35 protein-coding genes, 9 tRNA genes and 2 pseudogenes are annotated in these 41,617 nt (G+C 40.1%); 30 read left to right on the forward strand and 16 right to left on the reverse strand.

Features of this window, described 5'->3' with window-relative positions; all coding sequences use genetic code 11:
• Positions 1 to 3 precede the first annotated feature (3 nt).
• From CWB62_RS17450 to CWB62_RS17460, 3 genes are all read left to right on the forward strand, one after another.
• Positions 4 to 80 (forward strand) — tRNA-Asp (locus CWB62_RS17450).
• A 596-nt stretch (positions 81 to 676) separates the two neighbouring features.
• Positions 677 to 1,267: an ATP-binding cassette domain-containing protein gene (locus CWB62_RS17455; protein WP_138530774.1), complete on the forward strand. Its 591-nt coding sequence runs from the start codon at positions 677 to 679 to the stop codon at positions 1,265 to 1,267.
• Positions 1,264 to 2,379 (forward strand): DUF6136 family protein, encoded by a 1,116-nt coding sequence (locus tag CWB62_RS17460; RefSeq protein WP_138530776.1) that lies wholly within the window; start codon positions 1,264 to 1,266, stop codon positions 2,377 to 2,379. Before CWB62_RS17455 ends, CWB62_RS17460 begins: the two co-directional genes overlap by 4 nt.
• Here CWB62_RS17460 and fadE read toward each other — a convergent pair whose 3' ends face one another.
• Positions 2,380 to 4,836, reverse strand: a complete 2,457-nt coding sequence (gene fadE, locus CWB62_RS17465; RefSeq protein ID WP_138530778.1) for an acyl-CoA dehydrogenase FadE — start codon at positions 4,834 to 4,836, stop codon at positions 2,380 to 2,382.
• A 304-nt stretch (positions 4,837 to 5,140) separates the two neighbouring features.
• Here fadE and CWB62_RS17470 point away from each other — a divergent pair, with 304 nt between their 5' ends.
• On the forward strand, positions 5,141 to 5,905 hold the full coding sequence (locus CWB62_RS17470; RefSeq protein ID WP_058405638.1) for a class II glutamine amidotransferase: 765 nt from the start codon (positions 5,141 to 5,143) through the stop codon (positions 5,903 to 5,905).
• Between the two features lie 28 nt (positions 5,906 to 5,933).
• Here the strand turns inward: CWB62_RS17470 and CWB62_RS17475 are convergent, their stop codons facing one another.
• The 5 genes from CWB62_RS17475 to cmoA form a co-directional block, all read right to left on the reverse strand.
• On the reverse strand, positions 5,934 to 6,662 hold the full coding sequence (locus CWB62_RS17475; protein ID WP_138530780.1) for a DUF3108 domain-containing protein: 729 nt from the start codon (positions 6,660 to 6,662) through the stop codon (positions 5,934 to 5,936).
• Positions 6,663 to 6,678: 16 nt separating this feature from the next.
• Positions 6,679 to 7,326: a phosphoribosylglycinamide formyltransferase gene (purN, locus tag CWB62_RS17480; protein ID WP_138530782.1), complete on the reverse strand. Its 648-nt coding sequence runs from the start codon at positions 7,324 to 7,326 to the stop codon at positions 6,679 to 6,681.
• On the reverse strand, positions 7,326 to 8,378 hold the full coding sequence (gene purM / locus CWB62_RS17485; RefSeq protein ID WP_006794042.1) for a phosphoribosylformylglycinamidine cyclo-ligase: 1,053 nt from the start codon (positions 8,376 to 8,378) through the stop codon (positions 7,326 to 7,328). Before purM ends, purN begins: the two co-directional genes overlap by 1 nt.
• 192 nt (positions 8,379 to 8,570) lie before the next feature.
• A complete protein-coding gene (gene cmoB, locus CWB62_RS17490) occupies positions 8,571 to 9,539 on the reverse strand; it encodes a tRNA 5-methoxyuridine(34)/uridine 5-oxyacetic acid(34) synthase CmoB (RefSeq protein WP_138530784.1) in 969 nt (322 codons plus the stop codon).
• 13 nt (positions 9,540 to 9,552) lie between these two features.
• Positions 9,553 to 10,278, reverse strand: a complete 726-nt coding sequence (gene cmoA / locus CWB62_RS17495; protein ID WP_058552814.1) for a carboxy-S-adenosyl-L-methionine synthase CmoA — start codon at positions 10,276 to 10,278, stop codon at positions 9,553 to 9,555.
• Between the two features lie 116 nt (positions 10,279 to 10,394).
• Between cmoA and CWB62_RS17500 the strand changes: the two genes are divergently transcribed.
• Positions 10,395 to 11,081: a DUF3334 family protein gene (locus CWB62_RS17500; protein ID WP_006794039.1), complete on the forward strand. Its 687-nt coding sequence runs from the start codon at positions 10,395 to 10,397 to the stop codon at positions 11,079 to 11,081.
• Positions 11,082 to 11,286: 205 nt separating this feature from the next.
• Here the strand turns inward: CWB62_RS17500 and CWB62_RS17505 are convergent, their stop codons facing one another.
• Positions 11,287 to 11,784: a M48 metallopeptidase family protein gene (locus tag CWB62_RS17505; RefSeq protein ID WP_058405632.1), complete on the reverse strand. Its 498-nt coding sequence runs from the start codon at positions 11,782 to 11,784 to the stop codon at positions 11,287 to 11,289.
• 29 nt (positions 11,785 to 11,813) lie between these two features.
• Positions 11,814 to 12,662: a DUF72 domain-containing protein gene (locus CWB62_RS17510; RefSeq protein ID WP_138530429.1), complete on the reverse strand. Its 849-nt coding sequence runs from the start codon at positions 12,660 to 12,662 to the stop codon at positions 11,814 to 11,816.
• A gap of 248 nt (positions 12,663 to 12,910) precedes the next feature.
• Between CWB62_RS17510 and aspS the strand changes: the two genes are divergently transcribed.
• Positions 12,911 to 14,689: an aspartate--tRNA ligase gene (gene aspS / locus CWB62_RS17515; protein ID WP_058405630.1), complete on the forward strand. Its 1,779-nt coding sequence runs from the start codon at positions 12,911 to 12,913 to the stop codon at positions 14,687 to 14,689.
• 115 nt (positions 14,690 to 14,804) lie between these two features.
• A pseudogene (locus CWB62_RS18980) lies at positions 14,805 to 15,034 on the forward strand (hypothetical protein).
• A gap of 96 nt (positions 15,035 to 15,130) precedes the next feature.
• Here CWB62_RS18980 and CWB62_RS17525 read toward each other — a convergent pair.
• On the reverse strand, positions 15,131 to 15,454 hold the full coding sequence (locus CWB62_RS17525) for a hypothetical protein (protein ID WP_058405628.1): 324 nt from the start codon (positions 15,452 to 15,454) through the stop codon (positions 15,131 to 15,133).
• A gap of 221 nt (positions 15,455 to 15,675) precedes the next feature.
• Between CWB62_RS17525 and CWB62_RS17530 the strand changes: the two genes are divergently transcribed.
• The gene (locus CWB62_RS17530) at positions 15,676 to 16,395 is read left to right on the forward strand and encodes a serine aminopeptidase domain-containing protein (protein ID WP_138530427.1); all 720 of its coding nucleotides are present in this window, start codon (positions 15,676 to 15,678) and stop codon (positions 16,393 to 16,395) included.
• 50 nt (positions 16,396 to 16,445) lie between these two features.
• On the opposite strand, the pseudogene CWB62_RS17535 reads toward CWB62_RS17530, so the two are convergent.
• A pseudogene (locus CWB62_RS17535) lies at positions 16,446 to 17,195 on the reverse strand (alpha/beta hydrolase family protein); the annotation flags it as partial.
• A gap of 260 nt (positions 17,196 to 17,455) precedes the next feature.
• Here CWB62_RS17535 and CWB62_RS17540 point away from each other — a divergent pair.
• Together CWB62_RS17540 and CWB62_RS17545 are read left to right on the forward strand one after the other, a co-directional pair.
• The gene (locus CWB62_RS17540; protein ID WP_058405627.1) at positions 17,456 to 18,295 is read left to right on the forward strand and encodes an isopenicillin N synthase family dioxygenase; all 840 of its coding nucleotides are present in this window, start codon (positions 17,456 to 17,458) and stop codon (positions 18,293 to 18,295) included.
• A gap of 194 nt (positions 18,296 to 18,489) precedes the next feature.
• Entirely contained in the window at positions 18,490 to 19,887 is a 1,398-nt protein-coding gene (locus tag CWB62_RS17545) for a DEAD/DEAH box helicase (protein ID WP_058405626.1), read from the forward strand.
• Between the two features lie 90 nt (positions 19,888 to 19,977).
• Here CWB62_RS17545 and CWB62_RS17550 read toward each other — a convergent pair whose 3' ends face one another.
• Positions 19,978 to 20,721, reverse strand: coding sequence for a DUF3307 domain-containing protein (locus tag CWB62_RS17550; protein ID WP_138530425.1), 744 nt, complete (start codon positions 20,719 to 20,721; stop codon positions 19,978 to 19,980).
• On the reverse strand, positions 20,721 to 21,344 hold the full coding sequence (locus CWB62_RS17555; protein WP_138530423.1) for a hypothetical protein: 624 nt from the start codon (positions 21,342 to 21,344) through the stop codon (positions 20,721 to 20,723). The genes CWB62_RS17550 and CWB62_RS17555 overlap by 1 nt, the downstream gene beginning before the upstream one ends.
• Before the next feature lie 147 nt (positions 21,345 to 21,491).
• Between CWB62_RS17555 and CWB62_RS17560 the strand changes: the two genes are divergently transcribed.
• The 8 genes from CWB62_RS17560 to CWB62_RS17595 all read left to right on the forward strand — a co-directional run bounded on the left by CWB62_RS17560 (position 21,492) and on the right by CWB62_RS17595 (position 30,008).
• Positions 21,492 to 21,995 carry a LabA-like NYN domain-containing protein gene (locus CWB62_RS17560; RefSeq protein ID WP_138530421.1) on the forward strand — a complete coding sequence of 168 codons (504 nt, stop codon included), beginning with the start codon at positions 21,492 to 21,494 and terminating at the stop codon, positions 21,993 to 21,995.
• Between the two features lie 163 nt (positions 21,996 to 22,158).
• Positions 22,159 to 23,079: an NAD(+) diphosphatase gene (gene nudC / locus CWB62_RS17565; RefSeq protein ID WP_138530419.1), complete on the forward strand. Its 921-nt coding sequence runs from the start codon at positions 22,159 to 22,161 to the stop codon at positions 23,077 to 23,079.
• Between the two features lie 9 nt (positions 23,080 to 23,088).
• Positions 23,089 to 24,270, forward strand: a complete 1,182-nt coding sequence (locus tag CWB62_RS17570; RefSeq protein ID WP_138530417.1) for a cystathionine beta-lyase — start codon at positions 23,089 to 23,091, stop codon at positions 24,268 to 24,270.
• A 144-nt stretch (positions 24,271 to 24,414) separates the two neighbouring features.
• Positions 24,415 to 25,242, forward strand: a complete 828-nt coding sequence (locus CWB62_RS17575) for a DUF2705 family protein (RefSeq protein WP_138530415.1) — start codon at positions 24,415 to 24,417, stop codon at positions 25,240 to 25,242.
• A complete protein-coding gene (locus CWB62_RS17580) occupies positions 25,239 to 26,147 on the forward strand; it encodes an ABC transporter ATP-binding protein (RefSeq protein WP_138530413.1) in 909 nt (302 codons plus the stop codon). Before CWB62_RS17575 ends, CWB62_RS17580 begins: the two co-directional genes overlap by 4 nt.
• Positions 26,147 to 26,521: a PH domain-containing protein gene (locus CWB62_RS17585; protein ID WP_006794021.1), complete on the forward strand. Its 375-nt coding sequence runs from the start codon at positions 26,147 to 26,149 to the stop codon at positions 26,519 to 26,521. The genes CWB62_RS17580 and CWB62_RS17585 overlap by 1 nt, the downstream gene beginning before the upstream one ends.
• Before the next feature lie 197 nt (positions 26,522 to 26,718).
• Positions 26,719 to 27,507: a putative porin gene (locus CWB62_RS17590; protein WP_058552798.1), complete on the forward strand. Its 789-nt coding sequence runs from the start codon at positions 26,719 to 26,721 to the stop codon at positions 27,505 to 27,507.
• Positions 27,508 to 27,731: 224 nt separating this feature from the next.
• On the forward strand, positions 27,732 to 30,008 hold the full coding sequence (locus tag CWB62_RS17595) for an acyl-CoA dehydrogenase (protein WP_138530411.1): 2,277 nt from the start codon (positions 27,732 to 27,734) through the stop codon (positions 30,006 to 30,008).
• A 134-nt stretch (positions 30,009 to 30,142) separates the two neighbouring features.
• Here the strand turns inward: CWB62_RS17595 and CWB62_RS17600 are convergent, their stop codons facing one another.
• Positions 30,143 to 30,577, reverse strand: coding sequence for a hypothetical protein (locus CWB62_RS17600; protein WP_058405616.1), 435 nt, complete (start codon positions 30,575 to 30,577; stop codon positions 30,143 to 30,145).
• Between the two features lie 143 nt (positions 30,578 to 30,720).
• Positions 30,721 to 31,689: a cysteine synthase A gene (gene cysK, locus CWB62_RS17605; protein ID WP_138530409.1), complete on the reverse strand. Its 969-nt coding sequence runs from the start codon at positions 31,687 to 31,689 to the stop codon at positions 30,721 to 30,723.
• 519 nt (positions 31,690 to 32,208) lie between these two features.
• Between cysK and CWB62_RS17610 the strand changes: the two genes are divergently transcribed.
• The 12 genes from CWB62_RS17610 (at position 32,209) to CWB62_RS17665 (ending at position 37,634) form a co-directional block, all read left to right on the forward strand.
• The gene (locus CWB62_RS17610; RefSeq protein WP_006794016.1) at positions 32,209 to 33,360 is read left to right on the forward strand and encodes a dicarboxylate/amino acid:cation symporter; all 1,152 of its coding nucleotides are present in this window, start codon (positions 32,209 to 32,211) and stop codon (positions 33,358 to 33,360) included.
• Between the two features lie 150 nt (positions 33,361 to 33,510).
• Positions 33,511 to 34,161 (forward strand): UvrY/SirA/GacA family response regulator transcription factor, encoded by a 651-nt coding sequence (uvrY, locus tag CWB62_RS17615; protein WP_058552795.1) that lies wholly within the window; start codon positions 33,511 to 33,513, stop codon positions 34,159 to 34,161.
• Between the two features lie 9 nt (positions 34,162 to 34,170).
• Positions 34,171 to 35,994, forward strand: a complete 1,824-nt coding sequence (uvrC, locus tag CWB62_RS17620) for an excinuclease ABC subunit UvrC (protein WP_058405612.1) — start codon at positions 34,171 to 34,173, stop codon at positions 35,992 to 35,994.
• A gap of 42 nt (positions 35,995 to 36,036) precedes the next feature.
• A complete protein-coding gene (pgsA, locus tag CWB62_RS17625; RefSeq protein WP_006794013.1) occupies positions 36,037 to 36,582 on the forward strand; it encodes a CDP-diacylglycerol--glycerol-3-phosphate 3-phosphatidyltransferase in 546 nt (181 codons plus the stop codon).
• 140 nt (positions 36,583 to 36,722) lie between these two features.
• Positions 36,723 to 36,798: transfer RNA gene (locus tag CWB62_RS17630), tRNA-Gly, on the forward strand.
• A gap of 29 nt (positions 36,799 to 36,827) precedes the next feature.
• Positions 36,828 to 36,901 (forward strand) — tRNA-Cys (locus tag CWB62_RS17635).
• A 36-nt stretch (positions 36,902 to 36,937) separates the two neighbouring features.
• Positions 36,938 to 37,023 (forward strand) — tRNA-Leu (locus CWB62_RS17640).
• A gap of 65 nt (positions 37,024 to 37,088) precedes the next feature.
• Positions 37,089 to 37,164, forward strand: a tRNA-Gly gene (locus CWB62_RS17645).
• 39 nt (positions 37,165 to 37,203) lie between these two features.
• A tRNA-Leu gene (locus CWB62_RS17650) sits at positions 37,204 to 37,290 on the forward strand.
• A gap of 51 nt (positions 37,291 to 37,341) precedes the next feature.
• Positions 37,342 to 37,417, forward strand: a tRNA-Gly gene (locus tag CWB62_RS17655).
• Positions 37,418 to 37,435: 18 nt separating this feature from the next.
• Positions 37,436 to 37,509, forward strand: a tRNA-Cys gene (locus CWB62_RS17660).
• Between the two features lie 38 nt (positions 37,510 to 37,547).
• Positions 37,548 to 37,634, forward strand: a tRNA-Leu gene (locus tag CWB62_RS17665).
• Positions 37,635 to 38,003: 369 nt separating this feature from the next.
• Here CWB62_RS17665 and CWB62_RS17670 read toward each other — a convergent pair.
• Together CWB62_RS17670 and CWB62_RS17675 are read right to left on the reverse strand one after the other, a co-directional pair.
• Positions 38,004 to 39,602 (reverse strand): BCCT family transporter, encoded by a 1,599-nt coding sequence (locus CWB62_RS17670; protein ID WP_138531053.1) that lies wholly within the window; start codon positions 39,600 to 39,602, stop codon positions 38,004 to 38,006.
• Between the two features lie 112 nt (positions 39,603 to 39,714).
• On the reverse strand, positions 39,715 to 41,130 hold the full coding sequence (locus tag CWB62_RS17675) for an alanine/glycine:cation symporter family protein (protein ID WP_058405610.1): 1,416 nt from the start codon (positions 41,128 to 41,130) through the stop codon (positions 39,715 to 39,717).
• Positions 41,131 to 41,617 lie beyond the last annotated feature (487 nt).

Raw genomic sequence — 41,617 nt, forward strand, 5'->3', positions numbered from 1 at the left:
TGCGGAGTGGTAGTTCAGTTGGTTAGAATACCGGCCTGTCACGCCGGGGGTCGCGGGTTCGAGTCCCGTCCACTCCGCCACTTGTTATTTACTCAATAACAAGGTTATAAGCATAATTTAGTTCTCACCAAAAGCATTTTTAGTATTTTAAAATTATCAATACTACCAAGCTATTAGATAAATAATTATTTTCATTCATTTTTTGTGTTTTAAATAATACTTTTAAATATACACATGTATTTGCCTTGAATAGGCTTATAACGTCACTGTAGATGCTATTTTTCGTTATCAGATAAAACCCACGACCTAAATTTTTTACCGCCACAGGTTGCCTCAGAGCTAATTAAGTTGTTTTATATAAATCCGCAATAATACTTAATCATTTTGTGGGGCTAAGCGTGTCGCTACCTTGTTAAAAAATTCTCTTTTACGACAGCATGGTTGCAGAAGGTAGAGCAATGCAGGAGCAATTACCAAGAGCAACTAAATAGCGAATTTTTTGTCTGACTATTAACACGTTTTCCAGCCTCAAAATAGATCATCTAATTAAGCGAGTTGGTATTAGTTTATTTATAAAAATGAGTAAGTACTTCTAGCTACAGCAGTAATCAAATCAATAAGTTTGCCTCTTTACTTTGTCGGCTTATAATAAAACCTTAGCTTAAAGGGATATTTTATGATTGAAGTCATTGGCTTAAATAAGCAGTTTTTCAACAATGTAGTTTTCAAAAATTATAATCAGGTTTTTTCAGATCAAAAACTCTGTATAGAAGCGCCTAATGGCCATGGTAAAACTACATTACTTATGATGCTAGCAGGGCTTGATAAACCACAAAGTGGCTCATTTTTATTTGCCGGCAGTACTTTAAGTGAGCCTACAAAAACAGTAGCGATTGCCAGTGACCGAATTACGTTACCTGATTTTTTAACAGCTAAGCAAATCATTGATTTGTCTGTTCGCACAGTCGATTGCCAGTGGCCACATGAATTAGTTAAAGGGTTTAGCTTTACTGAATTTTTAAATACTCGATTTAGTGCCTTGTCTTCGGGCAATCAAAAAAAGTGTCAGCTTATTTTAGCGCTAATGCGAGAGTCATCTTACTTATTTCTTGATGAGCCAAGTGCTGCACTTGATCAAATGAGTATTCAGTACCTTTTAAACTTACTCGATGTTTATTTGATTGATAAGCCGAATGGGCAAATTATTATTACTTGTCATGAGCCTGCAGTGTTTACCACACATGGTTTCAGATGTGTGCCGTTATGAGTTTTGTGAGCGTAAAAAGCAGGCTTGAGCAGTACCATGCGTTTATAAGCTATCGGTACTTAGCGTACACGCTTGAGCTTAAGCAGCTGCTAGTGCAGCTAAAGAGCTTTGGTTTGATATTTTTAGTGGTGTTGGGTTCATCCATTTTGGGCTTGGTGCTGTTGCTCTTTTTAGGTTTAGGGAAAATTATAGACAGTACAGATGCGCCTTTAAGTGGTGCTCAAATGGCGCTGTTTTATTTGTTATTGCAAAGCGTGATGTTAAGCGCAATGAAACCGGCAATTAAGAATAGCAATCAACGGTTATTTCAGCGCACAATCGCTCGTCCAAGCTGGTTAAATTTAGCAGATATAAAATTGCTACTTATTAGCAATGGCTGGCTTATAGCGAGTCTGCTGGTAGCACTTGATTTAACCTTAGAACAGTGGATAAAAGTACCGCACTTTATCGTTTTTATATGCCTTCAGTTAGGTTTAGGCATTGCCTGTTTATACAAACCTAGTGCACTCGTTTATGGATTTGTTTTTAGCACTTTATTTTTATTAACTTCTGTTGAGTTATCACCGCTTATTTATCATCTGGGTTTTGCAATTATCTTTTTCTTTAGCATTTTTATACCGGTAATTAATATAAATAGGATGGTGAGTGTGCGGTCTTTGTTTGGTTTTTGGTTTTGTTACTTCATAAACCATAGCTGGACGTTGGTATGGCGTATATCGTTACTTTTATGTGTATTTATGGCATCGGCTGCTTTATTAGAAAAGCGTCCAGATCTTGTAAATATACTAGACACTGTGGCAATTGCTTTTATTGTACTTTTTAGCAGCTCATTACAATTTGATTGCACGAAGGTTTATGAACAATACCGCTTGTTTTTCAAAATGACTCATAAGGCGCGAGCGTTTAATATCAGCCAGTTTATACCCAGTATACTGTTGCTTTTAGGAGCCTTTATAACCTATAGCATTACGTTTGAGAGGTTAAACAGTATGTTACTAAGCTTGGGTTTTATGTGGTGTTTATTGCAGGTTTATTTTGCGCAAAAAAAACCAGCGCATTATGCGCTGGTTTGGATTATTTCTACCGTTGGGCTGCTTGCTTTACTAAATTAGTTAAGCAGCATCCACTTTTGTAATAACACTATCTCGAGCTGCTTTGCCTGCAAGCAAATCAGCAGGGTCAAAGTCATCTACGTTAATTACGTCTAAACGAGCCTGTTCTACAGCGGCTAACTTATCCGCTTCGGCTTGGCTTAAAATACCCGCTTCAAGACCCATTTGCGCTACTTTATCAAGTTGGAAGAACGGTAGTTTCACACCTTTCTCTTTACATACTCTTTCAAATAAAGGCTCAACTTCTAGCACGTCTTTCAGCGTTTGCTCCTGACGGCCTACAAGGTTAAGTGGCTCATTTGTTAAGTAAACATAACTTGCTAAGCGGTTACGCGTTTCGCTAGGCACTTGTAAGATTTGAGCTAGTTTATGCTCTAACTTATCAGTAGGCTTGCGCACCGGGCGACCAAACGGGAACAATAACACTTTCAATACGCCACGAAGTGGTGCAGAAGGCATGTTGTTAATCAAGTCAGCAAGCGCACGTTGACAGTGGTAAAGGTGATCCTGACAGCTCCATTGAACTAGCGCAAAATCTTCTTTCTTACGGCCTTCGTCGTTGTAACGTTTAAGCGTTGCAGATACTAAGTATAGGTAGCTTAATAAATCACCTAAACGTGCAGAAATACGCTCTTTACGTTTAAGAGAGCCGCCAAATACAGCCATGCTAATATCTGACATAAGTGCTAAAGAAGCACTAAAGCGCGACGCTATACGGTAAAACTCAGCTGTTTCGTCATGGTAAGGCACACTTGTAAAGCGAGCACCTGTAAGGGCAAGCCACTTAGTACGCACTAGGTTCGACATAGTAAAGCCAATATGACCCATTAGCGCTTTATCAAATACGTTAAGCGCTTCTTCGCGGTCTTCAATTTCGCACGCACCTAGCTCGGTTAGTACAAATGGATGACAGCGAATGGCACCCTGGCCGTAAATAATCATATTACGGGTCAGGATGTTTGCACCTTCAACGGTGATGGCAATAGGTGCACCTTGATAGCCACGGCCTAAATAGTTATTTGGACCAAGCATGATCCCTTTACCGCCAAGAACGTCCATTGCATGGATTGTTGCATCGCGCATTTGTTCGGTTAAGTGGTATTTAATAATCGCTGATACAACAGATGGTTTTTCACCTAAATCAACCGCACCAGTCGACATACTTACTGCGGCGTCTGAACTGTATGCGTAACCGGCTAGTTTAGCCATTGATTCTTCAACACCTTCCATTTTACCAATTGGCAAACGGAACTGACGACGAATACGGCTGTATGCACCCGTAGCGGTTGCAATCATTTTAATGCCGCCGGCAGAGTTAGACGGTAATGTAATTGCACGGCCTACCGATAAACACTCAACTAGCATGCGCCAGCCTTGGCCAGCCATATCAGGGCCACCAATAATGTAATCAAGAGGTACAAAAATGTCTTTACCGCGAGTAGGACCATTTTGGAATGGTACGTTAAGCGGGAAGTGACGACGACCAATCTCTACTCCAGGAGTATCTGTTGGGATCAACGCACAGGTAATACCTGGCTCTTTCACATCACTTAATAAGCCATCTGGATCTTGTAATTTAAATGCAAGCCCAAGTACCGTAGCTACAGGCGCAAGCGTGATATAGCGCTTATTCCACGTTAGGCTTATACCTACAACTTCTTCACCGTTCCATTGTCCTTTACACACAACACCGTAATCAGGAATTGAACTTGCGTCAGAGCCTGCTTCTGGTGATGTTAATGCAAAACATGGAATTTCTTGGCCGCTAGCTAAGCGCGGTAAGTAATGGTCTTTTTGCTCTTTTGTACCATAGTGTTGTAATAATTCACCTGGACCTAATGAGTTTGGAACACCAACAATTGACGAAAGTAATGTTGATTTACTCGTTAGTTTTTGAAGTACACAAGACTGAGCAAACGCAGAAAACTCTAAACCGCCGTATTCTTTTTTAATGATCATGGCAAAGAATTTATTATCTTTGAGGTATTGCCATACATCTTGCGGTAAATCAGTTAGCTCGTGTGTTGCTTCCCAATCATCTAGCATGCTACATACTACTTCAACAGGGCCGTCTATAAAGGCTTGCTCTTCAATAGTAAGTTTAGGCACAGGGTATTGATGTAGCTTTTTCCAATCTGGGTTACCGCAAAATAAATCAGCTTCCCACCAAGTTGTACCCGCATCGATGGCTGACTTTTCAGTGTCAGACATGCTCGGTGTTACTTTTTTGAATACCGTAAAGATAGGTTTGATGATGTATTGCTGGCGAATACCAGTAACTGAAAGAGGCACTGCGATGACCAAAAAGATCAACCAGCTAATTAAACCAAAAGCACCCGCAAAGGTACCAATTAATAACGTTGCAGCAGAAACACCAAGTGCTGTGTTCCAACTCGCTCTGTGGTAAATCGCAGTGCACAGCAGTACGATTAAACCGAGTGTAAATATGAGTGTCATTTTAATTCCTTAATAGAGGTCAGACCACCTCATTTAGAGTAGCGCTAGTCAGCTCAAGTTTCAAGTAAATTAGTGTGTAAAATTATAGTAAAAAGTCAGAAGTTTTGCTTTACAAAATACCTTTTAAGGGGACGGATAGTGCTTTTTGCCATACACATTATGTTTTTTATTAATTCAGAGCGTTAAAAATTTATAATTCAGGTAGCCATAATGATTTTTTTAAGTAAATATGCAACTAATCTAGAAAATTTTTTTTGTAAAATGTACTGCTATTTATCCGTACTTTTTAAGGGCTTTTTTATAAATGTGTGAATTACTTGGCATGTCAGCCAATGTACCTACTGATATCTGTTTTAGTTTTTCTGGTCTTTTGGAGCGAGGCGGTAATACAGGTCCACATAAAGATGGCTGGGGTATTACTTTTTATGAAGGTAAGGGCTGTAGAACATTTAAAGATCCTGAGCCCAGCTATAAATCTGAAATTGCTAAGCTTGTTAAAGCTTATCCTATAAAAAGCGTTTCGGTTATCAGCCATATACGCCAAGGTAATCGAGGTCGGGTATGCCTTGAAAATACTCATCCGTTTACGCGTGAGCTGTGGGGGCGCGAAATAACCTATGCACACAATGGCCAGCTTTCTAATTATCACGATTTAAAACCCGAATATTATCGCCCAGTGGGCAACACCGACAGTGAACTCGCTTTTTGTTGGTTGCTGGATAAAATTCGTGAAAAATACCCAAAGCGACCTTCTAACATGGCGTCAGTATTTAGATACGCAGCAAAGCTTTCGCATACGTTACGTGAAAAAGGTGTATTTAATATGCTGTTGACCGATGGTGTATTTGTTTTAGCGTATTGCACAAATAACTTACATTACATAACGCGCCGTGCGCCATTTGGCAAAGCTACATTAATTGATGCTGATATGGTGGTTGATTTTCAAAAAGAGACAACCCCAAACGATGTGGTCACTGTCATTGCAACAAGGCCGCTTACAAACGATGAACGTTGGAAAAAAATGGAGCCAGGAGAGTTTTCGTTATTTAAAATGGGTGAGCTTATATAGCCCACCTATTTTACAAATAAACTTTCAGTTAATTAGCTTGAAGGTTTTTAGTGTGGTCAACCGTTGCAGTTGGGGCAGTCACAGTAAATGAATTCATTTGAACTTCAAATTGTTCAGTGCCTTTTTTACCTTTCCACATGCGCACAAGCATGTAATCCATCTCAGGTGCAAACCAAGCGAGGGCTTGTCGTTTGTCGGTATCGTATAAGCGTTTAACTTTAATTGCCTCAATGTTACCTATAGGCAAAGAAATCATTTCTGTACCAACAACCTCGAAATTATATTCCCGACACTTACCTTTTTTATCAATAAGCGGAAAAGAGAAGTTAGTTTGACCTTTTTTTAACCCCTCACGAACCTGAACTTGGTACGAAATTGCGTCTTGATAATTATCATGCCATTGACAGTTTAGAGGGTATTCGCTTTGATTACTCATTACTTTTTGCGCTTTGAAGTCAAAATCTAGCTTATAATCTTCATCAGGCAAAGTCCCTTCACTTTTTTGATAATAATGTGATGGTATTATCTTTTGTTCTTTGTAAGTAAAAGTTGAGGACTCTTCTCGCACATCAGTAAAAATCATCCAGTCAATATCACTGGAATATTTTATTCTGTATGTGTTTTCATCGATTTTTTTAAGAGTACGAATAGCTTTACCATGATTACTGCCTTTACGCAAAATATCATACTTGGCTTCGTATTGAGTCAATTCGCCTGCAATAAGGCTTGTTGGAAGTAAAGCGCCCGCACATAGCATTAGGGCACTTATTTTTTTATTGTGGGTAGTGCGCGCCCTGTGCAGGAAGTTGTTTTTTGTCAAGAACCGCATAATCTGCTTCCATAGTAAGTCTTTGTTCACTGAACCATTTGACCACCAAAGGATAAATTATATGCTCTTGTTCGTGCACGCGTTTTGCTAATGTGTCTGCTGTATCATCCTTGAGTACAGGTATTTGTGCTTGAAGAATAACCGGACCACCGTCTAATTCTTCAGTTACAAAGTGAACACTTACGCCATGAACATCGTCTTTTGCATCAATTGCTCTTTGGTGGGTATTCAGCCCCTGGTACTTAGGCAACAAAGATGGATGAATGTTCAACATTTTTCCAATATATTTTTGCACTAAGCTAGGTGTAAGAATACGCATAAACCCAGCTAATACAACTAGATTTGGTTCAAAAGAGTCGATAACGTTCATTAACTGCGCATCGTAGGCCTCGCGCGAGTCAAAATCTTTATGACTAAGGACTTGCGTTGCAATGCCTGCATTTTTAGCACGCTCTAGGCCATACGCGTCTGCTTTATTACTGATAACAGCCGCAATATGTCCGTTTATCTCGCCACGTTCACAGGCATCTATAATGGCTTGTAAATTAGAGCCACTGCCTGAAATTAAAACTACTAGACGAGTGGGTGCCATTACTTAGCACCACCTACAATATCTACTTGCTCTTCGCCTGGTGCCGCATCTTGGATTTCGCCAAGGTGCCAAGCGTTTTCACCTAAATCTTTAAGCATAGTTAAGCTTTGCTCAAGTTTATCGGCAGGAACAACCAAAACCATGCCTACACCACAGTTAAATGTGCGGTACATCTCATGCGTAGTAATATTACCGTTTTCTTGTAACCAGTTAAAAACACTTGGCCACTGCCAGCTATCGCCTTTAACCACCGCCTTAGCAGATGCAGGTAGTACGCGTGGAATGTTTTCCCAAAAGCCACCACCCGTAATATGCGAAAGGGCATGTACGTCAACGTGCTTAAATAACTCAAGTAACGGTTTAACGTAAATACGTGTAGGCTCTAATAAATGCTCGCCTAGTGTTTTACCGTCTATAACTTGATTAGTGTCGGCGTTTGATACTTCAAGTACTTTACGAATTAAAGAAAAACCGTTTGAATGAGGGCCGCTAGATGCAAGCGCAATAAGCTGATCGCCTGCAGCTACTTTAGTGCCATCAATAATTTTAGATTTTTCAACCACACCAGTACAAAAACCTGCCATGTCGTAGTCTTCACCATCATACATACCTGGCATTTCTGCTGTTTCGCCACCAATTAGGGCACAACCTGAAATTTCACACCCTTTACCAATACCGGTTACTACGTCTGCTGCTGTGTCTATGTCTAGTTTACCTGTAGCATAGTAATCTAGAAAAAACAGGGGTTCAGCACCTTGAACAATTAAATCGTTTACACACATAGCAACTAAGTCAATACCTACGGTATCGTGCTTTTTAAGGTCAATTGCCATACGCAATTTAGTACCTACACCATCAGTACCCGCTACTAATACTGGTTGTTTATAACCTTCAGGAATTTCGCACAGTGCGCCAAAACCACCAATTCCGCCCATCACTTCAGGACGACGGGTTTTTTTAACTACGCCTTTAATACGCTCAACAAGTGCATTACCAGCGTCGATATCTACGCCCGCGTCTTTATAGCTAAGAGACTGTTTTTGTTCGCTCACAGGTTTTCCTCAAAATAGTTGTTTTGGGTTGCTTAGAAACGCGCGTATTTTACAACAATTGCACCTGCGCGGCTAGCGTAAATATAGCTTTGAAATAATTAACAAGGACACTTGTCCGCTAGTTGCTGTATTAGTAAACAAAAAAGCGCCCAACGGCGCTTTTTAATAACAAAATAAAACTTAATATTGTAATTAGGCTTTAGCTGTGAGTATTGCTCTGAGTGGGGCAGGGTAACCTTCAATGGTTTTACTTGTATCGTTTGGGTCTAAAAAGTCGACTAACGATTCGTTTTCCATCCAATCAGTTTTACGTTGCTCGTCGAGCGTGGTAATTGCGCAATCTTTTATTTGTACATCTTTAAAACCAACGCGCTCCATCCACAGTTTTAATGCAGCAGTGCTTGGAATAAACCATACATTGCGCATTTTTGCGTAGCGGTCGGTAGGCACGAGTACCGTGTTTTCGTCGCCTTCAATTACTAGCGTTTCAAGCACCAATTCGCCACCCGGGCGAAGCTGGGCTTTCAATTGTGCTAGAAAGTCGATAGGTGAGCGACGGTGATAAAGCACCCCCATCGAAAATACCGTATCAAAGGCTTTAAGTTCTGGTAGGGCTTCAACACCTAGCGGAAGTAAATGTACGTTCTCGTCTGGGTTATAATGTTTAATAGCCTGAAACTGACATAAAAATAAGTCAGATGGATCAATACCGACTACAAACTCAGCGCCTTCTCCGCGCATGCGCCACAAGTGATATCCCGAGCCACAACCAATATCTAACACGGTACGGCCTTTTAACGGCTCAATATGAGGAAGGAGCCTGTCCCACTTCCAATCACTGCGCCATTCGGTGTTTATTTCAATACCGTGCACACTAAATGGGCCTTTGCGCCAAGGCATCATGCGTTTTAATAAATGTGCAGCTTGCTTTTGCTCGCCTTCGCTCATCTCCCCTGGTGCGCCAATTTCTACTTTAGTGGCGATATCAACGTGAGTTGTTTTTACTACTGGTAAATTTTTAAGTACTTTTTGCCATTTTGGTAAATCACCATGGCTTGCCTCTAACTGCCAATGTTTTAATTGAGCGGGTAGAGTTTCTAGCCAGTGGCTAAGTGAGCTTTGTGCAATAGCAGCGTAAAATTGATTAAACCATTGAGACATAAATTACTCTTTATTATTTAATTGCTACCATTGAGCAAAAATTAAAACATTGGTACCACACTTGTGTTTGGCTAAAGCCAATATCACTTAACCTGTTAAGGTGCGTGCTGAGTGTATCGGGGCGCATTACGTTTTCTATTGCGGTACGTTTTTGACTTATTTCAAGCTCAGAGTAGCCATTATGACGTTTAAAGTCGTGATGCAAATCAATCAATAAATTATCGCATTGCTCGTTTTCAGCTTTAATTTTTTCGCTTAGTAGTAACACACCGCCAGGCTTTAAATTAGCGTATATTTTTTCAATAACAGCTTGGCGCTGCGCATGAGGGATAAACTGCAGTGTAAAGTTCATTGCCACAACCGATGCATTTTTGATATCAAGCTCGTTAATATCCCCTAAAGTAACGGTTACAGGTACCTCAGATTTAAAACCCTGTAAATGCAGTTTGCAACGCTCAACCATGGCTTGTGAGTTATCCACTGCAATAATATGGCAATTATCGGTGCGAATATTACGGCGCATACTCAGCGTTACTGCACCAAGCGAGCAGCCTAAGTCATACAAGTTAGAATTACTTTGTGCATATTGTCCCGCTAATTTGCCCATAGTGCTAACAATAGTGGCATAGCCAGGCACAGAGCGCTGAATCATATCGGGGAATACTTCAACCACATTTTGGTCAAAGCTAAAATCTTTTACTTGTTGCTCAGAGGCGTAAATACTGTCTTTTATGGTCACGAAGGCAGTCTCTTTAAAAATAATAAGGTTATTTTAACATTTTATGCTGGATAGTCAGTGATAAATTCAGTAGGTTGGCTAGAATTATGAATAATAAGTACAAAAGAGAACGTTAAATGAGCAAAAGTAAAGTTATTAGCACCGACGATATACTAGCAACACTTTGTCACTCAGTGACAGGGGTACTTTCATCAGCAAGTGGTAACGAAATAAGTTACTCAGCCATGGTGCAAAAAATAACACGCACCTGCATGCGACCAGATATTGGTTGCTTTGTATTATTTGATGGCGGATTTACAGGGCTTGTTGTTACCAACTTCACATCGCAAGCAGCAATGGAAATATACGGCGACTACATGCGTAACATGGGTATGCCGGAAGAAGAAATTGCACACAGTCACTTGTCAGACGATGTTTCAAACGTAATGGGCGAGTTAATGAACCAAATTGTAGGCGACTTTACCTCTAAAGTGCGCGAACAACTGCATACCTCTATTACACAAAATCAGCCGAAAATGATGGCAATTAATAAGCAAGTGCAAATTTCGGTCGATACCACAATGGATCGCCCACAAGCGCGCCGCGTTACTTTTACTACCCGCAATCAAAATATTTTCTACTTAGAACTGGCAATGGATAAAACTGAGTTTATTAAACTACACGACTTTGACATTATTGAAGCCATTGACCCAGACGACATTATCGAAAACGAAGCTAAGCAAAAAGCTGAGAAAGCGCAGGCTAAAAAAGAGCCCGTGCAAGACGATGCAGATGATGACTTTATGGCTGAACTAGGGCTGTAACACCTTAAAGTTAACAGTTTCTAGCTATCAGCTGAAAAGTTATTCAAAAAACGCGATTTGATATCGCGTTTTTATTTATGAATACTTTGATAATTGATTAGGTTGTATTTATATTTTAGGCTGACCGCTGACCGCTGACCGCTGACCGCTGACCGCTGACCGCTGACCGCTGACCGCTGACTGCTGACCGCTGACTGCTGACCGCTCATGTATACGGGTTCTCTCCCATCGCTACCACTACACAAAATATCCGTAAATCCAGCTCCAATTGGTGATAACTCGGCTCCATGTGGCAGCACAGTTTATAAAAGCTTTTATTGTGATCTTTTTCTTTAAAGTGTGCGAGCTCGTGTACAACTAAGGCTTTTAATAATGGCTCGGGGGCACGTAGTAAATCGCTGTTTATGGCTAAATCGTGTTTACGGGTTTTGCCTTGCATACGATAGGTGTGCGTACCCAATGCGTTGGTGACCATGTCGCCTTGTTTTTTAAATGCTGCGCGGCCAAATGGTGGGGCGTTTTTTAAATACTGTTTTTTTAAATCAGTGGCGTAGCTATAAAGTAGTTTATCGGTGGTTATGGTGTGCGCTTGCGGGTACTTTTTAAGTAAGTAGTCACAAACCTTGTTGTTACTAATTAGACTTAATACTTGTTCAACAATATTTGTAGGGTAGCCTGTAAAGTAACGGGCGTATTCACTCATTTTTATGTCTCTATATTCTTGTTTTATTTTTAAAAAAGGGCATGTTGCTGCGCTTCTTTCTCGCCGCTAAACGGATTAAGTACACTATGGTTATACCCAAGATCTTTACAAAATTGGCGTGCAAGTAATGGCGACTCACGATTATCAGCAGTATGAAAAAACACATAAGGGGATTTACCCTCATCAAGCCATTGTTTTACTTTACTAAGCCACGGCTTGTAAAAGGTTTGGTAGTCGTTTTGTAAATCAGCAATCACAAACCGTGCCATAGGCTCTGACCCCGTGGCAATTGCATGCACCGGCAAGTGAGGTTTTTTTTGCTGCGCATCTATTAACGCTTCGGTGGTTGGCTTTACTGCAAAAAGCGCTCGCGTATCCATAGAAATACGATTTATGTTGTTTGCCATTAATAACTGATTAAACGCTATTTCGGCTTCACCTTTTTTAAAAAAATCAGCATGGCGTACTTCTACACCATAGGTAAGCTCTTTAGGCAGTAAGCTAATAAAGTGTGCCAATTTGGATAAATCGTTTGGGCCAAATGCTTTGGGTAATTGCAGCATTATTTGCCCTGTTTTTTCAAGTAAAGGAGCAAATAGGGTTAGCCAATCGGTAAGCTCTTTTTGCACATTGGTCAGCTGTAGTTCGTGGCTAAAACGACGATGAAATTTAAAGGTAAATTTAAAATCGTCAGGTACGCTTTGTGCCCAGCGCAAAGCAGTACTGGGTGATGGGTCGGCGTAAAAACTGGTGTTACCTTCTACCGAATTAAAATGCTGCGCGTATTGGCTTAGCATGTCGGCGTTTTTACATTGGCTTGAAAATAAATTGCCCTTCCATGCAGTGCTAGACCACTGAGGGCATCCAATATATAACATAAAAAATAGCTAATAAATTACATCGTGGCGCCAGTGTAGCAAATACCAACAGTGCCTGCTTTAAATTAACACCAACACACCAAACACGCCTAGCATCTTCAACCTACTTGGGTATAATGCAGGGCTTAATTTGAATATTCTTAGATTGCTTACGGCTTTATTTGAAGTGTGGTGGCTCTTTTTTAAATTATGCGCCTATAAAAACAAATAATTTTTACCGTTGAAGCCTTTTATCTGACAGGAAAACTATGCGCTCTATATACTGCGGACAGCTAAATAAAACTCACGTAGATCAAGAAGTTGAACTATGTGGCTGGATCAACAAACGACGTGACCTTGGTGGACTTATCTTTGTCGATTTACGCGATAGAGAAGGTTTAGTACAAGTTGTATTCGATCCAGAAGTTGAAGGACTAATGGATACAGCGAACAAGCTTCGTCAAGAATTTTGTGTTCAGTTAAAAGGGGTTGTACGTGCTCGCCCAGAAAGCCAAGTAAATAAAGACATGGCAACTGGCGAAGTAGAAATTTTAGGCACCGAGCTTACAATTATTAACCGTTCAGAGCCTTTACCGCTTGACTTTAACCAAACAAACTCTGAAGAGCGTCGTTTAAAGTACCGCTATTTAGACCTTCGTCGCTTAGAGATGAGTGACCGTATTAAATTACGCGCTAAAGCTAGCAGCTTTGTTCGCCGCTTTTTAGATGAAAACGGCTTTTTAGACATTGAAACACCGGTGCTTACAAAAGCAACGCCAGAAGGCGCGCGTGATTATTTAGTACCAAGTCGTGTCCACAAAGGTAGTTTTTACGCTTTACCGCAATCGCCACAGTTGTTTAAGCAATTGTTGATGATGTCGGGTTTTGACCGCTACTACCAAATTGTTAAATGTTTCCGTGATGAAGATTTACGTGCCGATCGCCAGCCTGAATTTACGCAAATAGATTTAGAAACCTCGTTTATGAGCTCGGATCAAGTACGTGGTATGACTGAAAAAATGATCCGTGAGATGTGGCAATCATTACTAAACGTTGATTTAGGCGACTTCCCAATTATGCCTTACAGCGAGGCAATGAGCCTTTACGGTTCTGATAAGCCAGATTTACGTAACCCAATGAAATTAGTTGATGTTGCAGATTTAGTAAAAGATGTAGAGTTTAACGTTTTTTCAGGCCCAGCTAATGACGAAAAAGGCCGCGTAGCTGTATTAACAGTACCAGGTGGCGCTAAGCTTTCGCGTAAGCAACTTGACGATTACACTAAATTTATTGGTATTTATGGCGCTAAAGGCATGGCGTGGATGAAAGTAAACGACCGTGATGCGGGCGTTGAAGGCGTGCAATCGCCAATTGCTAAGTTTTTAAACGAAGAGGTAATTACCCAGTTACTTGCGCGTACTAACGCACAAACGGGCGATATTATTTTATTCGGTGCAGATAAGCGCAACACAGTAAATGAAGCAATGGGCGCGCTTCGCCTTAAAATTGGTGTTGATTTAGAAATCACTAACCTTAACAGTTGGGCACCACTTTGGGTTGTTGATTTCCCAATGTTTGAAGAAGACGATGAAGGTACGCTTCACGCAGTACACCATCCGTTCACAGCACCAAAAGATATTAGTGCAAGTGAGCTTGAAGCAAACCCAGCAGCGGCTATTTCAGATGCCTACGATATGGTATTAAACGGCTACGAAGTAGGTGGTGGTTCGGTACGTATTCATAATGCAGATATGCAAGAAGCCGCATTTAGAATTTTAGGTATTGAGGCACAAGAGCAGCAAGATAAGTTTGGCTTTTTACTTGATGCCCTTAAATACGGCACACCACCACATGCTGGTTTAGCATTTGGCCTTGACCGTTTAGTTATGCTTTTATGCGGAACAGATAACATTCGTGACGTTATTGCTTTCCCTAAAACTACACAAGCGTCTTGTTTATTAACAAACGCACCTAGCAAAGCGAATAGTGATTCGTTAACTGAACTGGCAATCAGTGTGGTAGAAAAAGCAGCCCCTAGCGAAGAGTAATTTGCGCTGAGTTTAAAGCGTTGAATTTAAAAACCCTTAAGTTGTTTGCTTAAGGGTTTTTTTGTGGTTAAATTTAGCGCAGATTGTAATTTAACCACTATAAAAAGGAATTTCCATGTCAATTAATGTCACTTTTTTTGCGAGTTTTTAGCTTTTCTTATTGTGCTGTGTATCCCTGTTTTTGCTGTAATTAGCTACAAAATAGGTAAGCGAAAAAGCACCAGCCCCGGTGTTTTAGCCATTGTAGGCGGGTGCTTAGGATTGTTTCCACTATTCGGGCTAATTTATATTGCGGTACTTGCGCTTAGAAAAGATTTACCAGAGAGAGGCGACTATAGCCATTGATAATTGTGAAGAGGAAAGGGTTAAGTATAAAGGTTAGCTAAAACAAAAGAAGCAAAGGCGATACCTAAGCTTCTAAACGTTACATGCGTTGTTTAATTATCGGCTAGGGCCATTTTTATTGCGTGCACTGGCTAGTTGCCTAGCAATCGCTAGTAACGCCGGTGAAATATCGTCAGCGCCATTTTTAATTAAAGCAGTAACATCACCCGATGAAAACAGTCCATCACGCGGTGATTTAATTCCTAATTCACGAACAAAGTCCTTTGTTTTACCTGTACTGCCGGTTTCAATAAACTTAAATATAATGCGTTCATTGTTGTTTTTAGCGGGGGTTTTTAATGTGCTAATTTCATCATTAATTAAGGTTAACTTTTCTTCTAGAATTTCAATGCGCTGTTCAATGGTGCTGTATGATTTCATGTGTCGGATCTTTCACTGAGTATATTGGAACAATTGCGCCTATTATCGCACAATTTTGCGGATGCGGCTGTTAGTCTTTTTCAACATTTATTAATCTGCAGTTTAAATGTAATAAATTTGGTATAACCACACAGACTATTATTACTTTAAAGGCTGTTATTAAGATTATAAAACGCCTAAACTAACTGGTATTAATTATAATAAACAATATGTTAAGTAATATGCCTCAAACACTTTTTTATCTCACACTTCTTTTTATAAGTGTAAGTTCCTATGCAAGCGAAGCGTTTATTACAGACATCAGCCGTGATCGCGAGATCCCAGTTAGCATTTCGTTACCAACAAATAACGTTAAATGCAGTAAACAAAATAAATGCCCCGTTTTCTTTATAAATGCAGGGTATGGTATGAGCCATAATCGCTATACTTTTGCCAGTGATGAGTTTAATAAACAAGGTTATCTAGTAATTGCAGTGGCCCACGAATTGAAAACCGACCCTACGTTAAATGTACATCCCCCTTACATGACTACCCGCATGGAGAACTGGCATCGCGGTGTGGTCACTCTTAAGTTTTTAGTCAATGAATTAGCAGCCAAATACGCAGAGTATGATTTCTCAAAGCTCACTTTATTTGGTCATTCTAATGGTGGAGATATTTCAGCCTTGTATGCCGCAATGTACCCTGATGAAGTAAGAGTTGTAATTACGCTTGATCATCGTCGTATGTTATTGCCTCGTAATAAAAATATTCGTGTACTAACACTCAGAGCCAGTGATTACCCAGCTGATGCAGATGTGCTTTTAAGCGATAAAGAGTTGGACGAATTTCCGGTTACTCAAATTCGTATTGAAAAATCTCGCCATAACGGTATGTATGATGGTGGCCCCAACTGGCTGGTTAAGAGAATGAGTAAAGAAATTGCTAAGTTTATGAAGTAGTAGGTTAACGCGCCGTTTTAGCAGCGCGTAATGGCAAGTTCTTCTTATGCGAAATTTACGTAGCGGTTTGCCCAATGTGCAATGATTGTTGCAGCGTAGTCGGCATCGCTTTTATTAGTAAGCAAATGATCGGCGTTATCGAGGCTTATAAAGCTTTTTGGGTGCTTAGCGGATGCGTAAATTTTTTCAGCTTCAGTAATGTTTACGGTTGTATCAACCGGTGAGTGCATTACTAATAAAGCGCGTTTAAGTTTACTGATGTGGCTTTTATCGTATTTAGCTATATCGTCGATAAATTGCTTTTTAATGGTAAATTCGCGCCCAGCCAAACTCACTTTTGCTTCGCCATCTGCGTTTATTTCATCTAAATGGGCTTCAAAATTATGTGCTACATGTTGCGCATCTGACGGTGCGCCAATTGTTGTGATAGCTGTAACTTCAGGAATATATTGTGCAGCAGCAAGCACGGCAGCTCCCCCTAAACTGTGACCAATGAGCAATTGCGGGGCTGCAAAATGCTCACGCAGATGATCAGCTGCTGAAACTAAGTCTTGAATGTTTGATGAAAAGTTACTGTTAGCAAAGTCACCATCGCTGTTACCGAGGCCTGTAAAATCAAAACGCAGTACAGCAATTCCTTGTTGTGTTAAAGCACGGCTAATACGCGTTGCTGCGGCAATGTCTTTACCGCAGGTAAAGCAGTGGGCAAATAGGGCATAAAATTTTATGTTGCTATCGGGGAGTTCAAGTTGTCCGGCAAGTTCTAAGTTATTACTTTTAAAAGATACTTTTTGTCGCATGGGGCGCCTTTTTGAACCAATAAAATACGTTGTAATACTAGACCAGATATAAGTACTAATGAATGCAAATTCAATGGCTTTTATTTATTGATCTTGATCAACGCACGCTTTGATGGTGGCACTTTACGGACATATGTCCTTATGTTTTTGGGGCTGTTTGTCTATCCTCGCATGGCGCTATAATGAAGTCCTTGCTACTTTATATACTTAAAAGTATTTGAAGTACTTCACTTCAAACAACCTATTCACTGGAACGTACAATGCAATTACCTACTGTTGATTATAAAGCTCCCGATGCGGCTGCACAATTTGTTGAATCGTTAAGAAACACTGGATTTGGTGTTTTAAAAAATCACCCAATTCCACAGTCTTTAGTTGAGTCTATTTACAAAAACTGGCAAGACTTTTTTAACTCAGAGCAAAAGCACGACTTTTTATACTCTAAAGAAACACAAGACGGTTACTTTCCGCCTTCAGTGTCTGAAGTAGCTAAAGGCTTTACCATTAAAGACATTAAAGAATACTTTCATGTTTACCCAAATGGGCGTGTACCTGCTGATCTTGAAGCCGACGTACGTGAATACTACCGCTTAGCAAATGAGTTTGCTGCAACACTTTTAAGCTGGGTTCAAGCTGAGGCGCCTGCTGATGTGCGTGCTAAGTTTTCGATTGATCTTAAAGATATGATTGCAGACTCTGATCAAACATTGCTACGTATTTTACATTACCCACCAATGACGGGTGATGAAGAGCCTGGTGCTATTCGTGCTGCTGCTCATGGCGATATTAACTTATTAACCGTATTACCAGCATCAAACGAGCCAGGCTTACAAGTTCAAAAGACAGACGGCGGTTGGTTAGATGTACCGTGTGATTTTGGTAGCCTAATTATTAACATTGGCGATATGCTGCAAGAAGCATCTGGCGGTTATTTCCCGTCTACTATTCACCGTGTTATTAATCCAACGGGTAAAGCGTCTACTAAGTCGCGTATTTCATTACCGTTATTTTTACACCCTCGCCCAGACGTTGTACTTTCAGAGCGTTACACCGCGGATAGCTACTTGCAAGAACGTTTACGCGAGCTAGGTGTTAAGTAATACATAAGCTTAATTAAGCCTTACTGTTAGGTTTAAGCATTACCAAAAAACGGCTTTTAGCCGTTTTTTGCGTTTTAGGCCTAGTAATATAGGGCTTCAATTGAGCGCAAAGTAAATAATGTCATGCATTCTAGCCCACGACAGGTATAATGCGCGCAACTGGCCGTTTTGGCCTTATTTAAAAGAGAGTTTATATGAGTTTTGAAGGTCTAGGTTTATCACAGTCTTTAGTTAATGCGGTTTTAGAAAAGGGCTATGAAACGCCAACGCCAATTCAGGCTCAAGCAATTCCTGCAATTATTGAACGTCGTGATGTAATGGCGGCGGCACAAACTGGTACAGGTAAAACAGCGGGTTTTACGCTGCCACTTATCGAACGATTATCAACAGGCCCAAAGGCAAAAAGTAACCATGTACGTGCGCTTATTTTAGCCCCTACGCGTGAGCTTGCACTGCAAGTAAGTGAAAACGTTGAAGAGTACGCTAAGCATTCAAATGTGAGTTCGTTTGTTGTATATGGTGGCGTTAAAATTAATCCGCAAATGCAGCGCTTGCGTAAAGGTGTTGATATTTTAGTGGCAACGCCTGGGCGTTTAATTGATTTACATAATCAAAATGCCGTTAAGTTTGATAGCGTAGAAGTGCTCGTTTTAGATGAAGCTGACCGCATGCTTGATATGGGGTTTATTCACGATATTAAACGCCTTATTGCTAAAATGCCTGCTAAGCGTCAAAACCTCATGTTTTCGGCTACGTTTTCAGATGATATTCGAGCGTTAGCTAAAGGATTAATAAACGATCCGGTTGAAATTTCAGTTGCTGCAAAAAACACCACAGCTAAAAGTGTAACGCAAAGTGTGTACGCGGTAGATAAAGGCCGAAAAACAGCCTTACTCAGCCATTTAATCCGTAGCAACGATTGGCAACAAGTGTTAGTTTTTAGCCGAACTAAACACGGTGCCAACCGATTAGTTAAGCAACTTGAACGCGACGATATTGTAGGCGCAGCGATTCATGGTAATAAATCACAAGGTGCCCGTGTAAAAGCGTTAGATGGTTTTAAAAGTGGCGAAGTGCGTGTGCTAGTAGCCACTGATATTGTGGCACGTGGTCTTGATATTGTTGAGCTCCCGCATGTAGTAAACTACGACTTACCTAATGTATATGAAGATTATGTACACCGTATTGGTCGTACAGGGCGTGCCGGTGCATCGGGCCATGCAATTTCGTTTGTAACGGTCGATGATGCAGTCGATTTATACGGTATTGAACGCTTTATTGGTGAACTTATTCCTCGTGCAGAAGAAGAGGGCTTTGAGCCAGTAAACCCAGTAGCAGAACGCGCATTAGACGCACGACCATTACCTGCTAAAAAGCCGAAGAAAAAACAGCCTTTTAATAAACCTAAATCGGACAGTAGTAAGCCAAATAGTAAAAAGCCAAATAATGGCGGCAACGGTACGGGTCCTCGTCGTGGCGGTTCTAAAAAACCTGCTGCTAAAACAGATGACAACACACAAAACCCTTGGGCAAAGCGCCAGTCGGTAGGCGGAAACAGCCAGCGCCGTCGTCGTCCAAATAATAATGACTAATACCAATTTGCAATAATACTTAATTACCTAGCTTTAATTAGTTAGCTCTAATAAAAAACGCGCTTACTTTTAACGGTAGCGCGTTTTTCGTTAGTGTATTAAATACTTTACCATTAAACCAACAAACAAAGTCACACTTACGCTTAGTAGTGTGCCAAGCATGACGTATTCAGTAAGCTTTTTATCTTTACTAGCGCTTAAGTCGCCAAATCTAAAGACCGACTTAGCTGCTAATAAAAAGCCAACACCAGCAAATTGATCAAGCAAAATAAAGCTTAGCATTAATACGCGCTCTAACATGCCAATACTTTGCCCAGCAAGTACCAAGCTGCCATTACTACTAAAGTTACCCGTTAAACGCTCTAGCATCATTCTAATAAATACTGCACTTGGACTTAAAATAATTAAATACCCACACACAACCCACAACACATTTGGGTTAGTGACTAGTGAATATAGGGTTTCTAAAAATTGCGTGTTATCGCTCAACCACACGCTTAAATAGATTATTACGGCTATATGGGCGAGCTGATCTAATAAAAAGGGCACGACACCTTTGTTTGAGTAAGATTTGGCTATATCAATAGCGTAATGGCTAAGCATTATAACGGCCGTTGCAATAACAACACTGCTAGTTTGTTGCCAGCCATAAGTGTATTCCCATGCGCTGATAATTATTGCGCTAGTGGCTCCATGGACCAATACATGAAAATACAGTTTAGTTGCCTTGAAGTGGCGGGTATTTCTGTCGTTAACCCAGCTCATAGGTTGCCAGTAAAAATCAGCCAATAAATGGCCAATAATTAGGGCTACGAGTAAAAGCGAAAAAGCCATTAGCATCTTTCTTGATTTATATTTTTTATAATGTTGCTCGCATGCTCTAAAAATCTTTCGATAAGTTGGTAATGGGCTAAATTAAGTAGCTTAGTTACGTTTTCTCTGCTGGTTTTAAGATCTTTTGCTAAAGCTGCATGGCTGTTATCGGTACTCGTTAAATAGGCGTACAAAGCATTGGCTTGTTTTTGCGTTATTTTAGTAAGAAGTACATCTGCAAAGGCTAAATTAAGGTTTAAACTTTCATGGATGTTTTGTGGGGGAGTACTAAACAAAAACCGTTGATTGGCTATTTGATCAAGGCCATGACCTGAAAGGGTAAATGCTGAACCCGTGGCTGTTTTTATATCATTACGCGGGTTATCTATTTGCCCAATAGCCATACTTTGCCTAACTTCGTACCCCGATGCCTTTAAATATAAATAAATCAAAACAGCATGCTTAAACAAATACTCAGGGTTATTAATTTGTAGTTGAAAAGAATCGCCTCGGTAAATATTCCACAGTGTACTCTTGCCCGATACACTACGTAAACTTTGCTCTAGCTCATAAAGCATGGCATCGTACTGCTGTTTAGGAATAGTTTGCGATTTAATAATATCGCCGCTGATCACACCAATCATAACAATCCAAATTAGTTACTTTTTAAAATGTAACCAAAAATGGTTACATAGCGTTATGTAACTAATTTAGGTTACTTAAAAGCAAATAGCAAGGTACACTGAGTTTAAATTATTTCGCTATGGCTATTATTCTAACTAGGGCATTACATGACTTCATTAAACCCGCAGCAAAACATTAAACCGCGTGTAGGCATATTTGTTGACGTACAAAATATTTATTACACGTGTAGAGAAAGCTATAGAAAAAACTTTGATTACAATGCTTTTTGGCGAGTTATGCAGGAGCAATATGAAATCGACTGTGCTTTTGCCTACGCTATTTATCGTGGAGATGAAAAGCAAAGTCAGTTTCAAAATATTTTGAGAGCGATTGGTTTTGAAGTAAAACTAAAGCCGTTTATCCAACGCCGTGACGGCAGTGCTAAAGGTGACTGGGACGTAGGTATAACTATCGATATGCTAGAGCAAGGAAAGAACCTCGATAAGGTGATTTTACTCTCTGGCGACGGTGATTTTGCACTGTTACTTGGGCATTTAAAAAATCAATATAATGTGCCGTGTGATGTATACGGGGCAGATAAGTTAACCGCCGAAGTACTTAAACAAAGTGCAGAACAGTTTCATTTGATTGATGATAGTTTATTACTTTAAAGCTTTAAAAATAGAGGCTAAGTGCCTGCAACATGAGAGTTTTTAATACAGAGCCTATATAGTTCATTTAAACCTAATATAGGCTTTTTTTATTGGTGTAATCAATTGGGTTTGCTAGGTGGTTATGTTAATTTTAAGCGATAACGAGTAATTAAGGATTTACATGCTCAACTACAGTGATATGCCGCTTGATCGATGCTCCAATGTGCGAAAAGACCCAACGTGGTTTAAAGGTCAGATGTCGTCGCAAAGCGTGTGGCTTTTGGTAAAAAAAAACGAGACATTATTTATTAAAAATACGCCTCAAATAATGTTTTTACCGTACGAGCAGATTACACAGCTAGACTTAACCAATGCCCTATTTTTAGGCTTAAACACCACAAAAAAGGGAGTATTTGCCCTCGATGTATCTGATATTGACGACACAACCCTTTCCCCGATAATAAGTGGCGCAGAGTTTATGGATATTCGTAAACAGGGGCCGCTAGTTGATATAAAAGAGGGGTCTATTGCTGCGCTTGCCCGTGGGCTATGTTATTGGCATGCAACTCATCGTTTTTGTGGGCGTTGTGGCAGTAAAAACCACTTAGTTGAAGCGGGGCATTCTCGTTTATGTGAAAACGAGCGCTGTAACCACCCCACGTTTCCTCGTACCGATCCTGCGGTAATCATGGTTGTAACTAAAACGTTTGCCGATGGTATTGAGCGTTGTTTGCTTGGCCGCCAAGCAGTTTGGCCTAAGGGAATGTATTCTTCATTAGCCGGCTTTGTAGACCCAGGTGAAACTTTAGAGCAAGCTGTTGCCCGTGAGGTAAAAGAAGAGGCAGGGGTTGAGGTTAATGACGTCACTTATGTAGCGTCTCAGTCTTGGCCATTTCCTTCATCTATTATGCTTGGCTTTTTTGCCAAGGCAACGTCTGAGCAAATTAACGTAGATAAAGACGAGCTTGACGATGCTAAGTGGTTTAGCCGTGAAGATTTGGCAAATTTTGGTAACTGGCATGACGAAGGCGAGCATTTAAAACTTCCTCGTACTGATTCTATTTCTCGCTATTTAATTGAACATTGGCGTACTAATCCATAAGGAATAACCATGTCGAGTAACAGTAATAAAAATACTCAGCTTGTGTCATCTGGACGCAAAAAAGCTTACACCCATGGTGTAGTAAACCCCGTAGTGCAGCGCGCATCAACGGTGGTATTTGATTCAGTTGCAGAACTCAAAGAAGCGGCAAAAAAACGTGGCGATAAAACCCTCTTTTATGGGCGTCGTGGCACGACCACACACTTTGCATTGCAAGAGGCTATTACCGAGTTAGAAGGCGGTGAAGGGTGCGCACTTTATCCATGTGGGGCTGCTGCAATTAGCCAAGCGTTATTGTCGTTTTTAAAAACGGGTGACCATATTTTAATGGTTGATAACGCGTATGAGCCTACTCGTGATTTTTGCGATAAAATTTTAGCAGGGCTTGGAATTACCACGACTTATTACCCGCCAACAATTGGTGCAGGCATAAAAGATTATATTAAGCCAAACACCAAGGTGCTATTTTTAGAATCTCCTGGCTCCATAACTATGGAAATTCAAGACGTACCAGCCATGGTAAACGTAGCCAAAGAACATAACGTAATGACCATGCTGGATAACACGTATGGAAACGGCCTTCATTACCGACCGTTAGAGCATGGTGTCGATATTAGTATTCAAGCGGCAACAAAGTACATTGTTGGCCATTCAGATGTAATGATGGGGGTTGCAGTGGCTAATAAAAAATATTGGCCAACGCTGCGCGAGCATTCTTATTTACTAGGTCAGTGTACAAGTGCTGACGATGCATATTTGGCACTGCGCGGTTTACGCACGATGAGTGTGCGTTTAAATCAGCATGAAAAAGTAGCCATAAAAGTTGCTAAATGGCTTGAACAGCATGAGTTAGTTGATCATATTCGCCATCCAGCCTTTGAAACCTGCCCAGGCCATGCGTTTTTTAAGCGTGACTTTGACGGCAGTAATGGCTTGTTTTCAATTGTTATGAAAACAGGGAATCAAAAAGCGATAGATGCATTTTTAGATAGCCTTCAGCATTTTAAAATGGGTTTTTCGTGGGGTGGCTTTGAAAGTTTAGTTACCGCTAACTTAACAATGAAAGGGCTGCGTTCAACCACCGGGTGGGATTTAGGACCGGTTATTAGATTGCATATTGGCCTTGAAGATATCGATGACTTAATAGCTGATTTAGCCCAAGCGCTTGAGGTATACAAGCAGCATTTATAATTACGCGCCTGTTACATTTAAATGGTTTGTTACAAAGCTCACTCTTCGTGGGCTTTTTTTTGCTGGTAATTCAAGGTGTTTACACTTAGTGTTGTTACATTAAGCTTTAATTTGCAGCATTAACAACGTCATTAAGGATAGTCAATGGCAACACCATTACCGATAAACGTAGGACGCTTAACCCAAATTGCGGGTTTTGAGCTAGTGCGTATGTTTTTAACTAAACGTGGGCTTATTGCACTTGCCGCATTTGCACTTGTTTGGTTAATTATTTTGCGCTACCCGATAGGACAAGCCGTGAGCATTATAAGCTCGCCAAATTTTGAACAAATAGCCCGTGATATTTCAGGCTCAATTGGCTTGAGCAAACTTCTTGATTGGCCTGAAGCCGAGTTAGCTATGTATTGGCTTATTGCTTTGTATAGCTTCCCTGTGTTTAGTTTATTTATTTGTAGTGACCAAACGGTGGGTGACAGAGAGCGCGGCACGCTTAGATTTTTATCGTTGCGTTCAACCCGATTTGAAATATTGTTTGGCCGGTTTATAGGGCAATTAGCCGTATTAACGTGTTTGGTAGCAATTACTCTAGTGGCCACGTTAGCGGTATTAGGGTATCGCGATCCGAGTTTGTTGGTAGGGGGCGTTGGCCGCGCACTGTCGATATTTTCAATTCTTATCGTTACATTTACACCGTTTGTGGCGTTAATGACTTTAATTAATACTTTTGCACGTTCATCGCGATTATCAATTGTACTCGCTATTTTATACTTTACAGCGGGTGGAATTGTAGTGGGTTTACTACAGTGGCAAATACCTGCATTAAGCGTACTTGATTATTTATTCCCGGGTGTACAAATAGAGCAACTCGCCGGTCAAAACCTGCCATTATTAAGTGCCGTGGGAATACCACTTGTACAAACTGCAGTGCTACTTGCCGTGGCTCAACGTATTTTTGCAAGGAGCTCACTATGAATCCACTAATTACAGGGCGTAACTTGAGTAAGTCGTACGGCTCTAAACTTGCGCTTAACAATGTGAACTTTGAAATTGAGCAAGGTGCGCCCGTTGCTCTTGTTGGCCCAAATGGCGCAGGTAAAACAACATTATTTAGTTTGTTATGCGGCTATATAGCGCCCAGCAGTGGTGAGCTTGAAATACTTGGCCATAAACCAGGCAGTGCTGCATTATTTAATAAAGTAAGTGCTTTACCGCAAGATGCGCAGCTCGATCCGCGTTTTAATATAGACAAGCAACTTGCTTTTTACGCCAAATTACAAGGTATGAGCACCAAGCAAAGTCACACAGAAGCATTGCGCGTGCTTGATTTAGTTGGGCTGCGTGAAATTGCTAAAAACCGCGCAAGTGATTTATCTCATGGTATGCGCAAACGTGTGACTATAGCTCAGGCTCTAATAGGTTCGCCGCAAATTGTGATGCTAGATGAGGCAACCGCAGGACTTGATCCTATTCATGCCAGAGAAGTGCGTGAGTTAGTTTCAACGTTGAGCTCTGAAGCAACCTTTATTTTAAGCTCGCACGATTTAACCGAGCTTGAGAGGCTATGTTCCCAAGTGCTGCATTTAGACACAGGCGTATTGAGTGAGCATCAAACAAAAGTAAATCAAACCGACAAACACTTTTACACATTAATGCTAAACGAGATGTATGAAAACGTTGAGCAACAGTTACAGTTACTCAATAGTGTAAGCTCTGTTTATATGAGCCAACACAAAGAGTATGTTATTGAGTACAACCAATCTGAGCATGCCTTAGATATTGCACTATTACAGTTTTGCCACCAACATAATTGGCAATACAGACAATTGGTTAATGGCCATACATTAGAAAATCAAATTTTTAAACAGGAGAAAGCATAATGGGTTTATTAAGCGGATTAATGGGTAACGCAAGCGAAGTTGATGATTCTGATTTAGAAAAAGTACTCGCTAATACATTAATTGAGGGTGAGCACGTCGAAAAAGCCTATAAAGTTATTCGCGATATGTTCATTTTTACTAATAAGCGCTTAATTTTAATCGATAAGCAAGGCGTAACTGGCTCTAAAATGGAAATGGTGAGTATTGCTTACTCAAAAATCACCAAGTTTAGCAAAGAGAGTGCAGGGCACTTTGATTTGGATGCTGAACTTAAAATTTGGATTGGCTCTGACCCAACGCCACTTACAAAAGAGTTTAAAGCGGGCGATAACATTAATGAAGTTTATAGAGTAATTAGCCAACACGCTCTGTAATTGTACATATACTTTAAGTAGTTGTTGACTAAATGCTGCAACTACTTTAATTTTACAGTTTCTTACACCTCCTTACAATTAACTCAACAAATACAATAGTTTAATTAAGTTTTCATTCAGTTTCTCGGCGTTAGCATGTGCCCACTTTAGTAATTTAGCTAAAGCATAAAACGCAATGTACAAAGGGAAGTCTTACAATGAAAAAATTAGCAGTTATTATTTCAAGCATTTTATTATCTAGCACTGCGGCTGCTGCAGACAGCTATCAATCAATTAGTAATCTAAGCTACAAAGACAGCGACAACAACGATACCGTTGCTGTAGATTCTATTTATTACCTATCGCCTAAAAAAACGTTAGGCCCGTACGACCAATTTGAATACATTAATAAACAAAGCAACATTTACGGCGCATACGCTGATGACGACTTTAGCGATACAACATCAGTGGGTGGTGAGTATTTTATTAATGAGTTTGTGATTGGTGCGTCATACACAAACCTTGATGTTGGTAATCATAACGAAGCATATACAATTTCTGGCGGTTACTTTTTTAACCCAGACCTGCTTGCAAAAGTGACGTTAGTTGAAAATAAAGATGGCGAAGACTTCGCTTTATTCGATTTAGCGTATAACCATATGCTAAACACTACCGATTACATTGGCGTAACAGTAACATCTGATGACGACTTTGATTACCGCGCCGTCGCAGCTAAATACTTTATTGATTTACAGCAAGGTAACTATCTAACGTTTGAAGGTAAATACGAAAGTATTGATGACGCTGAGAACCAATGGGTGGCAGAAACGAATTACTATTTTTCAAAAGCGACCTCTGTATTTGCAAGCTACGATAAACAAGATACGTACAGTTTTGGCGCTCAGCACTTTATTAACAAAAATATTGGTCTTAAAGTAGGTTACGAGAACAATGCTGATGATTCTGATAACGATGCGTACTTTGCTAATATGCGTTTTCAGTTTTAATTAAGCGTTTAATCGCATAAATTAAATCAGTTAAGTAACAAAAAGCCCACATTTGTGGGCTTTTTGTTGTGTGTAATAAACGTGTAATCCTACTTATCGTTATATTTTAAAGTGCAATTAGCTAGGCTCATCATTTTAGTGGCACTCGACTGGCTACCCATTGTATTTAAACTAAGATGGGCCATACTTAGGTTATTATTTTTTAATGTGAAAGGAATGTACGCATGTCGGTATTTATCATTTTACTGGTTGTAATAGTGGTTATTTTTGCTGTTAAAGATATTCGCCTAAACCTGATCAGTAGACCCACGTTTAAAATGTTTAAAAAAGTACTTCCACCGCTTTCGCAAACAGAGCGAGAAGCAATGGAAGCGGGTGATGTTTGGTGGGATGGAGAACTATTTAGTGGTAACCCTGATTGGAAAAAATTACACAGCTTTCCAAAGCCTGAATTAAGTGAAAAAGAAAATGCATTTATGGCTAATCAGGTAGAAACCTTAATGGCCATGCTTGATGATTACCAAATAGTGCAAAAAGATAAAGACTTGCCAAAAGAGGTATGGGAATACTTAAAAACAGAAGGTTTTTTTGCGCTGATCATTCCAGAAAAATTTGGAGGTCGAGAGTTTTCTGCCATTGCTAATTCGACCATAGTGTCAAAAATTTCAACAAAAAGTTTAACTGCGGCTGTGACTGTTATGGTGCCAAATAGTTTGGGGCCGGGTGAGTTATTGCTACATTATGGAACTAAAGAGCAACAAGACCGCTGGTTACCCACCCTTGCCAATGGCGAAGATGTACCATGTTTTGCACTTACCGGCCCTGAGGCGGGGTCTGATGCCGGTAGCATTCCAGATTCTGGCGTTGTATGCAAAGGGCAGCACAACGGCGAAGACGTAATTGGCCTGCGTTTAAACTGGTCAAAACGTTACATTACGCTTGCACCGGTGGCCACAGTATTAGGGCTTGCCTTTAAAATGTACGACCCAGATGGTTTACTAGGAGACGAAAAAGAGCTTGGTATCACGTGTGCGCTTATTCCAACCGATCATCCCGGTGTGAAAACAGGTGAGCGCCATTATCCACTGAACATGGCATTTATGAACGGTACAACCTATGGTGAGGACGTGTTCATCCCGCTTGATTGGATTATTGGGGGTCAAGAATGCGCAGGACGTGGTTGGCGCATGCTGGTGGAATGTTTAAGTGCAGGTCGAGGTATTTCGCTACCGGCGTTGAGTGCTGCAACTGGTCATTTAGCGGCTAAAATGACTTCAGCATATGCCATGGTACGCCAACAATTTGGTGTGTCTATTGGGCAATTTGAAGGTGTGCAAGAGGCCCTTGCACGCATTGGCGGTTTAACTTACACCCTAGAGTCATGCCGATTAATGACGGCAGGCGCAATAGATTTAAAACTCAGCCCTTCGGTTGTCACTGCAATTGCAAAATATCATATGACTGAGATGGGCCGTACTGTTATGAACGATGCAATGGATATTCATTCGGGCAAAGGTATTCAGGTCGGTCCTAACAACTATTTAGCACATGGTTATATGGGAATACCGGTTTCAATTACGGTAGAGGGCGCAAATATTTTAACCCGAAATTTAATGATATTTGGCCAAGGAGCTACCCGCTGTCATCCATTTGTTTTAAAAGAAATGGAAGCCGCTGCTCTTGAAGATGACGATGCTGCTCTGAATCAATTTGATGGTTTATTAATGAACCATATATTATTTGCAGTAAGTAATGCCAGCATGGCATTTATACATGGTTTAACACTTAGTTATTTTGCAAAAGCGCCAGTTGGCGGCGAAACTGCCATTTATTACAAGCATTTAAGCAGAATGAGCAGAAGCTTGGCGATTTGTACGGACGTGGCAATGTTAATGTTAGGCGGTGAGCTAAAACGCAAAGAGATGATATCAGCCCGATTAGGTGATGTGTTGAGCCACTTGTATTTAGCCTCTACGGTTCTAAAGCGTTACGAAGACGAGGGCCGTCAACAAGCCGACTTACCTTTTGTTAAATATGCGATAGAAACATCATTATTTGAAATAGGCCAAGCGTTTGATGGCTTTTTCAAAAATTTCTCAAACCCAGTTATTAATTTTGTGCTTAAACGTATTGTATTTCCAATTGGTAATCATTATGAAAAACCGAGTGATGAAATTGCACAACGTATTTGTGAACATATGACTCAACCCGGTGTGTTTAGAAATCGTTTAACGCATTTGTGCTATGTAGATGAAAACGCGGGTACTGGAATAATGGAAAGTGCATTTTTAGCTATGCACGATATGCAAGCCCAGTTTAAAGATTTAAAACAATGGCAGCGCAAAGGCAATATTCCTGCAACACTCGATATTGAGGGGGCAATTAATTTTGCATTAAATAATGACTTAGTAACGCAAACCGATGCTGATGCTATGCACCATGCCAATAAGCTACGTAAACAAGCAATAGCTGTTGATAATTTTCAGCAAGGCGAGTTGTAATCTCCGTTCGCTTAATTAAATGATCTACTTTAGCCCCGCAAAATGATTAAGTATTATTTCGGAGTTGGTATAACTAATTAATTATTGAGCAAATAAAAAGGCCTTACATGTGTAAGGCCTCTTTATTAATTACTTTAACGTGCGTATGGGTCGGCGACTATTTTATCGATATACCATTTACCTTTTTTACGTAGCATTTTTACGCTTCGCATATCATCTATTTTGTTACCGTTTAAATAACCAGTAAAAATAAGATTTATTTTAGCATTATCGCCATATTGCTCGCGCACACTCATGTTGGTCATATCAACTTCAATAACAACCTCATCGTACTGCATGTTAACTAAGTTACGCGTAAATTGTTTGGCTGTACCGTACGACTTCATAATTCGCGTAAGGTTGGGTGTAGCCATGGTTGTTGCTTTTTGAAGATCTTGCTGATTGTACAAGGCGTCAAAGTAAGCTGTTGCGGTGTCGCCGGGTGAATCACCAAGTTTTTTCACATCATCGCTACAGGCAACTAAAAACAAACACAGAATAAGGCTGACTAAATAGGTTATTTTTTTCATGTTAATTTTTGTTAGTTAGTTTTATTTAAGTGTGTGGTGAATTAGCTAATATGTAAAGACATGGAAGGTAAATAAAAAGATATTACAGAGTAAATAATAAAAAAGGATGCCTAGGCATCCTTTTAAAAAGTGGTAAGTAATGCTTATTGAACAAGCTCTTGGTCACTAAACTCTTCATCAAAGAGTGGGCTTGATAAGTAACGTTCAGTAGCACTTGGCAAAATAACAACAATGTTTTTGTCAGCATTTTCTGGTTTTTCAGCAATTCGTTTTGCTGCTACTACTGCAGCGCCTGAAGAAATACCTACTAGTATGCCTTCTTTTTTCATTAGCTCGTGTGCCATTGAAATCGCATCTTCGTTAGATACTTGCTCTGCAGCATCAATTAAGCTCAGGTCTAGGTTGCCAGGAATAAATCCTGCACCAATACCTTGTATTTTGTGTGGCCCTGGCTTAACGTCTTCACTGGCAAGTGTTTGGCTGATTACTGGAGAGTTAGTTGGCTCAACAGCAATAGACTTAACGTTTAAACCTTTTTCTGTTTTAAGGTAACGACTAACACCTGTGATAGTTCCACCTGTACCTACCCCCGCTACGAAGTAATCTACTTTGCCGTCAAGCGCGTCAAAAATTTCAGGACCTGTAGTCTCAAAGTGTATTTTTGGGTTTGCTGGGTTTTCGAACTGCTGTAGCAAAATGTATTTTTCTGGGTCTGTTGCTTGAATTTCTTTTGCTTTTTGTATTGCACCATTCATGCCTTTAGCACCGTCTGTAAGTACAAGGTTTGCACCCAGTGCTTTAAGTAGTTTACGACGTTCTAAACTCATTGTATTTGGCATTGTAAGCGTTAGTTTATAACCACGTGCTGCGGCAACGAAAGCCAGTGCAATACCTGTGTTACCAGATGTAGGCTCGATAAGTTCTTTACCTTCAGTTAGCTGACCTGCTTTTTCAGCCTCCCAAATCATCGATGCACCAATACGGCATTTTATACTAAAGCTTGGGTTACGCGCTTCCACTTTAGCGAATACATTCCCACCTGTAACACGTTTAAGTTTTACCAGTGGTGTATTACCGATACTTAGTGAGTTATCTTCAAAAATAGTAGACATAATGTTCCTTTGGATACAATCTGATCAACGTGCTAATAGCCTTTGCTACTAACTATATGTTGACACTTTACTGAGAGTTTAAAAAAATAAAAGTAAAGTTTGGCTATAAGATATATCGATTGAGCTTATAACTAAGTGAAATAAAAATCTATATTAGCAGTGCCTTTTGTTATTAGGTGCGCATATTAACTTTAATGATAAGACGCTTTTATTAGTCATGGCGATTTTTTACTCATAAATAAACTAAAGAAAAGTGTAAATACTAAAGGCGTAGCCTTTATATACCAACACAGTAATACGCAATACTTTACGCGCTTTTAATTGGCTTAATAGGTTAAATGCTGTATGCACTAACAACCAATAAATTGAATGAATTTGGCGTTCGATAATTTACTGAGCGCAGATGTACTTTTATATTGATGGTTATTTATGCAAATAAACCTTAGTTCAGCGGTTTTATGACACAAGCTAATCAAAACATGATAAAAACGTTTATCTAATAATAATTGAGTAATAAAAATGAAGTTAATCTTAAAGTTAATTGCCGGTATTGTGGCTGGTATATTGGTGGGCTTTTACGTGCCTTTAACAGGTGTTGAACTCTTATTCACGGTTAAAGAGTTAATTGGTCAAATTATTTCCTTCACTATTCCTCTCATTATTTTATTTTTTATTGCTTCGGGTATTGCCGGGCTTCCTAAAGGGTCTGGCCACTTACTTGGTAAAACGGTTGGATTTGCTTATAGCTCTACCGTTATTGCCGGCACGCTTGCCTTTTTGTTAGTCAGTGCTGTTATTCCATTTTTAAGTGGTGGTATTACGTTCGAAGCCGAAGTGGCCACCGAGATAGGCAGTTTTATTGATATAGAAATCCCACCACTAATGGGTGTGATGACTGCGCTTGCGACGGCTTTTATATTTGGCATTGGTATGAGCCAGCTTGAATTAGACACACTTAAAAAGGTATCAGATCAGGGTCGTGATGTAATAGATGCCTTATTGTCAAAAGTGATTATTCCTGCATTACCATTTTATATTGCAGGTGTGTTTGCTGAAATGACTGTAGCGGGCACAGTGGTTGATACGCTGCAAACATTTGGAGTGGTATTAATTGCGGCTCTTGTTATGCACTGGTTATGGTTAAGCGTTTTATATATTGCTACGGGAATTTTGTTAAAGCGTAATCCACTTGAGTTAGTTAAAAATATGTTACCTGCTTACTTTACTGCATTAGGTACTATGTCGAGCGCGGCAACAATCCCAGTATCTCTGCAATCAAGTAAAGCAAATAATGTAAAAGAAGATGTTGCAAACTTTACAGTACCTTTATGTGCCACCATTCATTTGTCGGGTTCAACTATTACCATTGTTACGTGTGCTATGGCTGTTATGTTTTTATCGCCAGGTATGGAAGTTCCATCGTTAATGGGTATGTTGCCATTTATTTTCATGTTAGGTGTTGTGATGATAGCTGCTCCAGGCGCACCGGGGGGCGCGGTAATGTCGGCTCTTGGCCTTTTAACCAGCATGCTTGGATTTAATGAAGGGGCAGTAGCGTTAATGATTGCATTGTACTTAGCACAAGACAGCTTTGGTACGGCATGTAATGTAACAGGCGATGGCATTATTGCACTGTGGGTTGACCGTTTTAGTGAAAAATCAGCGTCTTAAAGTGCTGGGCACATTGACTCCAGTAGTTATAACTTTAGTTAATGTGCCAAAATGAGAGCGATAATATTAGTTATTGTTTCGCTTTAACTGTGTTAATGTGACAAATTGAATTATTTAGACGCGTATTGTTGAGTTAATGAGGGTATTGCATTGATTAATGTACTTTTAGTTGATGATCATGAACTAGTACGAACCGGGATCAGACGCATTTTAGATGATGTGCGTGGGTTTAAAGTTGTAGGTGAAGCAAAAGACGGTGAGGCAGCCGTTCAGTTTTGTCGACAGCACACACCTAACATCGTACTTATGGATATGAATATGCCTGGCATGGGTGGATTGGAGGCAACTAAAAAGATTTGTCGCTATTGCCCTGATGTAAAAATTATTGTTCTTACCGTTAATTGCGAAGATCCATTTCCGTCTAAAGTAATGCAAATTGGTGCACATGGTTTTCTTACCAAAGGAGCCGGCTCTGATGAAATGGTTCGTGCCATTCGTTCAGTCCATGCAGGTCAGCGCTACATTGCGCCTGAAATTGCACAACAAATAGCACTTGCACAGGTTACTGGTCGCACAGACGAAAATCCGTTTCAGAGTTTATCCGAGCGCGAACTTCAAATAATGCTTATGATCACCAAAGGTGAAAAAGCACAAGATATTGCAGAACGCTTAAATCTAAGCTCTAAAACAGTTAATAGCTATCGTTACCGTATGTTTGAAAAATTAAACGTAGGTGGCGACGTTGAACTTACACATTTAGCTATTCGTCATAAGATGATTGACATAGACATTTCGTACTAATCTATTTATATGTCTGAATTTGATCACGTACACTTTTTAAAAACGCTATCAAGCGAGCCTGGTGTATACCGCATGCTTGATAGTGACAACCAAGTTATTTATGTTGGGAAGGCTAAACAACTAAAAAAACGCGTAAGCAGTTACTTTAGATCCAACATCACTGATAGCAAAACCCGTGTTTTAGTCAGTAACATCAGTGATATTGAAGTTACACTGACTAATACCGAAACCGAAGCGCTATTGCTCGAAAATAACCTCATAAAAAAATATCAACCTCGTTACAATATTCTATTGCGAGACGATAAGTCGTACCCTTATATTTTATTAACGCACCACAAACATCCTCGTTTAGCGTTTCATAGGGGTAGCCGCAAGATAAAAGGCGAGTACTTTGGTCCATTTCCGAGTGCAGGTGCTGTTTCGGAAAGTTTGCGTTTAATGCAAAAGATATTTCCAGTTCGCCAGTGTGAGGATGCCTATTATCGCGCCCGAAGCCGCCCTTGTTTGCAGTATCAGCTCAAGCGATGTTCTGCACCGTGTGTTAATAAAGTTACCGAAGACGATTACAGCGAACAAGTTGATTATGTCCGTAAATTTTTAACGGGTAAATCGGATGAAGTGATTGCTGAGCTAATAAAAAAAATGGAAGCGGCTAGCATGGAACTCAATTTTGAGCTTGCAGCAAAGGTACGTGACCAAATAATGCTACTACGAAAAATGCAGGAGCAACAGTCTATTTCGGGTAATTTCGCAGAAATGGATGTGGTGGGCTTCGCACATTTAAATGGGTTAAACGGCATACATTTACTCATGATCCGCGATCACAAAGTATTAGGCAGTAAAACGTATTTTCCTAAAGTACCGAAAGATTCAAGCGAGCAAGAGATTTTAACCTCATTTTTAGGGCAGTATTATTTAGCGCCAGGTGCAACAGGGCGTATTGCTAAAGAAATTATACTTCCGTTTGAAATAGAAGAAAGTAGCGCGCTAAGCGAAGCACTTACGCAAATCAGTGATCGCAAAGTGGCGCTTAAAGTGGTTACGCGTGGAGAGCGGGCGCAATATCTTCAACTAGCAAATAAAAATGCGTTAAACAGTATTGCTGTCAAACAAAGTACACAAGACTCTATTAATAAACGCTATGCCCAATTAAAAGCAACATTACGTTTAGATGATATAGCACGGATGGAATGTTTTGATATCAGTCATACCATGGGAGAAAACACGGTAGCAAGTTGTGTTGTGTTCGATTCGCAAGGACCAAATACAAAAGAATACAGGCGCTACAATGTAACCGGCATAACTGGTGGTGATGATTATGCAGCCATGGAGTTTGCTTTAAATAAACGTTACAACAAACTCGTTGATGAAGACAAAATTCCCGATGTTATATTTATAGATGGTGGTAAAGGACAGTTAGGACGGGCAGAGCAATATTTTGCTAATTGGTCTCATACTAAAATGCCTCTTTTAGTAGGGGTTGCAAAAGGCACAAGTCGTAAACCTGGTCTTGAAACCTTACTTATAGATGGAGGGCGTAAAACAATCCCAATGGATTCTGATGCACCTGCACTTCATCTTATTCAACATATCCGTGATGAGTCTCACCGTTTTGCAATAGCAGGGCATCGAAATAAGCGTCAAAAACAACGTACACAATCCTTGCTAGAAGAAATAAATGGAGTAGGTTCTAAGCGTCGCCAAACATTATTAAAATATTTAGGGGGCATGCAGGGGGTAAAAGCTGCTAATATAGAACAATTAAAGAAAGTTCCCGGGATCAGCCCTGACATGGCTGAGAAGATATTTAACCATTTACATGACAAGGGCTAGCCCTTCATGCGAATATAAAAGAAAAGACATATCCAAGTAGTTATGTGGAATATTCCAAACACACTCACAACATTTAGACTTTTTCTTATCCCCATTTTTTTGGTGATATTTTATTTGCCTTATAGCTGGGCTTTTTTTGCTGCCGCTTTTATTTTTTGGCTAGCATCAATTACCGACATACTTGACGGTTACCTTGCAAGAAAACTAGAACAATCAACACCATTTGGCGCTTTTTTAGATCCTGTTGCTGACAAAGTAATGGTGTGTGCGGCACTTGTTGCTCTCTCAGATCAATATCAGTCAATGTACATGACTATTCCTGCACTTATTATTATTAGTCGTGAAATTGTTATATCAGCATTAAGAGAATGGATGGCTGAGCAGGGCAAGCGTGGCAACGTGGCTGTTTCAAATATGGGCAAAATAAAAACTGCTGCGCAAATGTTAGCCATCATTGGATTGATTTGGCAATATGATACATGGATGAATTATTTAAGTTTTGGACTACTCTATATAGCAACGTTTTTGACCTTGAGTTCTATGCTGCAATATTTGAATGCAGCATGGAGTGAATTGACCAAAAATTAACTGTAAATGTATAATAACGCACCGTTTTAGATAAAAAACAAGCAAACAGTTCAAAACTAGCATTTTTTGTATTGACGCGTTTAATAATCTCTGTAGAATGCGTCCGTGTTGAGAGGGCATAGCCCCCAAGATAACGAAATGCGGCACTAGCTCAGTTGGTAGAGCGCGACCTTGCCAAGGTCGAGGTCACGAGTTCGAGCCTCGTGTGCCGCTCCACGTTATCTAAGGTTGTACCCCAGTACTGGGGCGGAATGGCAGAGTGGCCATGCACCGGATTGCAAATCCGTTTACCCCGGTTCGACTCCGGGTTCCGCCTCCAATCAACGCTCCACATGCTTTAAATAGCAAACTCGATGCCCGAGTGGTGGAATTGGTAGACACAAGGGATTTAAAATCCCTCGCTCTTAGAGTGTGCCGGTTCAAGTCCGGCCTCGGGCACCACTTTGTGGTTTAGTTATATGCACCAACATATACCTTTTAAAAAGAAACTTTAGAATTAATATGATGCGGCACTAGCTCAGTTGGTAGAGCGCGACCTTGCCAAGGTCGAGGTCACGAGTTCGAGCCTCGTGTGCCGCTCCATATTAGTTTTATCCACTTGCTTTAAGTAGCAAACTCGATGCCCGAGTGGTGGAATTGGTAGACACAAGGGATTTAAAATCCCTCGACTAACAAGTCGTGCCGGTTCAAGTCCGGCCTCGGGCACCACTTTTAATTACTGACCAATTTAATTAAAAGTTTGATAAAAATTTATTATATGCGGCACTAGCTCAGTTGGTAGAGCGCGACCTTGCCAAGGTCGAGGTCACGAGTTCGAGCCTCGTGTGCCGCTCCAAATTATTTGGAAGGTTAAGGCGGAATGGCAGAGTGGCCATGCACCGGATTGCAAATCCGTTTACCCCGGTTCGACTCCGGGTTCCGCCTCCACATAATTTACTCCACACGCTTTAATTAGCAAACTCGATGCCCGAGTGGTGGAATTGGTAGACACAAGGGATTTAAAATCCCTCGACTAACAAGTCGTGCCGGTTCAAGTCCGGCCTCGGGCACCATCTTTACTAAAAACTAAATTAAATAGTCTTAATTTAAAGCCACCCCTCACTTTAAAACACCTAAAGTTTGCTAGTTTAAGTTCCCACATTTTATTTTTAACACCAACTTACCTCTAATATATTTTTTACTGTGACTGAAAAAAATAAGAACGATGATGATTTAATTACTATTGGCAATTACACCTGCATGTACACTTAAGTAAATCAGATATTTTTAACGGTGTGCGCGAAAAATTTGCCTTATCTAAATGATGAAGTAACATTGGGATCTGATGTTAATGAATATGAATATATGTAAGGCGTGTCTAAGGTAAATTTTAAAGTCGATGTGTAAGCGACCCATCAGGGCCACTTACAAAAGATGAACTGTTATTGCAGTTTACTTTGGGCTTTGTAAAACGGGTATTCACTTAGTAAGCCCTGTATAAGCGCAACGCACATTAAAATTAGTATTATTGAAAACGGTAGGGCAGTTGTAACGACTCCTGATTGAAGTGCTTCTAATGCTTGCGAGCCTCCAACCCAAAGTAATACTGCTGCTATCATACCTTCTACAGTTGCCCAAAATATACGTTGTGGCACTGGTGCATCTATTTTACCGCCAGCAGTTATACCGTCTATTACAAGCGATCCCGAGTCAGATGAAGTAATAAAAAAGACTAAAACCAAAGCGATAGAAATAATAGAGATAAAGCTAGAAAACGGAAGCTGTTCGTAAACTTGAAATAAAGTAACTGAAATATCAGTTAAACCATTTTGACCAAGTGGCCCAACTTTCTCTATAACTTGTGTAATTGCCATATTACCAAATACACCCATCCATACTAAGCTAAGCAGAGTTGGTAGGCCTATTACAACAAGTAAGAATTCTCGTACAGTTCGCCCTTTAGAAACCCTAGCAATAAACATTCCTACAAATGGTGACCAAGATATCCACCAAGCCCAATAAAATACAGTCCAAGAATGCATCCAGTCTTCATCGGGTCTATTAAAAGGATTACTCAATGGCACGAAGTGTTCTGCGTATGCTTTAAGGGTAAACCACACGGCAGGAATTGAATCAGAGACTGTAAGTACGATAACAGCTAACAATAAAATAAACGCGCAGATTAAATTAACATTGCTTAGTACTTTTACACCGCCTTCAATACCTCTAATAACAGAAAAAATAGCAATACAAGTTACTAATCCAATAACTGATATTTGAAAAGCTGTGCCGAAATCTGTACCTAATAGGTAATTTATTCCACTGGTTGCTTGTTGTGCACCAAGCCCTAACGATGTAGCTAAACCAAATAAGGTAGACAGTACCGCAAGTATATCTATGATATGTCCAAGCCAACCCCAAGCACGATCACCAAATAAAGGGTAAAAAACAGAACGTATAGATAAAGGAAGACCTTTGTTGAATGCAACAAAAGCCAGACTTAGCCCAACCACGGCGTAAATCGCCCATCCGTGTAAGCCCCAGTGGTACATAGTTGCACCTAAAGCTAATGAATGTGCTTGTGCTGAATTTGCCTCAACTCCCATGGGCATATGATACCAACCGGTATAATAGGCTGTTGGCTCTGCAACTCCCCAAAATAGTAATCCAATTCCCATTCCTGCTGCAAAGAGCATGGAAAGCCACGACATGTAACCATGTTCTGGACGAGCTTTTATACCTCCTAAACGAATTTTACCTAAAGGGGAAAATGCTAAAACACCGCAAAAAATCACAAAGGCGTTGGCTAATAGCATAAAGTAACTATCGAATTGATTAATAATAGCGTCTTTAGTTGAAGTTAGTGCATCACGGGTAAGTGTGGGGTCAAAAACTAAGGTAAGTATTACAAATAAAACAACTAAAAATGCGCTTATTCCATATACAGGGTTATGGATGTCGAACCCCCATTTTTGCACATTATCTTGTCCAACTTGATAATCAGTCGTGTCGATACTGTACTTTTTTGTTACGTCATCCATTAGGTCTCCTTTTTTTACAGATAACTTTTTAATGCATTCCTATACGTCAATAAATATAAAGTAGTAGTAAAAATAAATCTAAAAAAGCGAGCCGGAGCTCGCGATTTAATTTTTATTTCCAGGCCAGAGGGTCGACCTCTTTATTTAGCTTTGGGTGTTTGCTCTTATCAAATGTAGGAGTTAGGCCTCTTTTGCGTTGTTCGTTGTAATCTTTTGAAAGCCATATCACAACACCTGACAACATAAAAAGTGCAATAACATTAACAATAGCCATTAAACCCATTGATATATCGGCTAATGTCCAAATTAACCCAAGCTCACCTACTGCCCCGAACATAACCATTCCTAAAACAATCAAGCGAAATATAAACATTCCTTTCTTAGAGTTGTGTTCTAAAAACATAAGATTGGTTTCTGCATAAGAGTAATTCGCAACAATAGATGTGAAAGCAAAAAATAAAATTGCGATAGCAATAAAGTAGGTGCCCCAACTTCCAACATGCTCTGTTAATGCGGCCTGAGTAAGTTCTATACCCAACACTCCTGATTCAGGTATTAATTGTTGAGATAATAAAATAAGTGCAGCAGTCGCAGTACAAATTACAATTGTATCAATAAAAACCCCAAGCATTTGCACATACCCCTGTGATGCTGGGTGAGGGGGATAAGGGGTTGCAGTTGCTGCAGCATTAGCAGCACTACCCATACCCGCTTCATTAGAAAACAATCCCCGTTTAATTCCTTGGATCATGGCTTGTATTACACCATAACCTATTGCGCCAGCACCGGCTTGTTCTATTCCAAAAGCACTATCTATTACCAGCATAAATACATCAGGAAGTGCGCTTAAGTTAACAGCACAAACATAAAGCGCAACACACAAATAGGCTAGAGCCATAAAAGGAACAACCATTTCAGCAAATCGAGAAATTGTTTTAAGGCCGCCAAAAATTATGATCCCAGAGCCAATAACTAAACAAAGACCCACAATATATTTTGGAATATCAAATGCTACTTCAAAAGCGGCTGCAATAGAGTTTGATTGCACAGCATTAAATACCAGACCAAAAGCTAAAATTAAACACAGTGAGAACAAAACTCCCATCCAACGCTTACCTAAGCCGGTTTGCATATAGTACGCAGGACCACCTCTAAAATTACCATCACTATCTTTAGTCTTGTATGCCTGAGCAAGTGTACTTTCAGCAAAACTTGTTGCCATACCAATCAAAGCAATTAACCACATCCAAAAAATAGCACCTGGGCCACCAAGGTATAATGCAACAGCGACACCTGCCATATTGCCAGTGCCCACTCGGGCTGCTAGTGAAGTACAAAAAGCCTGAAATGAAGAGATCTCGTTATTACCGCACTTTCGAGAGCCAAACATAACCTTGAACATATGTGGAAATTGTACGAATTGAATAAAACCCAATTTAAAGGTAAAGAATAAACCCGCTGCTATTAATAAGTATACGAGAACGTGACCCCATAAAAGGCCACTAATACTATTTATTATATCTGCCATAACTACTACCTAAAGACATGTGTTAAAAAAGTGACCGCAACTTACCATAGGAATGACCAAGTGTTTAGGATAAACGGCCATAAAAGTGGAGTTATCAACAGTGGGTTGTGGGTAACTTGTGTTTAGGGTGTGCGCTTGCTTGGGGTGTAATTTAAATCACTTTTTAGTAAAAAAAGGCTTGCGTTAAATTCGCGGCTCCCTATAATGCGACCCCACTGAGACGGCAGAGCAGGCAACGCTTAGCGAGCCAAGCAAACCACTTAGTGAGTCGAGTGAAACTTAGGTTTAGATTTTTATAAAGTTTAAAATTAAGTGTTGACAAAAACACAGGAAAGCGTAAGATTCGCTTCCCTTGAGTCGCTAAGGCAACTCAAACGTTCTTTAACAATATAAAGCAATCATCTGTGTGGGCACTCGTACAGATTGAGTTCTAACAGCCAAACTACTTCGTTCTTTATTGATCAAGTAACGAGGCAAACAAAGTAGT

The sequence above is a fragment of the Pseudoalteromonas sp. S408 genome, assembly GCF_005886645.1.
Classification (GTDB): Bacteria; Pseudomonadota; Gammaproteobacteria; order Enterobacterales; family Alteromonadaceae; genus Pseudoalteromonas.

Bases quoted from the DNA above. Each gene is read 5' to 3' on its own strand.
- CWB62_RS17455 (WP_138530774.1), top strand. From the start codon at position 677: ATGATTGAAGTCATTGGCTTAAATAAGCAGTTTTTCAACAATGTAGTT.
- CWB62_RS17460 (WP_138530776.1), top strand. From the start codon at position 1,264: ATGAGTTTTGTGAGCGTAAAAAGCAGGCTTGAGCAGTACCATGCGTTT.
- fadE (WP_138530778.1), bottom strand. From the start codon at position 4,836: ATGACACTCATATTTACACTCGGTTTAATCGTACTGCTGTGCACTGCG.
- CWB62_RS17470 (WP_058405638.1), top strand. From the start codon at position 5,141: ATGTGTGAATTACTTGGCATGTCAGCCAATGTACCTACTGATATCTGT.
- CWB62_RS17475 (WP_138530780.1), bottom strand. From the start codon at position 6,662: ATGCTATGTGCGGGCGCTTTACTTCCAACAAGCCTTATTGCAGGCGAA.
- purN (WP_138530782.1), bottom strand. From the start codon at position 7,326: ATGGCACCCACTCGTCTAGTAGTTTTAATTTCAGGCAGTGGCTCTAAT.
- cmoB (WP_138530784.1), bottom strand. From the start codon at position 9,539: ATGTCTCAATGGTTTAATCAATTTTACGCTGCTATTGCACAAAGCTCA.
- CWB62_RS17500 (WP_006794039.1), top strand. From the start codon at position 10,395: ATGAGCAAAAGTAAAGTTATTAGCACCGACGATATACTAGCAACACTT.
- CWB62_RS17505 (WP_058405632.1), bottom strand. From the start codon at position 11,784: ATGAGTGAATACGCCCGTTACTTTACAGGCTACCCTACAAATATTGTT.
- CWB62_RS17510 (WP_138530429.1), bottom strand. From the start codon at position 12,662: ATGTTATATATTGGATGCCCTCAGTGGTCTAGCACTGCATGGAAGGGC.
- aspS (WP_058405630.1), top strand. From the start codon at position 12,911: ATGCGCTCTATATACTGCGGACAGCTAAATAAAACTCACGTAGATCAA.
- CWB62_RS17525 (WP_058405628.1), bottom strand. From the start codon at position 15,454: ATGAAATCATACAGCACCATTGAACAGCGCATTGAAATTCTAGAAGAA.
- CWB62_RS17530 (WP_138530427.1), top strand. From the start codon at position 15,676: ATGCCTCAAACACTTTTTTATCTCACACTTCTTTTTATAAGTGTAAGT.
- CWB62_RS17540 (WP_058405627.1), top strand. From the start codon at position 17,456: ATGCAATTACCTACTGTTGATTATAAAGCTCCCGATGCGGCTGCACAA.
- CWB62_RS17545 (WP_058405626.1), top strand. From the start codon at position 18,490: ATGAGTTTTGAAGGTCTAGGTTTATCACAGTCTTTAGTTAATGCGGTT.
- CWB62_RS17550 (WP_138530425.1), bottom strand. From the start codon at position 20,721: ATGGCTTTTTCGCTTTTACTCGTAGCCCTAATTATTGGCCATTTATTG.
- CWB62_RS17555 (WP_138530423.1), bottom strand. From the start codon at position 21,344: ATGATTGGTGTGATCAGCGGCGATATTATTAAATCGCAAACTATTCCT.
- CWB62_RS17560 (WP_138530421.1), top strand. From the start codon at position 21,492: ATGACTTCATTAAACCCGCAGCAAAACATTAAACCGCGTGTAGGCATA.
- nudC (WP_138530419.1), top strand. From the start codon at position 22,159: ATGCTCAACTACAGTGATATGCCGCTTGATCGATGCTCCAATGTGCGA.
- CWB62_RS17570 (WP_138530417.1), top strand. From the start codon at position 23,089: ATGTCGAGTAACAGTAATAAAAATACTCAGCTTGTGTCATCTGGACGC.
- CWB62_RS17575 (WP_138530415.1), top strand. From the start codon at position 24,415: ATGGCAACACCATTACCGATAAACGTAGGACGCTTAACCCAAATTGCG.
- CWB62_RS17580 (WP_138530413.1), top strand. From the start codon at position 25,239: ATGAATCCACTAATTACAGGGCGTAACTTGAGTAAGTCGTACGGCTCT.
- CWB62_RS17585 (WP_006794021.1), top strand. From the start codon at position 26,147: ATGGGTTTATTAAGCGGATTAATGGGTAACGCAAGCGAAGTTGATGAT.
- CWB62_RS17590 (WP_058552798.1), top strand. From the start codon at position 26,719: ATGAAAAAATTAGCAGTTATTATTTCAAGCATTTTATTATCTAGCACT.
- CWB62_RS17595 (WP_138530411.1), top strand. From the start codon at position 27,732: ATGTCGGTATTTATCATTTTACTGGTTGTAATAGTGGTTATTTTTGCT.
- CWB62_RS17600 (WP_058405616.1), bottom strand. From the start codon at position 30,577: ATGAAAAAAATAACCTATTTAGTCAGCCTTATTCTGTGTTTGTTTTTA.
- cysK (WP_138530409.1), bottom strand. From the start codon at position 31,689: ATGTCTACTATTTTTGAAGATAACTCACTAAGTATCGGTAATACACCA.
- CWB62_RS17610 (WP_006794016.1), top strand. From the start codon at position 32,209: ATGAAGTTAATCTTAAAGTTAATTGCCGGTATTGTGGCTGGTATATTG.
- uvrC (WP_058405612.1), top strand. From the start codon at position 34,171: ATGTCTGAATTTGATCACGTACACTTTTTAAAAACGCTATCAAGCGAG.
- pgsA (WP_006794013.1), top strand. From the start codon at position 36,037: ATGTGGAATATTCCAAACACACTCACAACATTTAGACTTTTTCTTATC.
- CWB62_RS17670 (WP_138531053.1), bottom strand. From the start codon at position 39,602: ATGGATGACGTAACAAAAAAGTACAGTATCGACACGACTGATTATCAA.
- CWB62_RS17675 (WP_058405610.1), bottom strand. From the start codon at position 41,130: ATGGCAGATATAATAAATAGTATTAGTGGCCTTTTATGGGGTCACGTT.